Source organism: Mesorhizobium sp. B4-1-3, from assembly GCF_006439355.1.
Lineage (GTDB): Bacteria > Pseudomonadota > Alphaproteobacteria > Rhizobiales > Rhizobiaceae > Mesorhizobium.
In genome coordinates this window covers 1-55117 of sequence record NZ_VFTG01000027.1, presented here as the reverse complement: position 1 = coordinate 55117, position 55117 = coordinate 1, and the positions used below count along the sequence as shown (strand labels likewise).

Annotated in this window: 57 protein-coding genes (1 of these 57 cut by a window edge); 36 read left to right on the top strand and 21 right to left on the bottom strand. The window is 63.7% G+C overall.

Features of this window, described 5'->3' with window-relative positions:
* A protein-coding gene (locus FJW06_RS25135; protein ID WP_140755583.1) for a response regulator transcription factor crosses the window boundary here: on the bottom strand, positions 1–284 show its start. It extends 382 nt beyond the left edge of the window; only the first 284 of its 666 coding nucleotides appear in the window; it begins with the start codon at positions 282–284; the stop codon falls past the left edge of the window.
* A gap of 13 nt (positions 285–297) precedes the next feature.
* Positions 298–1377: a histidine kinase gene (locus FJW06_RS25130; protein ID WP_140755581.1), complete on the bottom strand. Its 1080-nt coding sequence runs from the start codon at positions 1375–1377 to the stop codon at positions 298–300.
* A 259-nt stretch (positions 1378–1636) separates the two neighbouring features.
* Between FJW06_RS25130 and FJW06_RS30275 the strand changes: the two genes are divergently transcribed.
* From FJW06_RS30275 to FJW06_RS25105, 6 genes are all read left to right on the top strand, one after another.
* Positions 1637–1804 carry a hypothetical protein gene (locus FJW06_RS30275; protein WP_181178552.1) on the top strand — a complete coding sequence of 56 codons (168 nt, stop codon included), beginning with the start codon at positions 1637–1639 and terminating at the stop codon, positions 1802–1804.
* 1 nt (position 1805) lies between these two features.
* On the top strand, positions 1806–2231 hold the full coding sequence (locus FJW06_RS25125) for a helix-turn-helix transcriptional regulator (RefSeq protein ID WP_140755579.1): 426 nt from the start codon (positions 1806–1808) through the stop codon (positions 2229–2231).
* An 18-nt stretch (positions 2232–2249) separates the two neighbouring features.
* Complete coding sequence (locus tag FJW06_RS25120; RefSeq protein WP_140755577.1) at positions 2250–2609, top strand: hypothetical protein; 360 nt, start codon at positions 2250–2252, stop codon at positions 2607–2609.
* 191 nt (positions 2610–2800) lie between these two features.
* Positions 2801–3382 (top strand): VOC family protein, encoded by a 582-nt coding sequence (locus FJW06_RS25115; protein WP_140755575.1) that lies wholly within the window; start codon positions 2801–2803, stop codon positions 3380–3382.
* Positions 3383–3404: 22 nt separating this feature from the next.
* Positions 3405–4223, top strand: coding sequence for a glutathione S-transferase family protein (locus tag FJW06_RS25110; RefSeq protein WP_140755573.1), 819 nt, complete (start codon positions 3405–3407; stop codon positions 4221–4223).
* Between the two features lie 260 nt (positions 4224–4483).
* Entirely contained in the window at positions 4484–4849 is a 366-nt protein-coding gene (locus FJW06_RS25105; RefSeq protein ID WP_140755571.1) for a hypothetical protein, read from the top strand.
* Between the two features lie 89 nt (positions 4850–4938).
* Here the strand turns inward: FJW06_RS25105 and FJW06_RS25100 are convergent, their stop codons facing one another.
* Entirely contained in the window at positions 4939–5160 is a 222-nt protein-coding gene (locus tag FJW06_RS25100) for a hypothetical protein (protein ID WP_140755569.1), read from the bottom strand.
* 179 nt (positions 5161–5339) lie between these two features.
* Positions 5340–5687: a hypothetical protein gene (locus tag FJW06_RS25095; protein ID WP_246674829.1), complete on the bottom strand. Its 348-nt coding sequence runs from the start codon at positions 5685–5687 to the stop codon at positions 5340–5342.
* 199 nt (positions 5688–5886) lie between these two features.
* Here FJW06_RS25095 and FJW06_RS25090 point away from each other — a divergent pair, with 199 nt between their 5' ends.
* The 7 genes from FJW06_RS25090 (at position 5887) to phoB (ending at position 14924) form a co-directional block, all read left to right on the top strand.
* Positions 5887–9234 carry a response regulator gene (locus FJW06_RS25090; protein ID WP_246674828.1) on the top strand — a complete coding sequence of 1116 codons (3348 nt, stop codon included), beginning with the start codon at positions 5887–5889 and terminating at the stop codon, positions 9232–9234.
* 491 nt (positions 9235–9725) lie between these two features.
* Positions 9726–10784, top strand: a complete 1059-nt coding sequence (pstS, locus tag FJW06_RS25085; RefSeq protein WP_140755565.1) for a phosphate ABC transporter substrate-binding protein PstS — start codon at positions 9726–9728, stop codon at positions 10782–10784.
* Between the two features lie 64 nt (positions 10785–10848).
* Positions 10849–11835: a phosphate ABC transporter permease subunit PstC gene (gene pstC / locus FJW06_RS25080; RefSeq protein WP_140755563.1), complete on the top strand. Its 987-nt coding sequence runs from the start codon at positions 10849–10851 to the stop codon at positions 11833–11835.
* A 3-nt stretch (positions 11836–11838) separates the two neighbouring features.
* Positions 11839–12690: a phosphate ABC transporter permease PstA gene (pstA, locus tag FJW06_RS25075; RefSeq protein WP_140755561.1), complete on the top strand. Its 852-nt coding sequence runs from the start codon at positions 11839–11841 to the stop codon at positions 12688–12690.
* Positions 12687–13490, top strand: coding sequence for a phosphate ABC transporter ATP-binding protein PstB (gene pstB, locus FJW06_RS25070; protein WP_140755559.1), 804 nt, complete (start codon positions 12687–12689; stop codon positions 13488–13490). Before pstA ends, pstB begins: the two co-directional genes overlap by 4 nt.
* A gap of 20 nt (positions 13491–13510) precedes the next feature.
* Positions 13511–14218, top strand: a complete 708-nt coding sequence (gene phoU / locus FJW06_RS25065) for a phosphate signaling complex protein PhoU (protein WP_140755557.1) — start codon at positions 13511–13513, stop codon at positions 14216–14218.
* 16 nt (positions 14219–14234) lie between these two features.
* Positions 14235–14924, top strand: a complete 690-nt coding sequence (gene phoB, locus FJW06_RS25060) for a phosphate regulon transcriptional regulator PhoB (RefSeq protein WP_010911896.1) — start codon at positions 14235–14237, stop codon at positions 14922–14924.
* A gap of 305 nt (positions 14925–15229) precedes the next feature.
* Here phoB and FJW06_RS25055 read toward each other — a convergent pair whose 3' ends face one another.
* Positions 15230–16471 carry an ROK family protein gene (locus tag FJW06_RS25055; protein WP_140755555.1) on the bottom strand — a complete coding sequence of 414 codons (1242 nt, stop codon included), beginning with the start codon at positions 16469–16471 and terminating at the stop codon, positions 15230–15232.
* 267 nt (positions 16472–16738) lie between these two features.
* Here FJW06_RS25055 and xylF point away from each other — a divergent pair, with 267 nt between their 5' ends.
* The 4 genes from xylF (at position 16739) to FJW06_RS25035 (ending at position 21937) form a co-directional block, all read left to right on the top strand.
* Positions 16739–17779 carry a D-xylose ABC transporter substrate-binding protein gene (xylF, locus tag FJW06_RS25050; RefSeq protein ID WP_140755553.1) on the top strand — a complete coding sequence of 347 codons (1041 nt, stop codon included), beginning with the start codon at positions 16739–16741 and terminating at the stop codon, positions 17777–17779.
* A gap of 232 nt (positions 17780–18011) precedes the next feature.
* Positions 18012–19364, top strand: coding sequence for a sugar ABC transporter permease (locus FJW06_RS25045; RefSeq protein WP_140755551.1), 1353 nt, complete (start codon positions 18012–18014; stop codon positions 19362–19364).
* 19 nt (positions 19365–19383) lie between these two features.
* On the top strand, positions 19384–20184 hold the full coding sequence (locus FJW06_RS25040) for an ATP-binding cassette domain-containing protein (protein WP_140755549.1): 801 nt from the start codon (positions 19384–19386) through the stop codon (positions 20182–20184).
* A gap of 130 nt (positions 20185–20314) precedes the next feature.
* Positions 20315–21937, top strand: coding sequence for a CHASE domain-containing protein (locus FJW06_RS25035; RefSeq protein ID WP_140755547.1), 1623 nt, complete (start codon positions 20315–20317; stop codon positions 21935–21937).
* 93 nt (positions 21938–22030) lie between these two features.
* Here FJW06_RS25035 and FJW06_RS25030 read toward each other — a convergent pair whose 3' ends face one another.
* The 5 genes from FJW06_RS25030 to FJW06_RS25010 form a co-directional block, all read right to left on the bottom strand.
* Complete coding sequence (locus FJW06_RS25030) at positions 22031–22276, bottom strand: YMGG-like glycine zipper-containing protein (RefSeq protein WP_027166589.1); 246 nt, start codon at positions 22274–22276, stop codon at positions 22031–22033.
* Between the two features lie 437 nt (positions 22277–22713).
* A complete protein-coding gene (locus tag FJW06_RS30270) occupies positions 22714–22881 on the bottom strand; it encodes a hypothetical protein (protein WP_181178550.1) in 168 nt (55 codons plus the stop codon).
* Between the two features lie 129 nt (positions 22882–23010).
* Positions 23011–23961 carry a sensor histidine kinase gene (locus FJW06_RS25020; protein ID WP_246674827.1) on the bottom strand — a complete coding sequence of 317 codons (951 nt, stop codon included), beginning with the start codon at positions 23959–23961 and terminating at the stop codon, positions 23011–23013.
* 256 nt (positions 23962–24217) lie between these two features.
* Positions 24218–24382: a DUF1328 domain-containing protein gene (locus tag FJW06_RS25015; protein ID WP_018429836.1), complete on the bottom strand. Its 165-nt coding sequence runs from the start codon at positions 24380–24382 to the stop codon at positions 24218–24220.
* A 164-nt stretch (positions 24383–24546) separates the two neighbouring features.
* Complete coding sequence (locus tag FJW06_RS25010; RefSeq protein ID WP_140755543.1) at positions 24547–25341, bottom strand: response regulator; 795 nt, start codon at positions 25339–25341, stop codon at positions 24547–24549.
* 218 nt (positions 25342–25559) lie between these two features.
* Between FJW06_RS25010 and FJW06_RS25005 the strand changes: the two genes are divergently transcribed.
* The 3 genes from FJW06_RS25005 to FJW06_RS24995 are packed head-to-tail and all read left to right on the top strand — an operon-like array spanning position 25560 to position 27388.
* Positions 25560–25763 (top strand): NepR family anti-sigma factor, encoded by a 204-nt coding sequence (locus FJW06_RS25005; RefSeq protein ID WP_140755541.1) that lies wholly within the window; start codon positions 25560–25562, stop codon positions 25761–25763.
* A gap of 3 nt (positions 25764–25766) precedes the next feature.
* Positions 25767–26318 carry an RNA polymerase sigma factor gene (locus FJW06_RS25000; protein WP_140755539.1) on the top strand — a complete coding sequence of 184 codons (552 nt, stop codon included), beginning with the start codon at positions 25767–25769 and terminating at the stop codon, positions 26316–26318.
* Positions 26319–26368: 50 nt separating this feature from the next.
* The gene (locus FJW06_RS24995) at positions 26369–27388 is read left to right on the top strand and encodes a DMT family transporter (protein WP_140755537.1); all 1020 of its coding nucleotides are present in this window, start codon (positions 26369–26371) and stop codon (positions 27386–27388) included.
* 34 nt (positions 27389–27422) lie between these two features.
* On the opposite strand, the gene FJW06_RS24990 is transcribed toward FJW06_RS24995, so the two are convergent.
* Complete coding sequence (locus FJW06_RS24990; RefSeq protein WP_140755535.1) at positions 27423–27794, bottom strand: response regulator; 372 nt, start codon at positions 27792–27794, stop codon at positions 27423–27425.
* Between the two features lie 168 nt (positions 27795–27962).
* Here FJW06_RS24990 and FJW06_RS24985 point away from each other — a divergent pair, with 168 nt between their 5' ends.
* From FJW06_RS24985 to FJW06_RS24970, 4 genes are all read left to right on the top strand, one after another.
* Positions 27963–28724 (top strand): Crp/Fnr family transcriptional regulator, encoded by a 762-nt coding sequence (locus tag FJW06_RS24985; protein WP_140755533.1) that lies wholly within the window; start codon positions 27963–27965, stop codon positions 28722–28724.
* Positions 28725–28876: 152 nt separating this feature from the next.
* Positions 28877–29203: a DUF883 family protein gene (locus FJW06_RS24980; protein ID WP_140755531.1), complete on the top strand. Its 327-nt coding sequence runs from the start codon at positions 28877–28879 to the stop codon at positions 29201–29203.
* Between the two features lie 6 nt (positions 29204–29209).
* On the top strand, positions 29210–29674 hold the full coding sequence (locus FJW06_RS24975) for a hypothetical protein (RefSeq protein ID WP_140755529.1): 465 nt from the start codon (positions 29210–29212) through the stop codon (positions 29672–29674).
* Positions 29675–29971: 297 nt separating this feature from the next.
* Positions 29972–30193 carry a hypothetical protein gene (locus FJW06_RS24970; RefSeq protein WP_140755527.1) on the top strand — a complete coding sequence of 74 codons (222 nt, stop codon included), beginning with the start codon at positions 29972–29974 and terminating at the stop codon, positions 30191–30193.
* A gap of 15 nt (positions 30194–30208) precedes the next feature.
* Here FJW06_RS24970 and FJW06_RS24965 read toward each other — a convergent pair whose 3' ends face one another.
* The gene (locus tag FJW06_RS24965) at positions 30209–31129 is read right to left on the bottom strand and encodes a diacylglycerol kinase family protein (RefSeq protein ID WP_140755525.1); all 921 of its coding nucleotides are present in this window, start codon (positions 31127–31129) and stop codon (positions 30209–30211) included.
* Between the two features lie 245 nt (positions 31130–31374).
* Here FJW06_RS24965 and FJW06_RS24960 point away from each other — a divergent pair, with 245 nt between their 5' ends.
* Positions 31375–32739, top strand: coding sequence for a PRC-barrel domain-containing protein (locus FJW06_RS24960; protein ID WP_140755523.1), 1365 nt, complete (start codon positions 31375–31377; stop codon positions 32737–32739).
* Between the two features lie 63 nt (positions 32740–32802).
* Here the strand turns inward: FJW06_RS24960 and FJW06_RS24955 are convergent, their stop codons facing one another.
* Positions 32803–34365 (bottom strand): alkaline phosphatase family protein, encoded by a 1563-nt coding sequence (locus FJW06_RS24955; protein WP_246674826.1) that lies wholly within the window; start codon positions 34363–34365, stop codon positions 32803–32805.
* Positions 34366–34576: 211 nt separating this feature from the next.
* On the opposite strand from FJW06_RS24955, the gene FJW06_RS24950 reads away from it, so the two are divergent.
* From FJW06_RS24950 to FJW06_RS24935, 4 genes are all read left to right on the top strand, one after another.
* Positions 34577–35509 (top strand): VOC family protein, encoded by a 933-nt coding sequence (locus FJW06_RS24950; protein WP_140755519.1) that lies wholly within the window; start codon positions 34577–34579, stop codon positions 35507–35509.
* A 3-nt stretch (positions 35510–35512) separates the two neighbouring features.
* On the top strand, positions 35513–36142 hold the full coding sequence (locus FJW06_RS24945; RefSeq protein WP_140755517.1) for an alpha/beta hydrolase: 630 nt from the start codon (positions 35513–35515) through the stop codon (positions 36140–36142).
* A gap of 2 nt (positions 36143–36144) precedes the next feature.
* The gene (locus FJW06_RS24940; protein ID WP_095767389.1) at positions 36145–36444 is read left to right on the top strand and encodes a GNAT family N-acetyltransferase; all 300 of its coding nucleotides are present in this window, start codon (positions 36145–36147) and stop codon (positions 36442–36444) included.
* Between the two features lie 246 nt (positions 36445–36690).
* The gene (locus FJW06_RS24935; RefSeq protein WP_140755515.1) at positions 36691–37749 is read left to right on the top strand and encodes a dipeptidase; all 1059 of its coding nucleotides are present in this window, start codon (positions 36691–36693) and stop codon (positions 37747–37749) included.
* Positions 37750–37903: 154 nt separating this feature from the next.
* Here the strand turns inward: FJW06_RS24935 and FJW06_RS24930 are convergent, their stop codons facing one another.
* The 4 genes from FJW06_RS24930 to FJW06_RS24910 all read right to left on the bottom strand — a co-directional run bounded on the left by FJW06_RS24930 (position 37904) and on the right by FJW06_RS24910 (position 42781).
* Positions 37904–38158 carry a hypothetical protein gene (locus tag FJW06_RS24930; RefSeq protein WP_140755513.1) on the bottom strand — a complete coding sequence of 85 codons (255 nt, stop codon included), beginning with the start codon at positions 38156–38158 and terminating at the stop codon, positions 37904–37906.
* 1 nt (position 38159) lies between these two features.
* Positions 38160–39389 carry an aminomethyltransferase family protein gene (locus tag FJW06_RS24925; protein ID WP_140755511.1) on the bottom strand — a complete coding sequence of 410 codons (1230 nt, stop codon included), beginning with the start codon at positions 39387–39389 and terminating at the stop codon, positions 38160–38162.
* Between the two features lie 211 nt (positions 39390–39600).
* The gene (locus tag FJW06_RS24915; RefSeq protein WP_140755509.1) at positions 39601–41175 is read right to left on the bottom strand and encodes an NAD(P)/FAD-dependent oxidoreductase; all 1575 of its coding nucleotides are present in this window, start codon (positions 41173–41175) and stop codon (positions 39601–39603) included.
* The gene (locus tag FJW06_RS24910) at positions 41162–42781 is read right to left on the bottom strand and encodes an NAD(P)/FAD-dependent oxidoreductase (protein ID WP_140755507.1); all 1620 of its coding nucleotides are present in this window, start codon (positions 42779–42781) and stop codon (positions 41162–41164) included. The genes FJW06_RS24915 and FJW06_RS24910 overlap by 14 nt, the downstream gene beginning before the upstream one ends.
* A 199-nt stretch (positions 42782–42980) precedes the next feature.
* Here FJW06_RS24910 and FJW06_RS24905 point away from each other — a divergent pair, with 199 nt between their 5' ends.
* The 5 genes from FJW06_RS24905 to FJW06_RS24885 all read left to right on the top strand — a co-directional run bounded on the left by FJW06_RS24905 (position 42981) and on the right by FJW06_RS24885 (position 48115).
* Positions 42981–43775 (top strand): methyltransferase domain-containing protein, encoded by a 795-nt coding sequence (locus tag FJW06_RS24905; protein WP_140755505.1) that lies wholly within the window; start codon positions 42981–42983, stop codon positions 43773–43775.
* 27 nt (positions 43776–43802) lie between these two features.
* Entirely contained in the window at positions 43803–44465 is a 663-nt protein-coding gene (betI, locus tag FJW06_RS24900) for a transcriptional regulator BetI (protein WP_246674825.1), read from the top strand.
* A 79-nt stretch (positions 44466–44544) separates the two neighbouring features.
* Entirely contained in the window at positions 44545–45627 is a 1083-nt protein-coding gene (locus FJW06_RS24895; protein WP_140755501.1) for an ABC transporter substrate-binding protein, read from the top strand.
* Positions 45628–45743: 116 nt separating this feature from the next.
* Positions 45744–46820: an extracellular solute-binding protein gene (locus tag FJW06_RS24890; RefSeq protein ID WP_140755500.1), complete on the top strand. Its 1077-nt coding sequence runs from the start codon at positions 45744–45746 to the stop codon at positions 46818–46820.
* Entirely contained in the window at positions 46817–48115 is a 1299-nt protein-coding gene (locus FJW06_RS24885; protein WP_140755498.1) for a flavin monoamine oxidase family protein, read from the top strand. The genes FJW06_RS24890 and FJW06_RS24885 overlap by 4 nt, the downstream gene beginning before the upstream one ends.
* Here the strand turns inward: FJW06_RS24885 and FJW06_RS24880 are convergent.
* From FJW06_RS24880 to FJW06_RS24870, 3 genes are read right to left on the bottom strand one after another with little or no spacing between them, the layout of a single operon-like run.
* The gene (locus tag FJW06_RS24880) at positions 48079–49152 is read right to left on the bottom strand and encodes an ABC transporter ATP-binding protein (protein ID WP_140755672.1); all 1074 of its coding nucleotides are present in this window, start codon (positions 49150–49152) and stop codon (positions 48079–48081) included. The two genes, FJW06_RS24885 and FJW06_RS24880, sit on opposite strands and share 37 nt — an antisense overlap.
* 37 nt (positions 49153–49189) lie before the next feature.
* Positions 49190–50011 carry an ABC transporter permease gene (locus FJW06_RS24875; RefSeq protein ID WP_140755496.1) on the bottom strand — a complete coding sequence of 274 codons (822 nt, stop codon included), beginning with the start codon at positions 50009–50011 and terminating at the stop codon, positions 49190–49192.
* A complete protein-coding gene (locus tag FJW06_RS24870) occupies positions 50008–50925 on the bottom strand; it encodes an ABC transporter permease (RefSeq protein ID WP_140755494.1) in 918 nt (305 codons plus the stop codon). The genes FJW06_RS24875 and FJW06_RS24870 overlap by 4 nt, the downstream gene beginning before the upstream one ends.
* A 290-nt stretch (positions 50926–51215) precedes the next feature.
* Here FJW06_RS24870 and FJW06_RS24865 point away from each other — a divergent pair, with 290 nt between their 5' ends.
* Positions 51216–52634 (top strand): aminotransferase, encoded by a 1419-nt coding sequence (locus FJW06_RS24865; protein WP_140755492.1) that lies wholly within the window; start codon positions 51216–51218, stop codon positions 52632–52634.
* A 43-nt stretch (positions 52635–52677) separates the two neighbouring features.
* Here the strand turns inward: FJW06_RS24865 and FJW06_RS24860 are convergent, their stop codons facing one another.
* Positions 52678–53880, bottom strand: coding sequence for an aromatic ring-hydroxylating dioxygenase subunit alpha (locus FJW06_RS24860; protein WP_140755490.1), 1203 nt, complete (start codon positions 53878–53880; stop codon positions 52678–52680).
* A 480-nt stretch (positions 53881–54360) separates the two neighbouring features.
* Here FJW06_RS24860 and FJW06_RS24855 point away from each other — a divergent pair, with 480 nt between their 5' ends.
* On the top strand, positions 54361–54771 hold the full coding sequence (locus tag FJW06_RS24855) for a hypothetical protein (RefSeq protein ID WP_140755488.1): 411 nt from the start codon (positions 54361–54363) through the stop codon (positions 54769–54771).
* Positions 54772–55117 lie beyond the last annotated feature (346 nt).

Genomic DNA, 55117 nt, shown 5'->3' with positions numbered 1-55117 from the left:
TCGAATGTGGTCAGGACCACGATGCCGGTGCCCGGAAATTCGCGCAGGATGCGCTGGGTCGCCGTGACGCCGTCGGCGCGGGGCATTTGCAAGTCCATCAGAATGACGTCCGGACGGTAGCGGCGCGCGAACTCGATCGCCTGCTCGCCATCGGCGGCGGCGCCGACGATTTCGAAATCGTCATTTTGCTGGGAAAGGAGCGTGGTGAGGCCTTCCCGGATCAATGTCTGATCCTCGGCGATCAACACGCGTATCCTCTCCGGTCGCGGGCGCGGATCGCTCATTCCTCTACCGCCCTCACTTTCCACGCCTCCGGGGCGCCGGACCACCGTTCGTCGCCGGCGCGGTCAGGGGAAGGGATATCCGCACCAGTGTACCCGCCCCCGGCGTGCTTTCCACGGTGCATCGTCCCCCTGCGAGTTCGGCAAATTCGGCCATTCCAATCAGCCCGAAATGCCCCTGTTTGGGGATGGTCCCATCAAAGCCGCGCCCGTCGTCGCGGATATCGACAACAAGGCTTCGGCGAGCTTCCGTTTTCTCCACGGCCGCGTCGAACCGGACCTGGCGCGCCTTCGCATGCGCCTCGACGTTGCGCAACACCTCGCCGACAATACGCCTGATCGTCGTCGCGTGATCCTGCAATCCGGTGCGGGCTCCATCGTCGATCCGTGTGGAGACCTCGATGCCGGTCTGCTGGGCGAAGTCCGACAGCATCTCCTCGACGTCCGAATCCGGCTCGAGGTCGTCTGGCATCCTGAGCCGGGCGATAGCGTCGCGCGCCCGCGCCAGGCCGTTTATCGCGGCCTCCTCGGCAATCGCCAGCCCGTCCGAGACGCGAGCGGGATCCGTCGCCAGAAAATGCCGCGTCAGCCGGATTTGCGTCAGCAATGCGATGATCGAATGCACCAGCGTGTCGTGAAGATCGCGCGCCAGGCGCAGCCGCGTGCGGGCGAGCGAGGCGAAGCGCACCTCGGAGTTGGCGGCTTCGAGCTGCTGCTCCATCAGGCGCCGGGCGCGCCGCTCGCTTTCGAACATGATCTCGGCCTGGCGCGCCGTGAAATCAGGCATTGCGATCACCACATAGTGCGATCGATCGCCGTTCCACAAGATGACCGCGGTGACGGGGCGGTCCAGCCCCGGCAATTCGGCCCGCACGCCAGACAATGCGATCAGATCGCGGCGCCCCTCGGACAAGGCCGCCATATCGGCCTCCATCCCGACCAGCAGCGTGCACAGGCAGCAGTCCGCTCCAAGGGCAGGCAGCCACTCGACCAGGCGCCCCACCTTTTGCTGAACAGTCCTGTCGGCCTGCAAAACAGCAAGCCCGATGACTTCCGCTTGCGCGGCCGGCAGCAATTCTGTGCCGATATCGATCATTCGTTCTCACAAAAACAGCCGTAGGCACGCGGCAGGTCCACTTTGACGTAAGCCCGAACCGGCCGCAAACGAATATGACTTTCGTCATATCATTCCTGACTTTCGGCAGATGTCACGTCCCAGCCTGAAGGCGCTAGATCGCGGTTCGTCGACATCGGCAACCTGTCGGCGTGGTTGATCGTTGCGCGGTTCGCCGGTGCGACGGGCTCGGACCAAGGGAGCAGCGGTTGCCGCGATTTCAGCACTGGGAAAAGGAACCGTGGACGTGGGACCGGTTTCGGCAGTTGCCGATCAGCTTTCAGATATTGGCGGTTCTATCCGCCGCCGCGGTGCTGTCGATCGCATTCCTGATCGTCATGCTCGCTATGTTCCGGTGATCCAAGCCGGTTTCGAGCCGCGCCGTGAGCCAAACCCGAAGGCCGGCTGACATGAAGCTAAACGTCCAGTTCATCAAGCACCCAGGCTCCAAGGAACGCATGGTCGTGCTGCCGGAATCGCAGTTCCGCATGCTCAAGCGGACGGCGATGGCCGGTGTGGCCGACCTTGACCAACCTGCCCCCAACAGTCCCTTGCCCAAACGCATCCTGGACAAGATTGCCGCCGGCGAGAACCCGGTTCGCGCCGTGAGGATCCTGCGTGGCCTGAGCGGAAGGCAGCTTGCCGCCCAAGCCGGGATAACCCCGAGCATGCTCTCGCAGATAGAGCGCTCCGGAAAAACAGCCTCCACCAAAACCCTCAAGGCGATCGCGCATATTCTGGATGTGCCGTTGGGTGCCATATCGCCTCATCTGTCCGCCGGTATCGGCGGTGTTCCGGGCGAGACCGGCAGGCCCGTGGCGTGGATCCTGACCTGAGGGATCGAGATGCCTGCGATGAATGCAACGAACAGCCGCTCCTCGGGATCGCTGGCGGGGGTCTCAGAGCGGGTAGCCATCCACCCGGTGGCGACCGCCGCCCTGATCGCATCCGGCTGTTGCCTTGTTCTCATTGTCGTCGGCTCGGTATCAGGCTTCGCACTTCCTTCCACCATGCATGATCCGGATTTGATTGTCGTGAACACTAGCGGCAAAGGCCCGCGCATCGTTCCCGGATCGGGGATCGACTCCGCCTGCAAGGGGCAAAACTGGGGTCATGAATCCAGAGAGTGCTTGGCCGCTATCCGCATCCAGACCGGACAGCGGCGACCGATCCGCATCATCGCCGAGGGCGGCACTGGCCCCCAAGCGCAGTGAAGGCCAGCGCTTCTGGCGTAACGCCCCGGATTGAATTAGCATCCCCTCATCAACGCTCCGGCGGCAATCGGATAAGATGCTGTATGCCGAGCGACGAGAACCGAGCGGCGGTCGCCCAGGGCCGATCCAAGCATGGCCAGGCACCTGGGAACCAGACAGCCGGCAGGCGCAAGCTCAGGCGGGAGGAGCCAATGCGGAAGCTGCAGTCGCAAGGCGTTCATCACATCACGCTGGTCGGCGCCGGTCGCCAGACCTCGATCGACTTCTGGGAGGGCGTGCTCGGCATGCCCTTCATCTTCGAGCAGCCCAATCTCGACAAGGCGAGCGAAAGCCATCTCTATTTCGATCCGGGCGACGGGCGTCTGATCACCGTCTTCACCGACGAGAGCCGCACTCCGGTCAAGCGGCGCACGCCGACCGATATCGGCTGCGTCCACCACATCGCGTTCTCGGTGTCGCGGGTCACCTTCCTGCAGGCGGTCTCGCGGCTCGATGAGCGCGGCATCAAGCACAGCGGCGTCAAGGACCGCGGCTTCATGGACTCGATCTATTTCGAGGACCCGCTGGGACTTTTGATCGAGCTTGCTTCCTACCGCTTCGAGCCCCCGGCCGGCTTCACCCATTCCGACGTGCTGATGGAAGCGCACAAGATCCGTGTGGCGCGCGGCGACTACAACATCGCCGAGGTCCATCTCGCGGACGCCATCCAGGCGCTGGTCGAGCGGTCGCGTGAAACATTGTCCGAGAGCAGGACGCCGAAGAACCCTTATTAACCAGGTCAGAGGGAGGGCCGACATGGCAAAGGCTGCAACGAAGAGTTCAAAGAAACCGGCGGCCAGGGCCGCGCCACAAGCCGCGGCGAAAACCACCGCCAAGGTGACGGCAAAAGCCGCGCCTAAAGCGAAGCCGGCCAAGAGGCCCGGCATAAAACTCAGCATGCTGAGGCCGAGCGTCAACAACATGACCGTGCGGGTGTTCGCGCGCGCGGCCGGACTCGATCCGGCAGAGACCGATGCCTGGGGTCATACGCGTTCGCCCGAATTCCTGGCGCGCAATCCAGCGCATCTGACGCCGATGATCGAGGACAAGGGCCTACCGCGCGGCGTGCTGTGGGAAAGCTGCGCCATCATGCAGTATCTCGCCAACAAGCACGGGCTGGATAAGTTCTATCCGAAGGCGCCGGCAAAGCGGGCGATGGTCGACAGCGCCATGTTCTACCTGGTCGGCACGCTATATCCTTATGTCGCGCGCGCGACATATCCGGCGCTTGGCTTTCCGCAATATGCCGGCGAGGTCGGCCACAGCGACGCCCACCCGGACAAGAAATCGGAAGCGCAGAAGGCTGCGATAGCCGCGATCGCCGAGCCGCTCGAGGTGTTTCACTCCTTCTTCCGCGACGGCAAACCGTTCATCGGCGGCAACAACCCGTCGATCGCCGATATAAGGCTGGCGGCAACGCTCGAATTCCTGGCGGTCATCGACTACGCGCTGCCCGGCTGGGCGAAGGAATACATGGCGGCGCTGGAGAAGAAGCTAGGCAAGGCCTATTCGGAGCCGGCAGGCGACGTGCGCGGCTACATCGCGCATGTGAAATCGCAGGCCACAGCGCAGTAAGCCCCCCGGCGTTAAGGTTTCATTTACCCAAGGCCTGTCTACTGGTTCCAGTCCTCGCCGCGACCACGGATGTACTGGCGCAATGACGAGGCAAGGGAAAGGTCGGCTGCGTGCCGGCCTTTTGCTTTTCATGGCCATCGCGCGGAAATCACGACAGTATGATCGCACCGCTGACGGGGGAACGGAAAGCCTATTGTCATCCTCGTCATGGATCGTACGATGCCGCCCAGGGGGCAGAGCGACGGCGACGAGGATCTGCGATGAACACGACAAGATTTCTGATGATGGCGGGCGCGCTGTCGGTTGTGTCCTTTCCGTCGGCCGCCGCACCGCTCAACGGTATGAACGAGGTCGGCGCCGCCCTGCTTGCCTGCTGGACGCCGCCGGCCAATTCCGACAATTCCTCGGTCACGCTCAGCTTCAGCTTCAAACGCGACGGCACGCTGATCGGGCCGCCGAAAACAACCGCTATCCATGTCAGCGGCGACGACAAGGCGCGTAAGGCGTATGTCGACGCTGCGACCAAGGCCCTGAACGATTGTCTGCCGCTCAGCCTTTCGCCCTCGCTGGCGCAAGGCATTGCCGGCAACGTCTTCACGTTACAGTTCAATTCGCCGAAGAAGTAGACGGCAGGCCTGACTGCTTGTTCCGATGCAATTCCGTATAGAAGGCCACGGCGAAGCCGCCGAGCTTAACCGCTTTCCAGCAATTGTCTTCAGGTCGAACCGCGTGCGCGCCTGGCCTCGGCGTGCTTTTCCAGTTCCGGCATCTCGAAGACATAGTCGCTCCAGGCAGAGTCCGGAATCTGCCCGGCCAGATAACAATCCAGCAGAAGGCTCTGTTCGGGGGTAAGGGGTCTCGGCACCTGCTCATGATCCAGCCCAAGCGAATGGATCAGATTCCTGGTCAAGCCAGAGACGGTGAAGTGAACGGACATCTTCGGTCTCCTCTGCGCTGCGCGGATCAGAGCCAACAACGTCCGGCGCAGACCAAGGTTTCATCAGCGATGCGTGATTGCGTCGAGTATTCGGCCACCGCCCGCCTGAACCAGTCGGTTTGCCTTTCTCATATCCGGGCAGCGGGTCCAGCCTCAATCCGCCGGCGGATTAGGCAACGTCACTCGCAGACGACGCGGTAACGCTTGCCGCTTTCGCCGACATTCCTGCAGGTGAGGGGGCTCTGCCCGTCGGAAGACTGACCGGGCAGATCCTGGTTGTAGGAGGGCCTCGCCTGGGCGGACTTGGAATGGCGCCGCACGGTAGGGCTCTGCGGCGGGCTCGGCGGCAGAGGAAACACGTCCGACGCGATCTGCCGCGACGCGGTCGCTCCCGGCGGCGCCTCGTCCCAGACACGCCTGACGTCCATCCGGCTCGGAACGATCACCGTGCCGTCGTCGCTGCGCGCGCAACCACCCGCCGCAAGCAGCGCCGGGCACAGGATCAAAGCCGCGATTCGGTCAAACATTAGCAACACCTCAAGCACCTTATAGTGCGTCGTTGCCCTGATCGCCAACGGGCGGATTACCGCAGCCGGCGCCACGATGGGAATCCGCCTCAACGGCACCGGGCGGCAGGCGGTTGCAATCATTATGGTTAGCGGATCGTTAATGCTTGTCGGGCACATTCCACCGACCAACCGGCACGGTTCGGCCTTGGGGGTAGGAATGGCGGATACGGACGGAACTGTCGGGGCGGACAGCGCGCGGAATTTTGACAAGGCGGATATGCGCGCCAACGGGGCCTTTCTCGGTGACATGGCGGGGACTTCGCAGGCGCTCGCCAATCTGAGCCTGATGGTCGATTCGATGCCGATCGGCGTCATCGTTCTCGATGCCGACTTGCGGGCCGAGGTGATCAACCGGGCATTCTACGACTTCTGGAAGATCGATCCGCTGCGCGCTCCAGCCGGCAGTCGCTTTCGCGACCTCATGGAAGCCAGCCGCGACACCGATCCGTTCGGCGGCGAGGACCAGGCCTGGCAAAGCCATGTGGCCCAACGGGAGGCCGAAATCCGGGCCGGTGCTGCTGGATCCAGGCAGTTGCCGCGCAAGGACGGCCGCACGCTGATCGCCTCGCTGGCGCCTCTTCCCGGCGGCAAGCGGCTGATCTCCTATATCGACATCACCGACATGAAACAGCGCGAGACCGAGGCCGAGGACGCGCGCAGGAATCTCGCCACCGTGCTGGAGTCGCTGCCGGCGGGCGTCATCATCTACGATCGCGACGACCGCTTCGTCTTCGCCAACCGCAAGCTGCAGGACACGCTGCCGGCGCTGAAGCCGGCCTGGCAGCCGGGCCGCACATTCCGCGAGGCATTGGCCCTCGGCCATTCCGTCGGCTACTTCCGTTCGAGCGGCGACCCTGCGATCGATGACCTTTACGCTGTCGACACCGAGCGTTGGCTTGATGCCATGCTACGGCGATATCGCTTGCCGAGCTCTTCCTACGAGCGCGTCAATCCGGACGGGCGCTGGTACCAGGTCTACGACATGCGCACCGGCGACGGCACGTTCATCGGCGTGCGCGTCGATATCACCGACATCAAGGCTCGTGAGAAGGCGCTGCGCGATTCCATGCGCCAGATCGACCTCTACCGGCACGTCATGGACGAGCTGCCTGTGGCCGCCTTCATCAAGGCCGACGATCTCAGCATCGAATTCGTCAACAAGGCCTGGTGCGCGCTGACCGGCCTCGCCAAGGACGAAGTGCTCGGCAAGACGGATCGCGCGCTTTTCGCGACGCAAGAGGCGGACGGTTTCAGCAATGACGACACCGAAGTCGTAACGACCGGTCTGGGTCGCGAGGTCGAGGAAGCCGTCACCCATCGTGACGGCACGGTGCGGCAGCTGATGACGCGCAAGAGCCGGCTGGTGGCGACCGACGGCTCTGTGCATCTGGTCGGTTCCAGCACCGACATCACCGACGTGAAAGCGCGCGAACAGGCGCTGAAGCAAAGCATGAGCGAGAACGAGGTTTTCCGCAGCCTCATCGACAATGTGCCGGTGTCGATCTACGCTAAGCGCTCCGACCTCAGGCAGTTCTACGTCAACAAGGGCTGGTGCGATCTCACCGGCTTCAGCCGGGAAGAAGCGATCGGCAAGACGGACGTCGAGATATTCGGCGCGGACGGCGCAGCCTTCGTCGCCGGCGATCTGGCCGTGCTGCGCACCGGAGAAACGCAGGAGATGGAGGAGACGGTGACGCTGCCGGACGGCAGCGTCAGGCACCAGTTCGCGCGCAAGGGCGCGATGATCGCCTCGGACGGCTCGCTCTACCTCATCGGCTCCACCACCGACATCACCGAGCTCAAGCGACGCGAGGCCGAGCTCAGCGAAGCGCAGCGGCGCGCCGTGCTCGCCGACCGGGCCAAGTCGGAATTCCTCGCCAATATGAGCCACGAGATCCGCACGCCGATGAACGGGGTCCTTGGAATGGCAGAGCTTTTGGCAAAGTCGGACCTTGATCCGAAGCAGAAGACGTTCACCGACATCATCGTCAAATCCGGCAACGCGCTGCTCACCATCATCAACGACATCCTCGACTTCTCCAAGATCGACGCCGGCCAGCTGGTGCTCGACCCGGCGCCCTTCAACCTCGCCGAGGCGATCGAGGATGTGGCGACGCTGGTATCGACGCGCGCCAAGGAGAAGGACCTCGAGCTCATCGTCCGCATCCAGCCGGGACTCGACGGCCAGTTCGTCGGCGATGTCGGTCGCGTCAGGCAGATCGTCACCAATCTGCTCGGCAACGCCGTGAAATTCACCGACGAAGGCCATGTCCTGGTCGACGTCACCGGTGAGCGGGTTCCGGCGGGAACAAGGCTCACCATATCGGTTACCGATACCGGCATCGGCATCCCGGAAGAGAAGCTGAAGCTGGTGTTCGAAAAATTCAGCCAGGTCGATACCTCCTCGACCAGGCGGCACGAAGGCACCGGACTTGGCCTTGCCATCACCTCGCGGCTGGTCGAGATGATGGGCGGCGACATCGGCGTCGACAGCGCCGAGGGCAAGGGCTCGACCTTCTGGTTCACGGTCACGCTGCCCAGGGCCGAGCAGGGCGGACGGCGCATCACGCCGGTCGACGTCACCGGCGCGCGCGTGCTCATCGTCGACGACAACGCCGTCAACCGCTCGATCCTGAGCGAGCAGATGGCGTCGTGGGCGTTCGATTCCTGCGCGGCCGAAAGCGGCGCCGAGGGGTTGAAGGTGCTGATTGCCGCCGCCGCCTATGGCGTGCCGGTCGACTGCGTGGTGCTCGATTACCAGATGCCCGGCATGACCGGCGCCGAGATGGCGCGCATCGTGCGCAACACGGCGGGCCTGGCCCATACGCCCATCATCATGCTGACCTCCGTCGACCAGTCGCTTGCCAACACGACCTATCGCGACCTCGGCATCGATGCGCAGCTTATCAAGCCGGCGCGCTCCTCCATCCTTTTGGAAACTCTGGTTGCGACCATCCAGCGTCATCGCCACAGCGGTGCCGCGGCGCAACCCGCCGCCGGCTCGGCCACGCCTCAGGCCGCGCCGGCGCAGGCGGCGGCATTGGAGCGCGCCATGCTGCAGCCGCCGCCGGTGCGGACGCGTCCACGCCCAACCGACGCGGAGCGCGGGCTTGACGTCCTCGTCGCCGAGGACAATGAGGTGAACCAACTGGTGTTCACCCAGATCCTGGGCGAGACCGGTTACCGCTTCGAGATCGTCGGCAATGGCCGCAAGGCGCTGGACGCCTTCGGCAGGCTCAATCCGCGCATGATCCTGATGGATGTGTCGATGCCGGAAATGAACGGGCTGGAGGCGACGGGCGCCATCCGCCGGCTCGAGGAGGACATGGGCACCCATGTGCCGATCGTCGGCGTCACCGCGCATGCACTGAAGGGCGACCGCGAACGCTGCCTGGAAGCCGGGATGGACGATTACCTGCCGAAGCCGATCAGTCCGCGGGCGCTGCTCGAAAAGCTCGAGCGCTGGCTGGGATCAGACGTCGAGACCCGGCGCAACGCCGGTTAAAGCGAATTTAGCCGGCAGGCTGGCGCGGGGCGTTGACGCATGCGTATGGTGCGATCGCACCATACCAAAGCAAAAGCCAAGCTTGGACAATGTGGTCCATCGATTCCGCCCTTCGGTTACGGGCGGGAGCAGCGACCGCCAACAAGAAACAGCGTCAACTCTACCCCAACGGACCTGTTTTCGGCGATGGCCAAGCCATGATCCGCTCTGGTGCTCAGGCAACGCGCTCTCGTCCGGATTTTATTTCCCGGCGGCCGAGATCCGGCCGCCGGGATAAATTTTGCTTCAAAAGCCAGACAAGTTGCTGATTTCCGCGGCAAACTCCGGCCGGCCCTTTCGGGGCCGCCGCCGCCCTCTCCAGACATCTCTTTCAGACGTTACCGGGCTGACACGAAACTGTCATGCGACTGTAATAATCGAGGGCTATTGCGCTCACCGGGCGCCGATAGAACGGGTGCCGAAAGACCATCTTCCGAACAGGAGCAGGCCACATGAGACATTTCATCCGCTCGGCGGCCGTTGCGATTGCAATGGCTGCGGCATCAACCCTTAGCATGGCGGCCGCGATGGCTGCCGACATCTCCGGCGCCGGCGCCACCTTCCCCTATCCGATCTATGCGAAGTGGGCCGACGCCTACAAGAAGGAGACCGGCATCGGCCTCAACTATCAGTCGATCGGCTCCGGCGGCGGCATCAAGCAGATCAAGGCCAAGACCGTGACCTTCGGCGCTTCCGACGCGCCGCTGAAGGGCGAGGATCTCGACTCCACCGGACTCGCGCAGTTCCCGATGGTGATGGGCGGCATCGTTCCGGTCGTCAACCTCGAAGGCATCAAGCCGGGCGAACTGGTGCTCGACGGTCCGACGCTGGCCGACATCTTCGCCGGCAAGATCACCAACTGGAACGACGAAGCGATCAAGAAGCTCAACCCCGACGTGAAGCTGCCAGACCAGGCGATCGCCGTCGTCCACCGTTCGGACGGCTCGGGCACCACGTTCAACTTCAGCTACTACCTGGCCGACGTCAGCGCCGACTGGAAGTCGAAGGTCGGTGTCAACACCGCGCTCGAATGGCCGGTTGGCATCGGCGCCAAGGGCAATGAAGGCGTCGCCAACAACGTCTCGCAGACCGGTGGCGCGATCGGCTATGTCGAATACGCCTATGCCAAGCAGAACAAGCTCACCTATACCGACCTGATCAACAAGGACGGCAAGAAGGTCGAGCCGACGGCCGCCGCGTTCTCGGCCGCTGCGGCCAATGCCGACTGGAACTCGCAGCCGGGCTACGGCGTCATCCTGGCCAACCAGGCCGGCGCCGAATCCTGGCCGATGACGTCGGCCACCTGGATCCTCGTCTACAAGAAGCCCGACGACGCGGCGGCCACGACCGAAGCGCTCAAGTTCTTCGCCTGGTCCTATGCTAAGGGCGACGAGCTGGCCTCCAGTCTCGACTACGTTCCGATGCCCGACTCGGTCGTGAAGAGCGTCGAGGCAATGTGGGGCAAGGACATCGTCGACGCGAACGGCAAGCCGCTCTACTCCGGCATGTAATTCTTGGCGAATAAGGAGGGCGTCCTTGGCGCCCTCCTGTCTCTTTCGAAATGCGAGGGGCCAAATGACAGCCGTTTCCGAAGCCGCGACATCGTCCGCTATGCGGACCAGGGAAGCGACAGTGCGCCGCTTCGCCGTCACCGACATGGTCTTCCGGGCGGCCACGCGCGCCTCCGCCATCCTCGTGCTGGTTCTGCTCGGCGGCGTCGCGATCTCGCTGATCGCCGGCTCGTGGGAGGCGTTGTCGAAGTTCGGCTTCTCCTTCCTGACCACCGAATCCTGGAACCCGGTCACCGAAAATTTCGGCGCGCTCGCGCCCATCTACGGCACCATCGTCACCTCGGCCATCGCCATTCTCATCGCCGTGCCGATCGGCATCGGCATCGCCGTCTTCCTGACCGAGCTTTGCCCGCGCCCGCTCCGCCGCCCGATCGGCATCGCGGTCGAACTGCTCGCCGGCATTCCCTCGATCATCTACGGCATCTGGGGCCTGTTCGTCTTCGCGCCGTTCCTGCAGACGACGGTGCAGCCCTTCATCATCAGCCTTTTCCACGGCATACCGGGCCTCTCCAGCCTGTTTGCCGGTCCGCCCTACGGCATCGGCCTGCTGACCTCGTCGCTGATTCTCGCCATCATGGTGCTGCCCTTCATCACCTCGATTACCAAGGACGTGTTCGACACGGTGCCCGCGGTGCTGAAGGAATCGGCCTACGGCATCGGCTGCACGACCTGGGAAGTGACCCGGCGCGTGACCATCCCCTATACCCGCGTCGGCATCATGGGCGGCGTCATGCTCGGCCTCGGCCGCGCACTCGGCGAGACGATGGCCGTCACCTTCGTCATCGGCAACGCGCACCGCATCAGCGCGTCGCTGTTCGCGCCGGGCACGACCATCTCGGCGACCATCGCCAACGAATTCACCGAAGCCGACGGCAATCTCTATACATCCTCGCTGGTGTCGCTCGGCCTGATCCTGTTCATCATCACCTTCATCATCCTAGCGCTCGCACGCTACATGCTGTTGCGCATCGATAGCCGCACGGGAGCCTGACCGATGTCGACTGCCCAATCGCTCCACCAAAGCCGCAAGCGCAAGAATGCCGTGATGATGGCGCTGTGCGTCATCGCGGCGGGTATCGGCCTCGCCTGGCTGGCGCTGATCCTCGGCGCCCTGCTCTACAAGGGGCTCTCGGGGGTGAACCTTGCCGTGTTCACGGAAATGACGCCGCCGCCCGGCGATGCCGGCGGCCTGCTCAACGCCATCTACGGCAGCATCGTCATGACGGTCATCGGTATCGTCGTCGGCACGCCGATCGGCGTGCTTGCCGGAACCTACATGGCCGAGTACGGACGCTTCTCGAGGCTCACTACGGTCGTGCGCTTCATCAACGACATCCTCTTGTCGGCGCCGTCGATCATCATCGGACTGTTCGTTTATGAGCTGCTGGTGCGGCCGATGGGACATTTCTCGGCGATCGCCGGCGCCGTGGCGCTGTCGATCCTGGTGATCCCCGTCGTGGTGCGCACCACCGAGGACATGCTGAACCTCGTGCCCAACGCGCTGCGCGAAGCAGGCACTGCCATCGGCGCGCCGCGCTGGGTGGTGATCCGCTCCGTCGCCTATCGCGCGGCGCTCTCCGGCATCGTCACCGGCATCCTTCTGGCGATCGCCCGCATCTCCGGCGAGACAGCGCCGCTCCTCTTCACCGCGCTCAACAACCAGTTCTGGTCGAGCAATCTCAATGCCCCGATGGCCAGCCTGCCGGTGACCATCTTCCAGTTCGCTCTCAGCCCTTACGAGGAATGGCAGCAGCTGGCCTGGACGGGCGCACTCATAATCACCCTGACCGTTCTCGGGCTGAGCATCATCGCCCGCAGCCTAACCGGACGCAGAGAGGACAGATGAAACCGATGTTGTCCACCGACCTGAACGCACCCGACACAACCGTCGAGAAGGCCAAGATCGAGGTCAAGAACCTCAACTTCTACTATGGCCAGTCGAAGGCGCTGAAGGACATCAACCTGTCCTTGCCCGAGCGCAGCGTGACGGCCTTCATCGGTCCGTCCGGCTGCGGAAAGTCGACGCTGCTGCGTGTGCTGAACCGCATCTACGAGCTCTACCCGAAGCAGACCGCCGAAGGGCAGGTGCTGCTCGACGGCAAGAACATCCTCGACCGCTCGCAGGACCTCAACCTGCTCAGGACCAAGATCGGCATGGTGTTCCAGAAGCCGACGCCGTTCCCGATGTCGATCTACGAGAACATCGCCTTCGGTGTCAGGCTCTATGAGAAGATCAGCAAGGCCGAGATGGACAACCGCGTCGAGTCGGCGCTGAAGCGGGCCGCGCTCTGGAGCGAGGTCAAGGACAAGCTCAACGCCAGCGGCCTCAGCCTCTCGGGCGGCCAGCAGCAGCGCCTGTGCATCGCCCGCACCGTGGCGGTGAAGCCCGAAGTGATCCTGCTCGACGAGCCGGCCTCGGCGCTGGATCCGCTGTCGACGGCCAAGATCGAGGAACTGATCGACGAATTGCAGGCCGACTACACGATCGTCATCGTCACCCACAACATGCAGCAGGCGGCGCGCGTGTCGCGGCAGACGGCGTTCATGTATCTGGGCGAGCTGGTGGAGTTCGACCGGACCGAGAAGATCTTCACCTCGCCCCGCGAGAAGCGCACGCAGGACTACATCACCGGCCGCTTCGGCTGAGCACATACGAGGACATCATCATGGCCGAACATACCGTCGCCTCCTTCGACGAGGATCTGAGGCAGATCAGCCGGCTCATCAACGACATGGGCGACCTTGCTGCCTCGATGGTCGGCGCCTCGACCAAGGCGCTGCTCGAAAGCGACAATGCGCTGGCGCAGCGCGTCGTCTCCGACGACGCCATCATGGACGCAAGGCAGCGCGAGCTCGACGACCGCGCCATCACGCTGATCGCCAAGCGCCAGCCGATGGCCGACGACCTGCGCAGCGTGGTCGGTGCGATCCGCATGGCGGGCGACCTGGAGCGTATCGGCGATCTCGCCAAGAACATCGCCAAGCGCGTCGGCTCGGTCGGCGTCAGTGCCGCACCGCGTGACCTCACGCATTCGATCGATTCCATGGCGCAGATGGTGCTGATCCAGGTCCAGGGCGTAATCCAGGAATATACGGTGGGCGATGCCACGGCGCTCGCCAAGCTGCGCAACGACGACGAGCGCATCGACGTCAAATACACGGCCGTCTTCCGCGAGCTGTTGACCTATATGATGGAAGACCCGCGCAACATCACCGCTTGCACGCATCTTCTGTTCTGCGCCAAGAACCTCGAGCGCATCGGCGACCATGTGACCAACATTGCCGAGAACGCCTATTATGTGCTGACCGGCACGCTATTGCCCGCCAACCGTCCGAAGCAGGACGAGACGGCAATGTCGGCTCCGGCTGCCTGACGAAAAGGTTACCCCGATGATCGCGCCACGCATCATGGTGGTGGAGGACGAGGAGCCGCTGGGGGTGCTGCTCCGCTATAACCTCGAATCCGAGGGTTACCAGGTGGAAGTGGTAACCCGCGGCGACGAGGCCGAAATCCGCCTTCAGGAAAACGTTCCCGACCTGCTTGTGCTCGACTGGATGGTGCCGGCGGTCTCCGGCATCGAGCTCTGCCGTCGCCTCAGGATGCGGCCCGAGACAGAGCGGCTGCCGATCATCATGCTGACGGCGCGGGGCGAGGAAAGCGACCGCGTGCGCGGTCTTTCGACCGGCGCCGACGATTATCTGGTCAAGCCGTTCTCGACGCCGGAGTTCATGGCGCGCGTCAAGGCGCTGCTGCGCCGCGCCAAGCCGGAGGTGCTGTCCAGCGTGCTCAAGGTCGGCGACATCGTGCTCGACCGCGAATCGCACCGCGTCTACCGCAAGAAGAGCGAGATCAGGCTCGGCCCGACCGAGTTCCGACTGCTCGAATTCATGATGCGTCACCCCGGCCGCGTGTTCTCGCGCAGCCAACTGCTCGACAATGTCTGGGGCGAGACGATCTATATCGACGAGCGCACGGTAGACGTCCATGTCGGGCGCCTGCGCAAGGCCGTCAACAACGGTCGCATGCCGGACGTCATACGCACCATCCGCGGGGCGGGTTACGCGATCCGCGAGGATTGACCTGAAGTTGCCGAAGTTCGGACTCGCTCGGCACTTCCGACATCCACGCTGCCGAGTAGTCGAGACGCTTGTGCTTCGTCATCCACGGCGGAGCAAGGAGCGCAGCGACGCAGCGTAGACCCGAGGATCCATTCCGTGACTTCGACGCGGCACTGCGGTGCAGAATTCTGCTCCGCCGCACCTCATGTCCGAGGTAACGGAACGGATTCCAGGGTCTTCACGACGGAGCTTCGCTCCTTGCTCCGCCCGTGGAATGACGAAAGCTCAAAAGGCCTTCGCTAATGTCCGGCGATTCGGAAACTCGCTCAAGCGACGTTCTTCCCCGCGCCGCCTCTCGTCTGAACCGCCGGCGCAAAAATCTCCTGGTCGACAAAGGTCAGCGCGCGCATGGCACAGCCTTCGCGGATCAGCGGCAGCTCGTTCGGCTCGGTGTCGAATGAGATCGATTCCGAATGCTGGCCGCCGGCGGTCTGGGCGATCGCCTTCCTCAGCGCCGGCTCGATCAGGTCGAAGGCGGCCGCGCTGACCCCGACCATCGCGACGGGCGCCGGGTCTATCAGCGCGAACAGGCTGCCGAGGCCGAAGCCCAGCGCCTCGCCGGCCCGGCGATAGGCCTCCCGCTCGGGGCCTTCCTCGATCCGGGCCTTTGCGGCAAGCGCGCGCATGTCGGCGTCGCCGACGTCCGTCGGCGCGGCATCCTCGCTTATGCCCATGGCGCTGCGCCAGATGGCGTAATTGCCGGCATAGGCCTCGACGCAGCCGCGCCGGCCGCAGCGGCAAAGCGCGCCGCCGGGACGGTGGATCATGTGCCCGAACTCGCCGCCGGAGGAATGCGTGCCGGTGAACAGCGCGCCCTTCAGCACCAAACCCATGCCGATGCCGTGCGACAAGAGGATGGCGATGAAGTCGTCGCGATAGCGCTCGGGGTCGCGCCATTGCAGCGCCACCGCCATCATGTTGCAGTCGTTCTCCATGGTGGCGGGGATGCCGAATTCCGTCTCGAGAAGGTCGGCGAACGGGATATCGGTCAGCGGCGTGATCGGCGACCACAGCATGGCGCGTGAATGGGAATCGGTGATGCCCTGGATGCCCATGGCGATGCGGGCAACGCTGCCCACGTCGAGGTCGGGATCCTGCAGCCGGCGCCGGACGATCGCCAAGCATTCGCCGATCAGCTCGTCGCGGGGCATGATGAGCGTGTCCAGGCGCAGCTGTTCCTCGGCAACCACCTGGCCGGCATAGTCGATGACGGCAACCGACAGGAAGTTTAGCGACAGCACCACGGTCAGCACCGCGGCGGCTTCGGGGTTCAGCGCCAGGCCGATCTGCGGCCGGCCGCGTTTCAACGCCGTCGGCCCGCTGGCCTTGCTTTCGGTGAGAATACCTTCCTGGATCAGATCGGCGGAGATCGCCGAAATGGTCGAGTGGCTGAGCCCGGTGGTGGCGGCGATCTCCGTCCGCGATGGCTGGCCGGCGCGGCGCACGGCCGAAATCACCATGGCGCGGTTGCGCCGGCGCAAATCGTCGTGGCGGATCCCGACCGACATTGTCTCGCACGTCCTCCCGCGTCATCGCGGCCCTGTGATGATGCCATGGCCCGTCGCTGACACGCTAGGGATTCTGGCAGAAGTCGGGGTCTGTGTCATTGTTTATTGCGGACGTCGAAAAAAATGTCCCTGCCCATCAAAACCCATCAGAATCGCAGTTGACACCGTCGTTTTGCTGGATCACTATTTTTTTGAGGCTCGAAAAAAAGCCTCTACCGGCCTTCGGGCCAGTCTGGGTCGCGCCGCACGGGGCGCAGGGAGGATATCATGAAGAAATTCGCAGCCGCCATTCTGGCGGGCGTTGCCATGTCGCTGACGCTGGCGTCGGTCGCCGAGGCGAAGGACAAGGTCATCGGCGTGTCGTGGTCGAATTTCCAGGAAGAGCGCTGGAAGACCGACGAAGCGGCGATGAAGAAGGCCATCGAGGCCGCCGGCGACAAGTATATCTCGGCCGATGCGCAGTCCAATCCGGGCAAGCAGCTGACCGACGTCGAAAGCCTGATCTCGCAGGGCGCCAACGCGCTGATCATCCTGGCGCAGGACGCCTCGGCAATCGGCCCGGCGGTGCAGAAGGCGCTCGACGAAGGGATCCCGGTCGTCGGCTACGACCGCCTGATCGAGAACAAGGACGTGTTTTACCTGACCTTCGACAACAAGGAAGTCGGCCGCATGCAGGCCCGCGAGGTGTTCAAGGCCAAGCCCGAAGGCAACTACGTCTTCATCAAGGGCTCGGGTTCCGATCCGAACGCCGATTTCCTGTTCTCGGGCTCCATGGAAGTGCTGAAGGAAGCGATCGACAGCGGCAAGATCAAGAATGTCGGCGAGGCTTACACCGACGGCTGGCTGCCCGCCAACGCGCAGAAGAACATGGAGCAGTTCCTGACCGCCAACGACAACAAGGTCGACGCGGTCGTGGCGGCCAATGACGGCACGGCCGGCGGCGTCGTCGCGGCCCTGACAGCGCAAGGCCTGGCCGGCACCGTTCCGGTTTCCGGTCAGGACGGCGACCACGCGGCGCTCAACCGCATCGCGCTCGGCACGCAGACCGTGTCGGTGTGGAAGGACGCGCGCGAGCTCGGCAAGAACGCCGCCGAGATCGCCTCGCAGCTCGCCGACGGCAAGAAGATGGGCGACATCGCCGGCGCCAAGGACTTCACCACGCCCGGCGGCAACACCGTCAAGTCGCTGTTCCTGACCCCGATCGCGATCACCAAGGACAATCTGAACGTCGTCATCGACGCCGGTTGGATCAAGAAGGACGAAGTCTGCGCGGGCGTGCCCGCCGGCAGCGTCAAGATCTGCAACTAAGCTCAACGACGTTTGACCAAGATAACTGCGCCGCGGGCCTGGAGCGGTTCATTGAACCGCTCCCGCTCCTTGTGGCCGCAATCCCGAACGGAAAACCGCTACGCACTTGTCGTGGGATTGCTTTTAAGCCGCGGCGTTTTCTCGGAAAGATTTGTGTTTTCGCTTTTGGTGGATAGCTTCGAGGCTTGCTTTGGCATCCGCGCCAGACGGGCAAAGCCGGGGGAGGAAAATCATGACCGACACGACGTCCACGCAACCGGCGGACACCGCGCGCGCGTCGGAACTCGGCGCTGTCGCCCGGTTCCTGAAGGCGACCGAGCTCGACACCCGCATGCTCGGCATGATCGCCGCGCTGCTCTTGATCTGGGTCGGGCTTCATGTGATCTCCAGCCTGCGGCTCGGCGTCAATCCGCTCGACTTCGACAGTCGCACCTTCCTCACGCCGCGCAATCTCTGGAACCTGTCGGTGCAGACGTCGGCCGTGGCGATCATGGCTTCCGGCATGGTGCTGGTCATCGTCATGCGCAACATCGACCTGTCGGTCGGATCGGCCGAAGGGGTGATCGGCATGGTCATGGGCTTTGCCCAGGTGCATTTCCTGGTTCGCTTCGTCGGGCTTGAGCTCGGCAATCCATGGATCTGGGTCCTGGCATTGCTGATCGGCCTGGCGCTCGGTCTTATCATCGGCGCCTTCCAGGGCTTCATCATCGCCTATCTTGAAGTGCCGGCCTTCATCGTCACGCTGGGCGGATTGCTGGTGTGGCGGGGCGCTGCCTGGTGGGTCACCAGCGGCCAGACCGTGGCGCCGCTCGACACCACCTTCCAACTGATGGGCGGCGGCCCGGCGGGTTCGATCGGCGCCAAATGGAGCTGGATCGTCGGCATCGTCGCCTGTCTTGCGGTCATCTTCATGCATTATAACGGCCGCTTGCAGCGCAAGCGCTTCCGTTTCCCGCTGCGTCCGGTCTGGGCCGAGACGCTGCTCGCTACGGTCACCTGCGCGATCATTTTGGGGGCCGTGTGGCTCGCCAACTCCTATCCCTGGCCGGTCGGCATCGTGAACCGCTACGCCGCAGCCAACAACATCACCGTTCCCGAGGGCGGGCTGTTCGTCGCGCATGGCATCGCCATCCCGGTGCTGATGGCGGTGGCCGTCGGCCTTATCATGACCTTCGTCACCAAGCGCACGCGCTTCGGCCGCTATGTCTTCGCCATCGGTGGCAATCCGGAAGCGGCCAACCTCGCCGGCATCAACACGCGCTGGATCACCATGAAGGTGTTCATGATCATGGGCGTGCTGGCGACGATCGCGGCGGCAATCTCGTCGGCCAGGCAGAATTCGTCGACCAATGCGCTCGGCACGCTGGACGAGCTGCTGGTCATCGCCGCCGCCGTCATCGGCGGCACGTCGCTTGCCGGCGGTTCCGGAACCGTGCTCGGCGCCATGCTCGGTGCGCTGCTGATGCAATCGCTACAGTCCGGCATGGTGCTGCTCGGCGTCGACTCGCCGCTGCAGAGCATCGTCGTGGGCGCCGTGCTGGTCGTCGCGGTGTGGCTCGACACCCTCTATCGCAAGCGCGTCTGAGCAAGGGAGGAAGATGATCATGGCCGACAAGACCGCTCCCGCCGGCGTTCCGCTGGTCGACATGCGCAACATCTCGATCGCCTTCGGCGGCATCCGCGCCGTCGACGATGCGTCGGTCGACCTTTTCCCCGGCGAAGTGATGGCGCTGCTCGGCCACAACGGCGCCGGCAAGTCGACGCTGATCAAGATCCTGTCCGGCGCCTACAAGCGCGACAGCGGGCAGATATTCATCAATGGCGAGGAGGCTTCGATCTCCAATCCGCGCGACGCCAAGAAATACGGCATCGAGACGATCTACCAGACCCTGGCGCTGGCCGACAATGTCGATGCCGCCGCCAATCTCTTCCTCGGGCGCGAGCTGATGACCGGCTGGGGCACGCTCGACGACGTCGCCATGGAAGCCGAGGCGCGCAAGGTCATGGGCCGGCTCAATCCACGGTTCCAGCGCTTCAAGGAGCCGGTCATCAAGCTGTCGGGCGGACAGCGGCAGTCGGTGGCGATCGCGCGAGCGATCCTGTTCAACGCCCGTATCCTGATCATGGACGAGCCGACCGCGGCGCTCGGCCCGCAGGAGACGGCGCAGGTCGGCGAGCTGGTCAAGCAGCTCAAGGCCGACGGCATCGGCATCTTCCTGATCAGCCACGACATCCATGACGTTTTCGAGCTCGCCGACCGGGTCTGCGTGATGAAGAACGGCCAGGTGGTCGGCACCGCGCGCACCACCGATGTCACCCAGGACGAGGTGCTCGGCATGATCATCCTGGGCAAATGCCCGCCAGGGGCGATTCCGGGCCCGGGCGCGCTGAAGATAGCGGCATGAAGTCGAACGGATAGCCGGCTAATAACGGCTGGTGATATACCAGCCGCGGCGATGATTTGACCGCGCCATTGTGTTGACGCGGAGACTTGCCCATAAAGGTCGTCGACCGTCCACGGGCCGCACCCTTGATTTGAAGAAGCTCTTTCCGATCGTTGCCTTTGTCGCCGTCGCGCTGATCAGCCTGACCATGGCGGGGTTCGCCTATTTCGCCACGCAGGAGGCCGCGCGGATCAAGTTCGAGGGGACGGCCGATGATGCGCTGAGCCGCATCGAAAGCCGCATCGACCTGCATCTGTCGCTGCTCCGCTCGACAAAGGCGCTGTTCGATGCCCGCAACGGCGACATCACGCGCGGCGAATTCAAGGCCTTCTTCAGCGCGCTCGACATCGACGACAATTTCGCGGGGCTTCGCGGCATCGGCTTCCTGAGACTCGCAAAGGCCGGCGACGAGGCGGCAGTCGAACGCGACATCCTGCACGACCTTGGGTCGGCGCACTCGATCTATCCCGCGACGACCGAGCGATGGCGCGCGCCGATCGTTCTGTTCGAGCCGCTCGATACGTCCAACCAGTCGATCATCGGCTTCGACATGTTCAGCGAGCCGGTACGGCGCGCGGCGATCGAAAAGGCGATGGCCGACGACCAGCAGCATGCGAGCGGCATCGTCCAGCTCGGCCAGGGCGCCGGCGTGGCGCAGACCTTCACCGGATTCCTGGTTTTCGTGCGGCTGAACGTCGAAACCGCGCCCGAGGTGATCAATGCAAGCCGCTCCTCCACAGCCGGTTTTCTCTATGCCGCGTTCCGCGCGCAGGATCTGTTTCAGGTCGCGCTCAGCCATTCGCCGCTGCTGCCGGTCAACGTCGAGGTCTATGACGGCAAGCCCGAGGACGGCAATCTTTTGTTCCGTTCGGAAGCGCCGCCGGCGGAACGCATCGGGGCAAAGCTTTTGGCGCGCCGCGATATCGCTGTCGCAGGCCGGCCCTGGACCGTGCTGTTCAGGCCGACAAGCGCCTTCGAACCGCCGTCCTCGCGCGCCATTCCGGTGATGCTTGGGCTGTTCGGCCTTTTGCTCGCCGGCGCCATCGCCTTGGTGGCGCGTTACCAGGAACGCGCCTATGACGCCAAATCGGCGCTGCACGAGGCGACCGAAAAGAGCCTGCTGGAAAAGGACCTGATCCTGCAGGAGATGAAGCACCGCATCAAGAATTCGATCACCCGCGTGCTGGCGATCGCGCGGCAGACGGCCTCGCAAGCCACCGACCTCAAGGAGTTTTCGGCGTCGTTCTCGGCGCGCCTCCAGGCCATGGCGGCATCGCAGGACATGCTGACGCGCTCGCGCTGGCAGAAGGCCGATCTTGGCGACCTGCTGCGCACCGAACTCGGGCAGGTGTTCGGCAAGGATCTTCCCGATGGGGTGTTGTCGGGGCCGCAGGTGCTGCTCGACGAGACGACGACGCAAGCGCTCGGGTTGACCTTCCACGAACTCGCCACCAACGCGCTGAAATATGGCGAAGCCGGCAATTCGGTGGGCGCCCTCAAGGTCGACTGGAGCATCGAAGGGCGTGGCCGCGGGCGGACGCTGCTCTTGAACTGGCGCGAAACGGGTCAGAAGAACCTGGAAGCTCCGGCCAAGACCGGCTTCGGCACCAAGCTGATAGACCTCAATGTCACGCGCGAATTGCGCGGCACGATCGCGCGCGATTACCGTGACGATGGGCTGAAGGTGGAAATCAGGATCCCGCTTGCCGCGTGAGCGGGTCAAAAGTTCTTGGCTGGCGAATCAGCATTTTAACCCGAGGAGAACCGGAGGCCGGCTGCCGGCCTCCGGTCTCTCTCAGGTACCGAACTAGTTGCAGCGAGCCGTGTAGATCCGGCCGCGATGATCGCGATACTGGCAATAGCCGTTGCGCAGGTTGCGAACCAGAAGGCCCGACCCGGCGCCGACGGCCGCGCCGATCAGCGCGCCCTTGCCGCCGCCGACCAAGCCCCCCACACCGGCGCCGATCAGGCCGCCGCCGACGACGTCCTGCTCGGTCGTGGTGCAGCCGCTGACGGCGACCACGGCAACCATGGCAATGATCATCTTCCGCATAGAATTGCTCCTCAGTTTTGTCCTCACTTTTGGCAGTGCCAACAATCATTTAGCATGAAAAAACCTGCTTTGCCCTCCCGTTTTTGCTGTTGCCTAACATAGTCTTTTCGGGGCGCTCGCCGTTCGACGCGACAAGCGTGCCGGAAACCTCCAGGGATGCGACCAGCGTGCCGTCGGGCCGCACATTTCAGGCGATCCGGTCGCAATCGTCCTCCAGCGCCGGATCGACGGCGAGGCATGACGGGCACTTCGAGTTCGCGGCAATCGGTCATTGTGCTCGAACAGCCGACGACGAAAAGCAACGCAGCGATGTGTTCCATGGCTCTCTCGCCGCAAACAACGATTCTCGGCGAACGAAAGTTCCGGGCCTGGGTTTCAAGACGTCGCGCTGAGCGGATGAGACGACGCTGCAAAGTCCTGTCTCGATCCCGAGTGGGTCAGAACAATTGCCAGGCTGCGGTCAAGGCCATGGGGGCCAGAAGCGCGATCGCGCCGAGGCGGAGCGGAAGATGCGACGATCGTGGGGCCAGCGGCGGCTCGGCATCCTGGAAGCCGCTCATCGAGACGCGGGCGGTCTGCTCCAACCTGTTCATGCCCGCAATCATCTCAGTCTCCAAGGTCGTGCCGGCGCACGGGTGGGTTTCCGCGCATCGTTAGCCGGGAGCACAGAATCGGACTTTATGGTGAACAGCCGGTTAAGGGCGTCGCCGGCAAGCTTCGCGCCGGCTGCGCCATCAGTCCGTCTCGAAATTCCCGTGCGGGACGGTGAGGCGGTATTCCATGCGGTCTTTGCCGATTTCCAGCGTCGCGGAGCCATTCAGCGACATCGGCACGACGCGTTCCAGCGCGACGCTACCGAAGCGCTTCTCGTTGCGCGCTGCGTCGCCGACCGCCTCGGTCCAGGTCAGCAAAAGGTTGGGCGGGGTTCCGTTCTCGGGATCGAGCCTAGCGCGCACCTCGACATGACCGTCCGGCTGGGACAAGGCGCCATAACTCACCGAGTTCACAGCCAACTCATGCATCGCCAGGCCGATATGCAGGGCGGCGTTGGGATTGAGATAAGGATTTTCGCCCGTGAACCGCAGGGCTTTGGCCAGATCGCTGCTATAGCGGCCGACCTGGCCCGATACGAGCTCCTGCAGCGCGGCTCCCCGCCAGTTGGAGGATGTGACCAGATCCTGCGAGGAAGCGAGCGATTGCAGCCTACCGCGGAACCGCGCCAGGAAGTCGCCAAGCGTCTCCGTATAGCGCCCCGTCTGCGTGGCGATGCTCTGGATAATGGCCAGGAGATTCTTCGACCGATGACTGACTTCGCGCAGCAATGCTTTCAGCGTCTGCTCGCGGCGTTTCTGCTCCGTCGTTTCCACCATCGTCGTGACAACGCCAAGCACGTCGCCGGCTTCCCCGCGGTCGGCATCGATCCAAAGGTGGAACCAGCGGACGCCCTGGCTTCCCGGAATGCTGAGCTCGAGCTGGTCCGCGTTGCCGGATTGGATCACCCCGAGTTTGGCGGCTTGTATGCGCTCGGCCTGGGCCGGCGAAAGCAAATCCTTGCCATCGGCCGTTTCGGCCGCCCAGGGCGCGCTCATGTTGCGTGCCCAGACCGTCTTCATCTGCCGGTCCTGGTAGAGAACCGAGATCCCGGCATTGTGCAGGGCATGAAGCAGGGCTCGCCCCAACTGCATCCCGCTCTCCGAGGGATGCATCGCGATCACTTCGCCGTTCTGGTTTTGACCCCTGTCTTTCGTGGGACCCTCGGAAGGCATTGGAAATTTTCCCGCGCTCGGTCCTTGAACGGCTCAATCCGCAAACTGGTTCCCGCGAGTCACTGCCCCGCGATCGCGAGGCTCTCCAAAAGCGGTCCGCCGGACGGTGCTCTTTCGAGGCGCCGTCCGGCGGTGGCTGGAAACCGTTTGAGGGGTGCGGCTTCCAGTGTTGCGGTCAGGCTCTCCTGAAGAGGCCAGCGATGAGCGAAATCACCAGGAAGGCGAGGAAGATGAAGAACAAAATCTGCGCAATACCCGCCGATGTGCCGGCGATGCCGCCGAACCCAAGCGCGCCGGCGATGATTGCAACTACGAGAAATACGAGCGCCCAGTACAGCATGATGCGTCTCCTTCTGTCGGGAAAAGAACGTGGCTCGATGTCGTTTGTTCCACCATTTGCCGAAAAAGACGATCCCTTGAAGGGCTTTTCAAATCGCAACAAGCAAGGCTCATGCGCGCCGAAAAGCCTCGCATGACATTCCAAACAGCTTGGCTTCGGCAGGCTCAGGCGGCGGCTTTGGCCTGACGATCGAAGAACAGGGCCTGGCTGATCAAAGCCTTGACCATGTCGGGATTGAAAGGCTTGGTGACCAGAAAGGCCGGCTCCGGACGCTCGCCGGTTAGCAGGCGCTCCGGAAAGGCGGTGATGAAGATGACCGGCACCGGCGTCGAGGACAAAATCTCGTTGACGGCTTCGATGCCCGAGCTGCCGTCGGCGAGCTGGATATCGGCCAGGACCATTTTTGGCCGCGTCTTGCCGAACAGGGCCACCGCCTCGGCATGAGTGCGCGCCGTGCCCACCACGCGGTGGCCGAGACTTTCGACCATCTCCTCGATATCCATGGCGATCAGAGGCTCGTCCTCAATGATCAGCACGTCGGTCGCCACCTGGCGGGAAATCTCGTTGCTCGCCTGAGCCAGCAACTCCGAGAACTCGTCCTCCTCGACGTCGAGGATTTCCGCCGCCTCGTCCTCGCTGAAGCCCTCGACGGCAACCAGAAGGAAAGCCTGCCGCGGACGGGGCGCGAGCGCATTCAGATTGGCCGCGGCCCGCTGCTCCCAAGCGGTCTGAGCCTGTTCCTGCGGCACGCGGATGGCCACGGAGGTGAACAGCCTGGCGAAAACCTTATAGAGCGCGATCCGGTCGCTTGAGGCTTCGGGGAAGATGTTGGTGTCGGCGATGATGGCTTCCAGCATCGCGGCGACCAGCGCGTCACCGCTCTCCTGCGATCCCGATACCGCCCGCGAGAAGCGGCGCAGGAACGGAAGATGCGGGGCGATGGTAGCTGATAAACTCATTATTGACGTCTCCCTCAGATGACGTTGCATGTTGAAGGCCACGCGGTTGCAAGCCCCGAAAAATTAAACGCCGGCTTCCGGAAAAAGTTCCGACGGCAGTGGAACTAAATTAGGAAGCGGGCGTTTCGGGGTTTCGGGATGGGCAACCAGACGAGGGTTCCGCTTGCGTTGTGGTTTTTAGTCGAAGAGCGGTTCGGGTGCTGGAAATTAGGGCTGCTATGAAAGAAATGTCAAAAAAGCAGATGGCTGATGCCGCAAGCAGGCATCGGAACGGGGATGGCAACCCGCTGGGGGCGAACTCCGAAATCGCGCGCAAGCTCAAGCAGTATTATGACGAGTTGGTCTCAGACCATGTGCCGGACCGCTTCGCTCAGCTGCTCAGCCAGTTGGAACAGGCCGAACCAGCCCAGAAAAAGGACTGAGGCATGGCGGCGGTATCCCAGAACTTCAAGACCGAGCTGCTCGGCGCGATCCCGAGCCTGCGCGCTTTCGCCGTGTCGCTGACGCAGAATGCCGACCGGGCCGACGACCTCGTCCAGGAAACGCTTGTAAAGGCCTGGGACAAGCACGAAAGCTTCCAGCCGGGCACCAATCTCAAGGCATGGCTTTTCACCATCCTGCGCAACGAATTCTATTCGCAGATGCGCAAGCGCGGGCGTGAAGTGCAAGACAGCGACGGCATCATGACCGCCAGGCTCGCCGTCCACCCGGCCCAGCACGGCCAACTCGACCTCAAGGATTTCCGCGGCGCGCTCGAGCAACTGCCCGAGGATCAGCGCGAAGCCATCATTCTGATCGGCGCTTCAGGCTTCTCCTATGAAGAGGCCGCCGAGATTTGTGGCTGCGCGGTCGGCACGATCAAGAGCCGCGTCAGCCGAGCGCGCTCCAGGCTGCAGGAGATCCTCAAGATTTCCGGAGAGGACGAGTTCGGGCCCGACGCGATCTCGGCGCAGGTCACGGGTTCGAACGCGGCGTAATTTTCGGGATACGGAGTGCCGTCTGGTTCCTCGACGCGCGGGATCGGCCAATGCGGCGGCGTCAGCCGCTCGCGGAGCTTTTGTTGTTTCCTGAGGACTTGCTTGCCGGGCCAGCCCGCAGTCTACTCGGCGCTATGGAAACCATCTTCACGGCACCGGTCTTCCGCCTCCGACTGCCCTTGGACGGGTTGCGGCCACTTGGCCCGCGCGCCAGGGCCGCCGCGCTTGCCGTAGGGGCCGTGCTTTTCTGGGCGACGTGGCCGACGCTGGCCACGCTGGCGAGCCCCGCGCCTCCGTTCCTCGTCTTTGGGCTGGCTGCGGCAGTAGGCTTTGCCGCCGCGCTTTTCATGGCGGTCTTGCGTGGGCGCACCGCTTCCTTCTTCGCCACGCCGCTCCGCACGGTCCTTCTTGTCAGCGTCGGCCTGCTCGTCAACAATGTCCTCTATCTCTTCGCCATGCCCAGAATCGGCCCGGCGGAGGCGAATGTCGTCGCTTATCTGTGGCCGGTGATGCTGGTGCTCATCATGGCCCGGAAGCGGCGTGAACGGCTTGGCCCGTTGCGCCTGGGGAGCATTGCCCTCGGTTTCGTCGGCGCGGTGGTCGCGATCGGTCCCAGCTTCGCGCTCGGTTTCGACCTTTTTGGCGTGCTCCTGGCATTTTTGAGCGGCCTTACCTTTGCCCTCTATGCCGCGATCCGCTCGGACGGTCGGGAGGCGGAGGACGTCATCGGGCCGTCCATGGGGTTTCTGGCGGTGCTTGCGTTGGCATTGCATTTCGGGTCCGAGGCGCCGGTCAGCCTTTCATCATCCCAGTTGCTGGCGATCTTGGCGATAGGGATCGTTCCGTTGACGCTTTCCAACGCGCTTTGGGACCGGGCGACCAGGACAGGCCATGCCGCCCTGATCTCGGCAGTCGCCTACGCGACGCCGTTGGCCGCGCTGTCCCTGCTCGCGTTGTCCGGCATTGGCAATGTTTCCTATGGGCTGGCCGCCGGCGCCGTGCTGATCGTCATCGGGGCGCTTGGCGCTTCCGGCATTTTCTGGAGGGGTTCTGGTTCGCGCAAGCTGTGATGCGGAGCGCGGCCGGGAAGCAGCGAAACTCGCGTCAGGCGCGCCCGCAAGCCACGGCCACGGCTTCGATCAGATCGTCGCCCGCAAAGGGCTTGGTGACCAGCCGGATGTCCGGAAACGCCTCCTTGACCTCGTCCGAATCCGAATAGCCAGAGGCAAATACGAACGGTATGCCCTCGCGGCGCAGCCGGGCGGCGAAATCCAGGGTGGAGTCACCGCCGAGCATTAGGTCGACAACCGCCGCATCGAAGCGCGCGGGCAGCGCTTGCCCCTCTAACTCAGCCACCTCCCGGGCGATCGTGACCTCCGCGGCGCCGTGATCACGGCAAAGCTGCTCGACATCCATCGCAATCAGGAACTCGTCCTCCAGAACGAGAATACGCAGTCCGTCAAGCAGTGCTGGCACTTATCGGTGTCTCCTGGGCAGGGCCGCACTGATTGCGCGGAATTTGTTGCCATGTCATTTAAAAAAGACATGGCTAAAAATAGACGGATCCCCAGCCTCACGGAACCCCTGACAATCTCAAGCGTTTCCTTGCGCCCATCAGGGCAGGGATTTCGAAGAGGGGTCGAAATGTCCAGCCAAAGCGCACGTCCGGCTGCCAGTCGTCAACATCCCTGTGAAGAGTGCCCGTTGCGGCCATTGCCGGCCTTTCGCGCGCTCGGGAAGGAGGAGCTGTCGTTCGTAAGCACTTTCAAGCGCGGCGAGCTCGCCGTCGACAAGGGGGCGACAGTGCTGGTCGAAGGCAGCCATAGCGCGCATCTCTATACCGTACTGTCGGGCTGGGCGTTCCGCTACAAGCTCCTGCCCGACGGGCGCCGCCAGATCCTCAACTATTCCATGCCTGGCGACCTAATCGGCTTGCAGGGAAGCCTGATGGGCGAGATGCAGCATTCCGTCGAGGCCTTGTCGCCGATGCTGTTATGCGTCTTCGAGCGCGACCAATTGCAGGAGCTCTATCGCAACCATCCCGGCCTTGCCTATGACATCACCTGGATCGCATCGCGCGAGGAACGCATGCTGGATGAGAACCTGCTCAGCATCGGCCGCCGCACCGCGCTCGAACGAGCGGCCTACCTCATCGCTTTTATCGCCAGCCGGGCGCGCAGCGCCGGGCTGAACGGCCAGACGCCGGTGCGAATCCCGATCACGCAACAGCACATCGCCGACACGCTCGGCCTTTCGCTGGTCCATACCAACAAAACGATCCGCAAGCTGATGGACCGCAAGCTCGTCCTGTGGCGGGATGGCGGCTGCGAGGTGGTCGACTATGACGGGCTGAAGAAGCTTGCCCGGTGGGAGGGGCTGGGCGAGGAACGCCGGCCGCTGATCTAGGGTGTCGATTTTCAGGCGAGGTCAGCCGGCTTCCTGCGCTTCCGGTTCTCACGTACTTTAGGTACGCTTCGCTCCGGGGGCTTTGAGCGGTCAGACCCGGAACCATGGTGCTGAACGGGCGTTGAAACCAACGCAAACGCAAGGAGTTAGAGATGGCAACCGCCGCAGGCAGACCCGCAACTGATCAAGCAACGACCGCAGACCTGGAAGCCGATATCGAGCAATTGAAAGCGGATATCCAGAAACTCACGGAGCAGCTCGCCAGGACCGGTCAACACGGTTATGGGGCGGCTCGTCGTGCTGCCGCGGATAGCGTGGAGCAATTGCGCGCGCAAGGCGAAGCCGCTTTCGAGAGCATGCGTGGCAGCGCCGAGGACATCGAAGCGCAACTGATCGCCAAAGTACGCGAGAAGCCCGTGACGTCGCTGGCGATCGCGGCAGGTGTTGGCTTCCTCTTTGCCCTGCTTTCCCGCCGCTAACCTCAGATGGGGACGCTTGCCTCGCTGATCTCGGCCCTTGCCTCGGGCGAGGCAATGGCTGCTTTGCAAAGGGCGCGGACGACGGCAATCCTTTACGGACTTGCCGCCGTCTTTGCCCTGTGCGGTGTCGGCTTCCTCATCGGTGCAGCCTATATCTGGTTGGCGGCGCGCTATGGATCGCTGGCGACCACCCTCGGCTTCGGCATAGGGTTCCTGGTGGTTGCCGGGCTCATTCTTGTCGTCCACAAGCTGACGGCGAGCCTGCGCAGCAGGCGGCGCGCGCGGCGGCGGCAGGCCGACATGACCGCGTTGGGCATCACCGCGGCGCTTGCCCTGCTTCCGGCCCTCGCCAAGAGCAAAGGCGGGTTGGGAGCCGTCATCGCACCTGCCCTGGCGGTCGTCGCCTACGCCATCTATCGCGAGAACGCCAAGCCAAAGCCGCGCGAGCCCGTTCCGGAAGACATGCATTGAAGCGCCGCGCTGACCGCACTCAGGCGACGCACTTTAAGTCGTTGTTTGATGCATGTCGTCGGCTCAGACGGCTGCACACTTCTGGGCGACATCTATTAGGCTGTTCGACACCTCTCAAGCTGGTGGCCGCTTCAAGCAATTGCCTCGACGGCTGATTTGCTCGCCAGCCTCAAAGACGTGCTCCGGCCTCATTCCAATGATCGGAAAGCAATGCCACCGCCGGGAACCTTCACGTAAAGGACCCGTTACCCGACGGTGCCCTGCCTGAAACGCCGCCGCCCAACATGGAGGCCAATCATGACGAAGATCGTTCCTGAAAACAAAGCCCGTCAGGGACACTGGGGCTGGCATGCTCTGAGGATACTCATCGCCGGCCTGTTGCTCGTATTTATTGCGTGGGGTGCGGTGGAGATATACGGCGAACTGATCAAGTCGCCGAATTCCGGCGCGCAACATGTACCACAGCCGCCCGGCACCGAGCAGGGCCCCGCTCCCGCCCAACCGACCTCGCAACCCTGAAGAAGCGCTTTCCGTTCAAGCTGCCTTTGCGCTGACGCCGCGCGACGGAACCAGGACGTTCAGAGCGCCCGGATGGATTTCAACCGTCGTCTCACGGGCAAGCTGGATCAGTTCGCCATCCAGCACTGCACGAACCTTCCTGGTGGAGGAGTGGATCTTCAGCACTGCCCTATCAGCCTGATGCACCTCGACATGCGCGCTTTGGCGCCATCTGCCGCGCAGCATGTCCAGCAAAAGCTTTGCCAGATGATGACGACGGCGCGCGACGCTGACATAGATGCCGAGCACGCCGCCGGCCGGATTGTCGGCATAGGGCAGGTGGCCCTCGCCGAACAGGTTGTTAGAAATGCCGATGCCTGTGGTGCGGGTGACGATCTCCGCCTTGCCGACGCTCAGGCTCACCTTAAGCGCCGGCGGGTTCTTGATCGCCTCCCATGCGGCGCGCACGGATGCCTGCATCTTTCCAAGACGCGAGCCGAAATCCATTTTTTCGCGCAGCTGAACCATCCTGGCATGCATGCCGACCGAGAACTGGTGCACGAAAGGCTGGCCGTTGGCGCTGGCCATATCGACGGCGATCACCTCGCCATCGGCAAAGGATTGCAGCGCCGCTCCCAATGTCTGCGGAATGCCGAGCCCGCGCGCGAAGAGGTTCATCGTGCCGGCGGGCAAGATGGCCAGGGCCTTCTTCTTGTTCATGAGCAGGGACGCCGCGGTGGAAATCGTGCCGTCGCCGCCTCCGGCGAGAACGACATCGATATTGCGCTTGGCAATTGCCTTTTGCAGCGCCGCAGTGACGTCGCGGCCGGCCACGATGTCGATCTCGACAGAATGCCCCGCCGCCTCGAGTGTGTGACGAAGCTGTTCAGAAAATGCCTCAATGTCGATGGCGCGAAGCGTGCCGCCGTCCTGGTTCAGCACCGCAGCAAACCGCATGCACCTCTCCGTGTTGCGTTCAGGCCGGTTGAGCCGGCAGACCCTCGGCCGCAGGCTGAACGGCGATGCGGCCGCAAAGGTTCCGCCGGAGGTCCCAGGAGTCCGGCCACTGGAGGAGCGCGCTGTGGTTGGAACAACACCCCTGTCACAACGTTGTGAACCTGTCGACACTGCGGCTCCCGACCCGCCATTCAGGGCTGGCCAAGGGAGCGCAATGCACAGATCAGGCACGAGGAGAGACCAAGATGATCCGCACTCTTTTTGCAACGACCGCGATCGCGACGCTGCTCGCGACCGGCGCTTTTGCACAGACGACACCCGCCCCGGCTCCACAAGCCCCGGCAGCTGAAAACACGGCTCCGGTACCGCGTGCCGACGGCGCGCTGATGTCCAATATCATCGGCGAGTCCGTCTATAACGGGACCGGCAATGACGCCCAGAACATCGGCAAGGTCGATGATGTGGTGTTCGATTCGAGCGGCAAGGCCAAATCTGCCATTATCGGGGTCGGCGGGTTCCTTGGCGTCGGCAAGAAGGACGTCGCTTTCGACTATGGCAAGCTGGAATGGGCCGAGAAGAACGGCGATCGCTGGCTGGTGGCCAAGTCGACGAAGGATGAGCTGAACGCTCTGCCGGCATTCGACCGCAAGCCTTATGATCCGGCGCCGGCGCAGTCTGCCGATGCTACGCAGCCTGCCAACAACACGACGACGACCCAGGCTCCCGCGGCCGCACCGGCCGAGCCGGTGAAGAAGGCGGAGGGCAATCTCGCCACCAATATTATGGGCGAGTCCGTCTATAACGGCACCGCGGACGACGCCCAGAAGATCGGCGACGTGAAGGACATCGTGCTTGCCAAGGACGGCAAGGCCGAGTCGCTGGTGATCGGCGTCGGCGGCTTCCTCGGCATCGGCACGAAGAATGTCACCTATGACTTCGCCAAGGCCAAGTGGGCGGAGAAGAACGGCGACCGCTGGCTGGTGGCCGAGACGACGAAGGAGGAGCTGCAGGCCCAGCCCGACTTCAACCGCAAGGCCTATGATCCGGCGCCAGGATCGACGACGGCCGCGAACAACGCCCCTGCGGCGACCACGCCCGCAGTGGTGTCTTCGGACACGACCTCCGATAAGGGGGCTAAGCCGGCACAGCCCGCCAAGTCGACGGCCGAGAACAAACCTGCGACGCCGCCGGCTCAGAGCACGGCCGAGAACAAGCCCGCCGATAACGGCGCCGCCGCAACCGACCAGACCAAGACCGCTTCCATCGACAAGTCGACATTGACCGAGATGCCGATGGGCAACATGCGTGTCGACGACCTCAAGGGCACGACGGTCTATGGCGCCAACGACGCCAAGATCGGTTCGATCGGCGACGTCGTTCTGACGCCCGACAACAAGCCGGACGCGGTGATCGTCGACGTCGGCGGCTTCCTGGGCATCGGCGCCAAGCAAGTGGCGATCGGCATGGACAAGCTCAAATTCATGACCGACAAGGACGGCAAGAAGTATCTCTACACCAACTTCACCAAGGAGCAGCTGCAGGCGCAGACGGCCTATGACAAGAGCAGTTACGCCGCTAATCGTGACCAGCAGCGAATGATGCTGAAGTAAGGGAATAAGGCAGTAGGGCAGTAGGGCAGTAGGGAGCGATTCCCATACTGTCCTACTGCTGCTCTACTGCCCTACTGCCACGGCCAAGGCGCCTACTACGCCATCCTCAGTCAGTTCCGCCAAGGCCAGCGACTGATCGAGGTGGACGGCGCGCCAAGCGAGCATCTTTTCCGCGAATTCCAGCCGTACCGGCAGATAGGCCGGGTCGCTCGCCACGTTGTTCAGCTCGCCCGGGTCTTTCGACAGGTCAAACAGAAGCGGCGGCAGGCCGCCTCCGAAATGGACATATTTGAAGTCCATGGTGCGGATGACGGCGAGGTTGCAGGCGCTGGATCCAATACCAAAATGGCGTTCGGCCTCCCCTTTGGCGACCGTGCGGAAATCGAACTCCCAATGTGCAGCGTCACGCCAGCTCTCCGGCTCCTTTCTATCGATCCAGGGCGCAAGCGAGCGGCCGTCGAGATGGCGCTGCGGCGCGGCGCCGATCAGGTCGAGCAAGGTCGGGAAGATATCGACGGCCTCGGTAAAACGATCGACGGATAGGCCGGCTGTTGTCCTGCGCCGTGGATCGCGGATGACAAGCGGAATGTGGTAGCTGGCGTCGAAGAAGCCGCCTTTGCCGAGCATGAAGTGATCGCCCATCATCTCGGCGTGGTCGGAGGTCAGCACGATGACGGTGTCGTCCCAGGCGCCCGCCGATTTGATCGCCTGCCAGATGCGACCGAGCTGCGCGTCGACCTCGGAGATCATGCCGTAATAGATGGCGCGGATGCGGCGGAAGTTCTCCTCGCTCCAGTCCGGCACGTTGCCTTCGATGCCGGGAATGAATTTTGTCCGCTTCTGCCGGTCGAGATCGTAAGCGATACAAGGGTGGCTGCCGGCTTCAGCTTTCGGGGTAGCCGCGCGCTTGAAAGCGGGGCCTTCAGCCGGATCGTACATGGTGTTGTAGGGCTCCGGCACGATGAAGGGCGGGTGCGGGCTGATGAAGGAGATATGTGCGAACCACGGCGCGCGCTCCTCCTGCTCGCCGAGCCAGCGGATGAATTCGCCGGCCAGGAAAGCGGTCGGGGTCTGGTCCTTGGAGTAGACCGGCGGCGCATTGGTCACGTCGCTTTCCGCCTGGCCGCTGGCGGGACGGTGGATGCCGGGACTCCCGGCGCTTGTGTCTATGCCTTGCGCCCGCAGCCATGACAGCCACTGCTTCTGATGCTCGGGCAGGGCCTGGCGCACGGTGAAGCCCGGCAGCACGCCTTCATAGCTGCGCAGCCGCGGATCCTCGGGCGAGAGTTGCCGAGGGTCGAGCGAGACATCGGTGTAGCCGAACAAAGTGGGATCGTAGCCTGCCGCGCGCGCCGAAAGCGCGATGTTGCCATGGCGCGCATCGAGCGGCGTGCCGTTGCGGCAGACGCGATTGTTCATCTGATAGAGCCCGGTATAGAGGCAGGCGCGGGCGGGAGAACAGGGTGCTGCGCCGCCATAGTGGCGGCGGAAAAGCACGCCTTCCGCGGCGAGCGCATCCACATTCGGCGTCTTCACCACCGGATGGCCGGCCGCCGACAGGCAATCGCCACGCCATTGGTCGCAGGTGATGAGGAGGACGTTCGGGCGGCTGGTCGGATTGTCCAAGATCGTCTCCTTGTGGAAGCGCTCAGATGGAACGGAATCTTCGGCGTTGCAAGCCAATGTCGGTGATAGACTGGTGAACATGTTTCGACCAGTCGTTCACTTTTATAATACAGTCCATTCTGTGTTTGGCCGCTTTGCCGCCGGTCCGCCCGTCCTCATATTGGCGTGGACAGCGGCGAGGCCGCACAAGAACAACGGAAGGAGCACGATCATGCTCAATCAGATCCAGGGCCTGCATCACGTCACCTCAATGGCGAGCGACGCACGCCGCAACAATGAGTTCTTCACGAAGAAGCTCGGCCTGCGCCGGGTGAAGAAGACCGTCAACTTCGATGCGCCGGACGTCTACCATCTCTACTATGCCGACGAGGTCGGCACGCCGGGTTCGGTGATGACCTATTTCCCGTTCCCCGATATCGGTAGGGGCTGGCATGGCGTCGGCGAGGTCGGCACAACGGTGTTCTCGGTGCCGGAAGGCACGCTCGCCTATTGGGAAAAGCGCTTCGCCGACGAGGGCGTGGGCAACGTCGCCCGCACCGAAAGTTTTGGCGAGAAGCGGCTGACCTTCACCGGTCCCGACGGCGACAGCTTCGCGCTTGTCGAGGACAAGGCCGACAGCAGAGCGCCATGGGTCAAGGGCGGCGTTCCCGGCGACGAGGCGATCCGCGGCTTTCACTCGGTCTCGCTCCGGCTGAAGGATGGCGGCGCCACCGAGGAGCTGTTGAAGTTCATGGGCTATGAGGAGGTCGACAAGTCCGGCAATATCCGCCGGCTGGCGGTCAAGAACGGCAATGGCGCCGACGTGGTCGACATCGAATCGCTGCCGGGCGCGGGCTTTGCCAATCTCGGCGCCGGCTCGGTGCATCACGTCGCCTTCGCGGTCGAGGACCGCGCCAAGCAGCTCGAAGTGCGCAAGGCGCTGGTCGACACGGGCTATGGCGTGACGCCGGTCATCGATCGCGACTACTTCTGGGCGATCTACTTCCGCACGCCGGGCGGCGTGCTGTTCGAGGTGGCGACCAACGAGCCGGGCTTCGACCGCGACGAGGACACCGCGCATCTTGGCGAGGCGCTGAAGCTGCCGACACAGCATCAGCATCTGAGGCCTTACCTCGAAGAACACCTGCAGAAGCTGGAAGACTAAGCCATGAGCAAGGACGCTTACATCCACAAGGTGCTGCCCGGTTCGCCAGGCAGCCCGCTGCTCTTCGTCTTGCACGGCACCGGCGCGGATGAGAACCAGCTTCTCGGCTTCGGCCGCGAGTTGTTGCCCGGCGCGACGATTATCTCCCCGCGCGGCGATGTGTCGGAGTATGGTTCTGCCCGTTTCTTCCGCCGCACCGGCGAGGGCGTCTACGACATGGACGACCTGGGGCGCGCGAGATCGAAGATGGCAGGCTTCGTCAAGGCGCATGTCGAGGCGGCAAAGCCTTCGGCCGTGTTCGGCCTCGGCTATTCCAACGGCGCCAACATCCTGGCTTCGGTGGTGTTCGCCGAGCCCGGCCTGTTCGACGCCACGGCGCTGATGCATCCGCTGATCCCGTTCGAACCGCAAGTGCAGGGCAGCCTTGCCGGCCGCCGCATCCTGATCACAGCCGGCAAACGCGATCCGATCTGCCCGCCCAATTTGAGCTCGCGGCTCGAGGCCTATTTGCGCGCCGATGGCGCCGATGTCACAGTGGAATGGCACGACGGCGGGCATGAGGTTCGGCCGAATGAAATCGAGGCGGCGCGGCGGTTTTTCGCGCTGGCGCCGGTTGCCGAAGGAGGCAAGTAAAAATGGCTGACCAACTGCCCGAGATCGAACTGGAAGACCGCGGCTCAAAGGGGCGCTACGTGCTGCGCGGCCCCGGCGGCGCCGAGGCCGAGATGACCTTCACCAAGATCGGCGAGCATCAGCTCATCATCGATCATACCGAGGTGCCGGACGTCTTTCGCGGCCAGGGCGCCGGGCTTCGGCTCGTCACCCGCGCCGTCGAGGATGCGCGTGCCGCCGGCAAGAAGATCATCCCGCTCTGCCCCTTCGCCAACGCCCAGTTCCGCCGCCATCCGGAATGGGCGGATGTGCTGAAGCGGTGAGCGCAGCTTTCCCCTCTCCCCTCGTGGGAACTGAGGAATTGAAGAACTGAAGAACTGGGGAATTTAAAAAGCTCTGCGTCCGACGTGACGTCGCTTGTTCAATTCCTCAGTTCCTCAATACCCGCAAGGGGAGAAGGAGAGGCCCAACCTTGGCATTTGCACGCCCCGGTCATCTTGCCTAAGTTGACGGTTCGCCTCGGACGAAACCTGTCGTCCCGCCCGTCACCGATTTGAATGGCTCCCCCGATGACCGATACCGACCTGATCCCCGTTTTCGACGGACATAACGACACGCTGCTTCGGCTCTACCAATCGAAGGAAGCCGATGTCGAAAAGCTGTTCATCGAGGGGACGCCGGGCGGCCATATCGATCTGCCGCGCGCCAGGAAGGGCGGCTTCGCCGGCGGCATGTTCGCGATCTTTCCGCCGCCGGTCGAAAAGTCGAAGCGCAGCGCCGTGCCGCCGGCGCCGAGCGACAACGAGCCGCTGCCGCCGGAATTGCTGCAGGCTGACGCGATCACCTCGACCATCGGCATGGCTTCCATCCTGTTCCGCCTGGAGCGCGCTGGCGCGCTGACCGTCTGCCGAAGCGCTGGCGATGTGCGTGACGCCATGGCCAAGGGTTCGATCGCGGCCGTGTTCCACATCGAGGGCGTCGAGGCGATCGATCCCGGGCTTGCCATGCTCGACGTTCTGCATGCCGCCGGGCTGCGCTCTCTGGGCATCGTCTGGAGCCGTCCGAACGCCTTCGGCAATGGCGTGCCGTTCCGCTTTCCCTCCTCGCCCGACACCGGACCCGGCCTTACCGATGCCGGAAAGGCGCTGGTCAAGGCCTGCAACCAGCTCAGGATCATGATCGACCTTTCGCATCTCAACGAGAAGGGTTTTCGCGATGTGGCCGAACTCAGCGACGCGCCCCTGGTCGCCACCCATTCAAACGTGCATGCGATCTGCGGCCATTCGCGCAACCTGACGGAATGGCAGCTCGGCGCGATCCGCGAATCTGGCGGCATGGTCGGCCTGAACTTCGCCACCGGCTTCCTGCGCGAGGACGGCCGCATGAATGCCGACACCAGCATCGACATCATGGTGCGCCATATCGATTCGCTCTTACAGGCGCTGGGCGAGGATGGCGTCGGCCTCGGTTCCGATTTCGACGGCGCCATGATCCCGGCCCCAATCGGCGACGTAGCCGGCCTGCCCAAGCTCATCGATGCGCTCGCCGCACGCGGTTTCGGGCGCGCGCTGATCGAGAAGATCGCTTACCGCAACTGGTTGAGCGTGCTGGAAAGGACGATCGGCTGAGACCCTGTCGATACTCAGGTGATGCCGGCCTGCAAACAGTGGCCCCTCGGCGCTTCCGGTGCTCACGTACTTTAAGTACGCTCCGCTCCGGTTCTCGAGAGCCACTGTTTTCGACTCGGCCTGACCTGAGTCTCGGCAGGGTCTTGGCGCGCTGTCAGCAGTGGCCCATGCGCTTCAGCCATTCCTTGCCGACGTCGCGGTCGCGGATGATCGCCAAGGGGTCTTCCGCGTCGAGCCGGGCGCAGATGCGGTAGACCTCCAGCGTCTCGGCATTCATCTCGCCGCGCTTGAAAAAGAACATGGCCGCCGCGTAGCGGGTGCGGCCGGACCACATCTCGCCGAGCGGTGTGTTGACCAGCTCCCACTGCTCGGCTGCTTCCGCTTCCAAGTCTTCCGCTTCGCTTGCCATGTCAAAAGTCCGCCGGCGGGTTGGCGGTGCGGCGGTCGAGCTTGATGAAGGGCCGCGGCACCACCTTCGCCTTCTTCATCAGCTTGTGGTACTGCAGCTCGCGCATGGCGTAAACCTCGACCCAGAGGTCGTCGACGATCGTTTCGCCATAGGGTCGCCGCAGCGAGGCGAGCGCGATGTTGCGCTTGGCCATCGGCGACCACATCGCCGCGCTCACCAGCCCAACTTCCTGGCTCTTCCTGTAGTAGACGATGGCATGCTCGGCCGGAATATTGCCTTCGATCTCCAGTCCGACCAGCACGTGACGCAGCTTTTTCCTGGCGCGGGCTTCGAGGATGGCGCGGCGGCCGTTGAAATGTCCCTTATCGGGATCGATCATGAAGCCGAGGCCGATCTCGTCGGGCATGCGCAGGCGGTCGGTGCGGATGGCATGCTCGGACGTGGTGAAATCGGCATTGGCGACGATGAGGCCGGCTTCCAGTCGGGCGCGGTTCAGCGCCGTGTAGCCGATGGCGCGAATGCCGCGCAATTCGCCCGCCGCCATCAGCCGGTCCCACAGGCTCAGCGCCTTGTCGGCCGGCACGAACAGCTCGTAGCCGAGATCGCCGGTGAAGCCGGTGCGCGAGATGGTCACGGTAGCGCCGTCGTGGGTGAACTCGGCGAGGTCCAAGACCTTCAGCCGCTCGACGCCGGCAAAGCCCGCGTCGCGCAGGATGGCGAAGGAGGTGGGGCCTTGCAGCGCCAGGCCGGCGACCGCCTCGGTCTCTTCCTCGACGCTCACGTCGTAGCCGATGGCGCTGTCGAGAAGCCAAGGCAGATGCCGCTCCTGCGAGCACAGCCGGAAGCGGGTCGGCGAGAGCCGGAACAAAGTGCCGTCGTCGAGCACGAAGCCTTCGTCGTCGCACCAGGCGGTGTAATGGACGCGGCCGGGTTTCAACCTGGTCACGTCGCGCAAGGTGACGCGATCGAGATAGGCTTCGGCATCCGCACCCTCGATCCGGTATTTCGTCATCGGCGAGATGTCGAACAGCGCCGCCTGGCTGCGGATGGCGAAATATTCGAGCTCCTCGTCCCATAACGAATGCGGCGCGCGGTAGCCGGCCCAATTGTACCAGTCCTGCTTCAGTGCCAGCGCGTCGATGCGCGGCTGGAAGGGCGTGCCGAGCCGCAGCGTGCGGAAGTGGGATTGCGTGAGGGTGCGGGCGGAATTGATTTTCACATGACGATTCATGACGGCGTTCCTTCGCGCCCCCCTCTGTCCTGCCGGACATCTTCCCCTTTAGGGGGGAGATTGGCCGTCGCCGCCGATTTCGCCAATCTCCGGCGTTGCAGGAAAGGCGCCGAGAGAGCGAACTGCTGATCTCCCCCCAAGAGGGGGAGATGCCCGGCAGGGCAGAAGGGGGCGCCGTAGAGCGCTGCGCTAACGATTTGCAAAATCATGCTCACCTTCCCGCCGCAATGACACGCCGCGCGGCGTTGAGGCCGGGCGCGCCGGAGACGCCGCCGCCCGGATGCGAGCCGGCGCCGGCAAGGAACAGGCCTTCGAGCGGCGTGTCGTAGCCCGACCAGCCGGAGACCGGCCGCGACATCAGCATCTGGTCGGCTTGCAATTCGCCATGGTGCCAATGGCCGCCGGGCATGCGGTAGCGAGCCTCGATGTCGGCCGGGGTCAGCAACTCGGCATGGCGGACGCTCGCGCCGATGCCCGGCGCATGGGCTTCGAGCTGCGCCATGATCGCCTTCAGGAATTGCGGCTTGCCGGCGGCCCAGCCCTCCTTCAGCGCATAGGGCGCGTATTGCACCACGGCCGACAGCACGCAGGCGCCGGAGGGGGCGAGCGATGGATCGGCGATGCTGGGGAGCGTGATCTCCATCACCGGCTCAGGCGAGAACGCGCCATATTTCGACGGATTGAAGGCGCGCTCGACATGGTCGGGCGAAGGCGCGACGACGAGACGGCCCTTGTGGCCTGCGGCGTCGATGCCTGAGAATTGCGGCGGCAGGTCGAGCGCCAGATGGAGCTTCGCCGCATCGCCTTTCATGCGAATGTTTTTCACCTTGCGCACGAAGCCGGTGTCGACCTCGCGCGGGCCGACAAGATCGAGGATCGTCGTCGCCGGGTTGACGGCGGAAACGACGGTCCTTGCGCGCAGCGTCGCGCCGCCCTGCGTGACGACGCCCACGGCGCGACCTTTCTCGACGATCACCTTGGCGACGGGCGAAGCGTGGCGGATGGAAACGCCGGCTTTTTCCGCCGCCGCGCGGATGGCGGCGACGACGGCGCCCATGCCGCCTTTCGGCTGGACTTGCGCGCCGGCGAGGCCGCCGATCTCGCCGGCCAGCCTGTAGTAGAGGCCAAGCAGCGAAGTCGGCGAGCGCGGCCCCAGATGCGAGCCGAGCGTTGCGTCGAAAGCAAGCAGGCCTTTCAGCCGGTCGTCCGAAAGCTGCTCGTCGAGCAGATCGTAGACACTCATTAAAAGCACGCGCAGGAAGTCGCGCATGTCCTCTTTGCCGAGCCGCTTCAGCGCCAGCGCGGTCTGGCCGAGCCCGGTCATCTCGGCCAGCGACATGTTGCCGAGGTCCGGCGGCCGGCGTGACAGGAAAGGCTTCAAGACGCCGGCATAGCGCAGCAGTTGCGCGCGCAGTTCCTTCCAGGCGGATTGCTCCGAAGGGCTCGCTCCGGTCAACACCTCGCCATAGGCGCCGTGCAGCGTAAGCGGGCCGGTCTTCGACAGCGCGACCGAGGGCACAAAGTCGCCGCGCTCGATCGTCAGCCCGTGCCGCTCCAGCTCCAGCGTCTTCACCACATCGGGGTGCAGGCGGTTGAGCAGATGCGCGACGGCGGAGACGCGGAAGCCGGGCGCGAATTCCTCGGTGCGCGCCGCGCCGCCGACCTCGTTGCCGGCCTCGAGCAGCAGCACCTTGCGGCCCGACTTCGAAAGCGTGGCGGCGGCGACGAGGCCGTTATGGCCGCCGCCGATGACGATGGCGTCCCAATTCAAATCAGATGACGTCATGGGCCGGGCTCATATGCAGGGTTGGCCTGGCGAGATCGCGCAGGATCTCGGCGGCGGCATTGCGTCCGGGCGCGCCCATGACGCCGCCGCCCGGATGGGTCGAGGAGCCGCACATATAGAGCCCGCCGACCGGCGAGCGGTATTGCGCGTAGCCCGGCACCGGACGGTTGAAGAGCAGCTGGTCGAAGGTGAGCTCGCCCTGGAAGATATTGCCTTCGGTAAGGCCGACCTCGGCCTCGATCTCGCGCGGCGTGCGTACCTCCATGTGGACGATGCGGTCGCGGAAGCCCGGCGAATATTGCGCGATCTGGGAGATCACGCTTTCGGCAAAGCCGTCGCGGTCGGCATCGGTCCAGTCGCGCCCATCTATCTTGGGCGGCGCGTACTGCACGAAACAGCTCATGAAATGCCTTCCCGGCGGCGCCATGGTCGGGTCGAGCGTGGTCGGGATCATCATGTCGAGGAAGGGATCGGCCGACCAGCGCCCGGCTTTCCAGTCGTCATAGGCGCGCTCCATGCGCTCGATGGAATCGGTGAAATGCATGTCGGCGCGATAGACCGGCGAATCCTTCGGCAAGGCGGGAAATTCGGGGAGCGAATCCAGCGCGATGTTGACCTTGCCGGATGAGCCTCGGATTTTGAAATTCCGCACACGGCCCAGGAAGATGTCGGGCAGCTCCTTCTCCTCGACCAGCTTCAGGAAGGTGCGCTTGACGTCGGCATTGGAGATGACGAGCTTGCCGTAAATCTCCTCGCCGCCGGCGAGCACGACGCCCTTGGCTCTGCCGTTCGAGATCAGCACATGGTCCACCTCGGCGCCGGTGCGGATGGTGCCGCCGGAGGCGTTGAAGGAGGCGGCCAGCGCCTTGGTGACGGCGCCCATGCCGCCGCGCGCATAGCCCCAGGCCCCGACCGAGCCGTCGACCTCGCCCATATAGTGGTGGAGCAGAACGTAAGCCGTGCCGGGCGACATCGGTCCGAGCGCCGTGCCGATAATGCCGGACAGCGCGAAGTTCGCCTTGATGACGTCTGTCTCGAAGTACTCGTCCAGGAAGTCCGAGATCGACATCGTCCAGAAGCGCAGTGTCAGCGCCATCTCCTCGGCGGAGAGGCCGGCGAATTTTTTCCCCAGATAGAGCAGTTCCCCGAGGTCGCGCGGCCGAAAACTGGTCGGGTCGGGCGCGGTGCGCATCAAGAGCGGCTGGATGAAGCGGCACTGTCTTGTGACGTCGCGCGAATAGCGGTCATAGGCCTCGGCGTCGCGCTTCGAGAAGCGCGCGAACTCGCGACGATGCGCGTCGTGGTCGCGGTAATTGGCGAGATAGTCGCCGTCGCGGGTGAAGACCGCGCCACCCTCGTAGGAGATCACTTGCAGCCCGAAGCGCGGCAGCTCCAGGTCGCGCATGATCTCGGGCCGGAACAGCGAGCAGACATAGGAGCAGTTGGAATAGAGGAAGCCCGGCGTCAGCTCGCGGCTGGTGGCGGCGCCGCCGACCCATTCGTTCTTCTCGACCACCAGCACGTCCAGTCCGGCGCGCTGCAGATAGCAGGCGTTGACCAGCCCGTTATGTCCGCCGCCGATGACGATCGCGTCCCATGCCTTCATGCGCGCAGAACCTCCATCCGGCCGCCCGTCTTTTCGGTGCGTATGTTCCCCGATTGCCCGAATTTGACACGGATCACAGTTTTTTGTCCAGCCATTTTGAATGAATGTTCAACAAATGCTGTTGCGTTTTCCTGTTGATGCGCTAGGCTTTGGCAGCATTCTGGACTGATCCACATCGGCATTTGGGGCTAAGGATCCGATGATCGAAACGGCTGACGCCGAGCCGGAATATGACGACACCGCCATCCGCTTCCTCGAAGCGCTGTGGGGCGAGGGCTACCTGTCGCCGGGCGGTCCGGACGAGGTCGACCGCGTGGTCGAAGGCCTCTCGCTCGAGGGCAAGACGATCCTCGATATCGGTTGCGGCGCCGGCGGCATCACGCTGCATCTGGCGGCAACGCACGGCGTGGCTCGAGCCACCGGCTTCGACGTCGAAAAGCCAGTGATCGAGACGGCGAGGCGAGGGGCGATCAGGCAGAGGCTCGAGGATCGTGTCAGCTTCGTCCAGGCGCCGCCGGGACCGCTTCCTTTCACGGACGCTTCCTTCGACGTCGTCTTCTCCAAGGACGCGCTGCTGCACGTGCCGGACAAGGACGCGCTGTTCGCCGAGATCTTTCGCGTGCTGAGACCCGGAGGGGTGTTTGCGGCGTCGAACTGGATGATTTCGCATGACGGGGAGCCGTCGCCTGAGATGAAGGCCTATATCGCGGCCGAGGGGCTCTCCTTCGCCATGGCCTCGCCGGCGCGCTATGCCGAAGCGATGCGGCGCGCCGGCTTCACCGACATCACCATCCGCGACCGCAATCCATGGTACCGCGAGGTCGCGCGCGAAGAGCTTTCGCGGCTCAAGGGGTCGCTCTACGCACGGGCCGCGGCAGCGGTCGGCGCGGCCTATGTCGACAAGAACATCAGGACTTGGGAGGCGATGCAGAAGGTGCTTGACAGTGGCGAGCACCGCCCCACTCATCTGCGCGGTTGGAAGCCGGTCGGATAGCCGGTGATGCTGGAGACCGTGACACCCATGAAGACTGAGGCGAGCGACGCTCTCTCCGAAACGGCGCGGAAAGGCGACGCCGACAAGCGCGGCCGCAAGGCCTCGAAAGAGGTCAGGCGGCTGCAACTGATCGAGGCGACGATCGATTCACTGGCCAAGCGCGGCTATGCCGAAACGACGATGGCCGACGTTGCCGACGGCGCGGGCCTGTCGCGCGGCATCGTCAACTTCCATTTCGAGAGCAAGGAAAAGCTGCTAATCGCCACGCTGCAGCATATGTATGACGAGTATTCGGCGCATTGGCGCACCGCCTTGCAGAAGGCGGGCGACGATCCGGCGCGACAACTGCAGCAGCTGGTGTGGGCCGATTTCGACCGCTCGATCTGCAACAAGCGCAAGCTCGCCGCCTGGCTCGCCTTCTGGGGCGAGGCCAAGTCGCGGCCGACCTACCAGGCGCTGAGCAGCTCGCGCGACGCCTATTATCAGCAGGTCTTCATCGATCTCTGCACGACGCTCAAGAAAAGCGGCGGCTACAGCTATGACCCCCAGGCCATCGCCCTGGCGCTCAGCGCCATGCTCGAGGGCCTGTGGCTGCGGCTGATGATGGGAACGGAGGACACCACGCGGGAGACGGCATTGCAGGCCGCGAACGCGTTCTTGGCCGCCGCCTTCCCGAAACACTATGGCTAGCAAAGGATGTGGGGCTAGCAAAAGCAGGTTAGCAACAGCCGGCCAAACAAGACCGGCAAACCAAAGAGGAGGGAACAGCATGAAGAAACTCAGCCGACGCTTGACATTGACCCTGGCGCTTGGGAGCGCGATCGCGGCTTCGGCGGCGGCGTTCGCCGTCGCCGCCGACAAGGACCTGATCGTGTTCGACTGGTCCGGCTACGAGGATCCGAGCTTCCATGGCAAATATGTCGAGAAGAACGGCGACTCGCCGACCTTCGCCTTCTTCGGCGACGAGGACGAGGCGTTTGAAAAGATTCGCTCCGGCTTCAAGTCCGATCTCGGCCATCCCTGCTCGCAGAGCGTGGTGAAGTGGCGCGAAGCGGGGCTGCTGCAGCCGCTCGACACCTCGAAGATCACCGGCTGGAAGGATCTCAATCCCGGCATCATGGCGATGAAGGACCTCGCCACGACGTCCGACGGCAAGGCCTGGTTCATGCCGTGGGATTGGGGCGATACCCAGCTCACCTACAATTCCGACAAGATCGCCGAAAAGGATGTGCAGTCGCTGAAGGTGTTCGCCGATCCGAAATACAAGGGCCGTGTCTCGATCGGCGACAATGTCGACGACGCCTACGCGCTAGCCAGCCTCGCCATCGGGCTCAAGGACTGGACCAAGATGACGGACGACCAGTTCAAGCAGGCATCGGACTTCCTGCGCCAGGTGCACAAGAATGTCCGCTCCTACTGGACCGACACCACCGACATCGTGCAGCTGCTCTCGGGCGGCGAAGTCGACCTCGCGTGGGCCTGGAACGATGCGACTGTGCAGTCGGTCAAGGCCAGCGTGCCGATCAAATCCAAGAAGGATACCGACGAAGGCATGTCGACCTGGGTCTGCGGCTATGTGCTGTTCAAGGACGCGCCCGGCAACATCGACAAGGCCTATGATTATCTCAACGCCGTCAACGATCCGGAAGTCGCCAAGACGCTGGTCAAGGACTGGGGCTACGGCCAGGCCAATGCCAAGGGCATGGCCGGCGTCGACCCGGCGGTGCTGAAGGAAAAGGGTTACGACAATGTGGAAAAGTGGGTCGACAAGACGCTGTTCCAGCAGCCGCTGCCTTCGGAGCTCAAACTCAAGATGATTGCCGAATTCGAGAAGATCAAAGCCGGCTATTGAGGCCAACTCCAGCGGCCCGCTCACTTGCAAGCAGAGCAAAGTGAGCGGGCTCGCCAAAGCCCGGGAATTCTCCTAACCTCTCCCGATATGTCCGCGGTGGGGGAGTTTCTCGCGCCATGAAAACCATGCTTCGCCGTCTTGTCCTGGCCGCCCTCGTCACCGTCGGCGCGGGCACCGCCTATGCGCTTGCCGGAGGTGGCGGCGACCTGGTCGTCTTTGACTGGTCCGGTTACGAGGACCCGCTGCTGCATCCGGCCTATGCCGCCAAATACAGTGCCGAGCCGACCTTCTCCTTCTTCGGCGATGAGGACGAGGCTTTCGAGAAGATGCGCGCCGGCTTCAAGGCCGATATCGCGCATCCCTGCTCGCAAAGCGTGGTGAAGTGGCGCGAGGCCGGTCTACTGCAGCCGCTCGACACCTCGAAGATCTCTGGTTGGAAGGACCTCAATCCCGGGATCATGGCGATGAAGGACCTAGCCACCACCGCCGACGGCAAGGCCTGGTTCATGCCTTTCGACTGGGGCAATACCTCGCTGCTTTATCGCACCGACAAGGTGACGGCGGACGAGGCGCAGTCGCTGAAGATCTTCGCCGATCCGAAGTTCAAGGGCCGCGTCACCATCGGCGACAATGTCGACGACGCCTATGCGCTGGCGAGCCTGGTCATCGGCCTGAAGGACTGGACCAAGATCACCGACGAGCAGTTCAGACAGGCTTCCGCCTTCCTGCGCGACGTGCACAAGAATGTCCGCTTCTACTGGACGGACGACACCGACCTCAACCAGGCCTTCACGGGCAATGAAGTCGACCTGGTATGGGGCTGGAACGAGACCTATGTGACGCTCAAGGGGCAAGGCCTGCCGATCGCCATGAACCGCGACACCAAGGAAGGCATCTCGACCTGGGTGTGCGGTTACGTGTTGCTCAAGGATGCGCCGGGCAAGGTCGACGAGGCCTATGATTTCCTGAGCGCCGTCAACGCGCCGGACGTTTCGGCGTATATGGTGAAGACCTTCGGCTACGGTCACGGCAACAGCGCCGGCATGGCGGCGATGGACCAGAAGCTGCTCACCGAGCGCGGCTTCGACAATCTCGACAAGTTCCTCGACAAGACGCTGTTCCAGCAGCCGGTTGCGCCGGACTTGAAGCAGCGCATGGTCGCCGAGTTCGAGAAGATCAAGGCCGGCTATTGAAGAGCAACATTGAAAGAACCGATGTCGTCATCGTCGGCGCCGGCTTCACCGGCCTGTCGGCCGCGCTCGAATTGAAGCGCGCCGGCATCGATTTCCTTGTGCTGGAGGCGCGCGACCGCGTCGGCGGCAGGGTGGAGGCCGTCCGCAACGGGCTCGGCGAGCGTATCGACAGCGGCGGCCAGTTCCTGTGCCAGGACATGCCCGAATTGATGACGCTGGCCAAGGCGCGCGGCAAGACCTTCGTGGAGACCTATGTCGAGGGCGAGTTCATCACCCATCCGTCGATGACGCCGGCGCGGGCGGAGCGGACCTATCATGTCTCGATGGCGATCCGCGAGCGCATGAACCGTATCGATCCGGACGACCCGGCGATTGCCGGGCTGACTGTCGCCGATTGGCTGAAACGCCAGCACGACGAGGCCGATGCCAAGGCCGCTTTCCGCTCGCTGGTCGAGGGCCTGTGGTGCCTGGCAGCGGACAAGGTGCCGCTCTGGTACCTGATCGACAATGATCGCCGCATCACCAACGAGGTGTTCGAGCTGCAGTATTTCCTGCGCGACACCATGCAATCGCTGGCGGAGGACCTCGCCGCCGGGCTCGGCGACCGGCTGCGCCTGAACCAAGCGGCGACGCGGGTAGAGCCCGCGCCGCAAGGCGTTCGCGTCAGTACAGGCGCGGCCACGATCGAAGCGGGCGAGGTTCTGATCGCGCTGCCGCCGGCGACGGCCGCGAAGCTCGATTTCGCGCCGGCTTTGCCGGTGGAGCTCGCAAGCGCGCTCGGCGTCTGGAAAAGCGGCGCGGTGATCAAGATCCTGGTGCGCTACGCAAAGCCGTTCTGGCGCGAGCGCACCTTGAGCGGGATGGTGATGTGGCGCGATCAGCCGGGGCTGTTTGCCTGCGACGCCAGCAAGGATATCGACCACGCCGCGCTTGTCGCCTTTGTCGGCGGGCCGCTGGCGCTGCGCTGGCATCGGCTCGGCGAGGCGGCATTGCGCGCGGAAATCGCCGCGAGGCTTGTCCTGGCGCTCGGCCCGCAGGCCGCCGACATCGTCGATTTCAGCGCGCGAGACTGGACGCACGACCGCTGGAGCGGAGGCGCCTATAGCGATCTCATCGTCGACGTGAGCGCGCGCGATGCCGAACGCGTGATCCTTGCCGGCGCGCCGCCGGTCCATTTCGCCGCCTCGGAACTCTCGCCGTCGTTCCCGGGTTATGTCGAGGGCGCGATCGTCGCCGGCCGGATCGCGGCCGGAAAGATTCAGTCGGCCATCGCCACCAGAGCCTCGGGATCGTAGCCGAGGCGGATCGGCGCGCCGACCGGAATGTCGTCGGCGCCGAAATCGTTGGTCTCGGTGACCGAGAGCGGCTTTTCGAGCCCCGGTATCTCGACGATAAGATGGGTGATCTCGCCGAAATAGTGGCGCTCCACCACCTTGCCGGCGACCTCGAATTTCGCCGTCGCATTGTCCCACAAAACGCGCAGGCGCTCGGGCCGGATGCCGAGCGTCGCCGCGCCGCCATTGCGCACGAAAGCCTTCGGCTTGTCGGTCCTGACGCGGCCGAAGCCCAGCGTGTCGAGCACCAGCGAAGCGCCGTTCTCCTCGACGATCTCGGCCTTGACGAAGTTCATGCCGCCGAGGAAGTCGGCCACCTGGCGGTTGACCGGGCGCTGATATATCTCCTTGGGCGAAGCGACCTGCGCGATGCGGCCGCCGAACATCACCGCGATGCGGTCCGACATGGCGAGCGCCTCGTACTGGTCATGCGTGACCAGCACGAAGGTGATGCCGACGGCCTGCTGCAGGCGACGCAACTCGACCTGCATCTGCTCGCGCAGCTTCTTGTCGAGCGCCGAAAGCGGCTCGTCGAGCAGCAGCACCTTGGGCCGCATGACCAGGGCGCGGGCCAAAGCCACGCGCTGGCGCTGGCCACCGGAAAGCTCGGTGGCGCGGCGCTTGCCGAGGCCGGTCAGCGAGACCTGCGCCAGCGCTTCCTCGGCGCGGCGCTTCTCCTCGCCGGCGTCGAGCTTCAGCCGCTTCAGCCCATAGGCGACGTTCTGCTCGACATTGAGATGCGGGAAGATCGCATAGCTCTGGAAGACCATGTTGGTCGGCCGGCGGTTGGCGGGGATGCCGTCCATCGGCTGGCCGTCGACGGCGATGGAGCCGCTGGTCGGCGTGTCGAAGCCGGCGATCATGCGCAGCAAAGTGGTCTTGCCGCAGCCGGAAGGCCCCAGCAGCGAGAAGAATTCGCCTTCGCGGATCGCCAGCGAGGCATTGTCCAGCGCTTTGAAGGATCCGTAGCTGCGGGTGATGTCGCGGATCTCGATCATGGTTCGATCCGACTGCGTGCGCTCGGACTGGACCCGCTCAAGCATAGAGGCCTCCCTCGTTCTGGGTGCGTCTCGCCGCGCGGCGGCGCAGGATTTCGGCAATCGTCATCAGCACGAAGGAAGCGAAAAGCAGCAAGGTGCCGAGCGCCAGCACGCCGGGAAGCTTGGCCGCGAAGCGCAACTGGCCCCAGATGTAGATCGGCAGTGTCGCCTCGGTGCCGGTGAGGAAAAAAGCGATGATGAATTCGTCGAGTGAGATAGTGAAGCAGACGAGCAGGCTGGAGATGATGGCCGGCGCAACCATTGGCAGCGTCACGCGCCGGAAGGTCCCGAAGGCGCTTTCGCCAAGATCGGCTGAAGCCTCCTCCAGGCTGCGGTCGAAGCCTTCGAAGCCGGAGGTCAGCACGGTCATCGAATAGGGGATGCAGACCAGGACATGGCCGAGCACGACGGTGAACAGCGACAGGCTAAGGCCGAGCTGCAGCATGACCAAAAGCATGGAGATGGCGACGATCACCTCCGGCAGCACCAGCGGCGCCATGATCAGGCCGTTGACGGCGCGGCGGCCGGGGTAGCGGTAGCGGGTAATCGAGCGGGCGGCGAGGATGCCCAGCACCGTCGACAGGATCGAGGCGGAGACGCCGACGATCAGGCTGTTCCAGGTAGCGTCGATCAGCGCCGGCGTGCGCGGCAGATCCTCGTACCAGTGAAGGGTGACGCCCGAGAGCGGGAATTTGGGCGTCGCCGCCGTGTTGATCGAGAAGATCGGCAGAAAGATCACCGGCAGATAAAGGAACAGCAGATAGAGGACGGCGTAGCTCGACAGCCAGCCGGGCAGGAAACGTCTTATCGCCGTCATCGCGCCAGCCTCTGCAGAGCGCGGATGACCAGCACGGTGGCGCCGGCGATAAGCGAGACGATGATCATGGTGGTGACGGAAAGTGCTGCACCCAGCGGCCAGTTCGACGCCTTGCCGAACTGCGCCTGGATGGCGTTGGCGATCATGACGCCGTCCTTGCCGCCGACCAGCTTCGGCGTGACATAGTCGCCGACGGTGGGGATCATGACGATCAGCGCGGCCGAGATGACGCCGGGCGCCGACAGCGGCAGGGTGACACGCAGGAAGGAGCGCAGCGGTCCGTCGCCGAGGTCGGTCGCGGCTTCGACAAGGGTGCGGTCGACCTTCTCCAGCGACACGAAGATCGGCAGGATGGCGAAGGTCGCCCAGGCATGGGTGAGCGTGATGATGACGGCGCTGGAATTGTAGAGGAGCGCCGTCGACGGCTCGTCGATGATGCCGAGGCCCATCAGGCCGGAATTGAGCACGCCGTTGTAGCCGAGGATCACCTTCCACGACATCACGCGCAACAGGTAGCTGGTCCAGAACGGGATGGTGATGAGGAACAGCCACAGGCTCTTGTGGCGGCCGCCATGGAAGGAAATGAAATAAGCGATCGGATAGGCGAGCGCCACCGTCAGCAGGCTGACCGTCAGCGAGATGTAGAGCGAGCGCCAGAGCAGGTCGCGGTAGATTGGCTCGGTCAGTGCGATCCGGTAGTTCTCCAGCGTGAAGGTGTGGTCGATGGTGAGGTAGTTCTGCGTCCAGAAGGAATGGGCGATGACGACCAGGATCGGCAGGACGAGGAGAATGAGGGCGTAGACAAAGGTGGGACTGATCAGGGCAAACCCCTGGACGGCTTCCGATTGCAGAAGGGGACTTCGTCTTAATCCCGCCATGCGCAGCGGGGGCGACCCTTCCGCAGCAACCGTCATTGCAGCGCTCCGGGCGTGATTTTGGTAGCTGGCTCGGACTGTCCCGCCATGCGGCTTTCCCATTCGCAGCGCCGGCCGCCTGTTCCCGAATTATGCTTGGAGCGTGATCGCTCCCGGCTTGCCGGCTTTCTTTCATCATGAGCGCATCCGCCGATTGAAATCAAGCGCTATTTCTGCAATATTGATTGAACGGATATTCAAAATGAGGTAACGAAAGGCCTAATTTCCATGGCTTTCCGCGACGTTTGATATCCGGTGGGAATTCGACAATCTGGCGATGCGAGGCGAAAATGGCGGCTCAAAACAAGATCAAGGCAAGCGAACTCATCGACGCCGGCGATGACGACGCGGTCGAGCTCGCCAAGCGCCATCTCGTCCAGCCCTGGCCCTATGCCGGCTCGGTCGGCAACGAGGCGCGCGCGCTGATCAGCCAGGGCGACGGCATCTACATCACCGACGGCTCCGGCAAGCGCCTGATCGACGGGCCGGCCGGCATGTGGTGCATAAATGTCGGCCATCGCCGCGAGGAGCTGGCCAAGGTCATGTACGACCAGGCAATGGCGCTCTCCTACAACACGCCGTGGTACACGATGAACGCGCCCTCAGCCGAGCTCGCGCGGCGCATCGCCGATGCGGCACCCGGCGATCTCAGCCACACCTTCTTCACCACCGGCGGCTCGTCGGCGGTGGAGACGGCGCTGCGCTTCATGCAGTTCTACAACAACGTCGGCGGACGGCCGGAGAAGAAGCTCATCCTCAGCCGCGGCGGCGCCTATCACGGCTCGACCTATCTGTCGGCCTCGCTCAACGGCCGCCCGCGCGACCGAGACTGGATGGACGGCGCCGACGATCTGGTGGTGAAGCTGTCCTCGCCCGATCCGTTCCGGCGGCCGAAGGAGATGGGCGCCGCCGCCTTCACCGATTTCCTCGTCGACCAGTTCCGCGACACCGTGGCGCGCGTCGGCGCGGAGCGCATCGGCGCCTTTGTCGGCGAGCCGGTGCAGGCTTCCGGAGGCGTCGTCGTACCGCCGGACGGGTACCTGAAGCGCATCCGCGAGATCTGCCGGGAGAACGACATCCTCTATGTCTCGGACGAGGTGGTGACCGGCTTCGGGCGGCTCGGCCATGTCTTCGCCTCCGGCAACGTGTTCGGCGTCGATCCGGACATGATCACCTTCGCCAAGGGCGTCACGTCAGGCTATTTCCCGCTCGGCGGCGTCATCATCTCCGAGCGGCTGCTGGAAGAGCTGCGCCGGTCCAACCACCCCGACGCCTTGTTCGGCCATGGCCTCACCTACACCAGCCATCCGATCGGCTGCGCGGTGGCGCTGAAGAATCTCGACCTGCTGGAAGGGGGCGTGCTTGCCCACGCGCGCGAGATCGCCCCCTATTTCCAGGCGAAACTGAAGACGCTGGAAGAGCTGCCGCTGGTCGGCGAGGTGCGCGGCGTCGGCCTGATGGCTTGCGTCGAATGCGTCGCCGATCGCGAAAGCAAGGATCCGCTTCAGCTCGACAAGAATGTCGGCAAACGCATCGACGCGCATTGCCACGAGCTCGGCCTTCTGGTGCGGCCGCTGATCAATATGTGCGTGATGTCGCCGCCGCTGATCATCATCAAAGAGCAGATCGACGATATGGTGGCGATCCTGCGCGAAGGGATTTCGCGGACCATGGATGATTTGAGGAAAGAGGGCGTCTGGCGGGGGTGATTAGCTCTTCCTTCCGCCCGTGGAACGGGGAGAAGGAAAGAGCTCATCCCCTCGACCTCAGCGCCTCGTTCAGCCCCCACATGTCCTTTTCCTCGGGCGCTGTCTCCAGGTTCAGCACCGGGACCTGACGGCGCAGATGGTCGTGGTGGGTGCGCACGCCGTATTCGAGGTCGGAAAGATAGAAGCCCTCGAAGGCTTCCGACAGCATGGACTCGTTCGACCACACGGAAAGCTGCACGTCCTCGTTCATTGTATCGCGATCGATACGGTAGGCGAGATAGCGCGCGGCCGCCTGTTCCCTGCTCTCGTTCTTGTAGCGGTAGACCGCGCCACGCAGCCGCGTCTCGCCGGTGGACAGCGGGAACTCCTGGTAGAACTGAACGGATTCCGGCATGATCGACAGCGCGTTGTTGGGAAAGATGCCATAATAGATCCAGGCCTTGCGCAGATGCTCCGGCAGATGCGTGGCCTCGGGCGCGAGCTTGATGTATTCGCGCACGCTCCAGCGCCGGCCGGCATGCGGATTGTAGGTGGCGAAGGAGCGCGACACGCCGTTGACGAAGGGCTCGTCGAAATAGGTGGCGCCATAGAGGTCCTGCAGCGCCGGATGGGCCATGGCGACGTGATAGCCTTCATTGTCGACGTCGCGCACCGACTTCCAGTTGACCGGCGATTTCTGCGTCCAGATGCCCCAGGACGGCACCATGTCGGCGACGTTGTAGTACGCCATCTCGGTTTCGATCGGCTTCAAGAGCTCGGCCACCGAAGGCTGCGGGCCGCCCTTGCGGAAGCGGATGAAGATGAAACCCATCCAGATTTCGAGGTCGAGCGGCATGAGGCCGAACTCTGTCTTGTCAAGCTCGGGGAAGGAGCGCGGACGGGCGGCACCGCGCAGCGTGCCGTCGAGATTGTAGACCCAGCCATGGAACGGGCACACCAGGGCGTTCTTGCAACTGCCCTGGCTGTCGGCGACGACGCGGCTGCCGCGGTGGCGGCACATATTGTTGAAGGCGCGCACGACGCCGTCCTTGCCGCGCACGATCAGCGCGCGCTCGCCAATAACGTCCATGGTCAGATAGTCGCCCGGATTTGGCACGTCGGAGACATGGCCGGCGATCTGCCAGTGATTGCGGAAGACGTATTCCTTCTCGAGTTCCAGAAGGGCGTTGGAATGGTAGCTCCACCCCGGCAAACCCCGCCGGTCCCAATCGTTGGGGATCGCCACGTCACGGAGGTGCGGGTTCATGGGCATGGTCTTCTTTTTATTGAATACTCATTCAATATAAGCACATTTCCTCTTGAAATGCAATGGCTTGCGAAATTACGGAATTTTCGTGGCAGCAAGTTCAGCCTCGCCTGAGCGGGAAAAATCCCGGAAAATCCGGGTCTTAATCGAGGAAACGGAACGGCGATCGCGAGCGGCGGCGGCCTGCCTCGAGGAGGGTATGTTTCGATCGATGCAGGGGCGTGTGGCAGATGGCGGCGGCGCGCTCGGTTCAGGCATCGCTGTGTGAGGCCGTTTACAGTCGGCCGGGCGCGACAGGCGCAGTATCTACGCCGACCAGCTTCGATGACCGGCCGAATGGTTGCCTCGGATTGGGATGCTCACGCGTTCGGTGCCTGTTTCAATCCTGTTACACAGACAATCGCCGTCGATCATCCGGCTGTTACCTGGTGCGATTAAGTTCGTTTCATGACAAAAAGAAAGATAACGAAGGGAATAACCATGTTTGCGAAAGTTCGTACCGCCGATACCGATCGCCGTCTGCATGGCCCGGAGCGCAATGATCGCCGGCCGAAGCTGGCGCTGCGCCAGCGCGCCAGCGATCATCCGATGGCGATGTTCATGGCAATCGGCGCCTGCGCCTTCGTCGGCATGCTGGCGGCACCCGCCTCAGGCCCGGCATTCGCCTCGATCAATCCGCCCGGCAATGTCATCGAGGGCGCGCAGACCACGCTCAAGACCGCCCGTCTGCCGGAATCCGCGGTGGACTTTGCCTGCAAGGGCCAGAATTGGGGCGCCGAGAGCCTCGATTGCCTGGGCGCCATCGCCGAGCAGTCCGGCCAGCGCCGGGAACACGCGGTGCGCATGATCGCCAACGCCGCGCCGCTCACCAACACGACGAACATCTTTTAAGAGCTCCCCTGAGCGCACCCTCCTGCGCTCCAGTCAGGCTCCCGCCGCGAAAGTCGGTCGGGAGCCTCTTTTTGGAGCATGTCGATATTCAGGTGAGCCCGGCCTGCGAAGGCCAGCTTCCTGCGCTTCCGGTGCTCACGTATTGAAAGTACGCTCCGCTCCGGTTCTCGGAATCCACCGTTCTCGGCTCGGCCTGACCTGAATCTCAACAGACCCCGCGGCGGCGCCAGAACAAGGCTTCGCCGCCTTCCTTACGTTTCCCTGCTGTTCCGCGCTAGGACCAATCGACATTCAGGATTCAGTTCTGCGGTGATGTGTGATTCATGGGTTTCCAGATTCGGTAATC

What these genes read in the sequence shown, in the direction of transcription:
- FJW06_RS25130 (WP_140755581.1), bottom strand. Translation starts at nt 1,377, where the DNA reads ATGATCGATATCGGCACAGAATTGCTGCCGGCCGCGCAAGCGGAAGTC.
- FJW06_RS25125 (WP_140755579.1), top strand. Translation starts at nt 1,806, where the DNA reads ATGAAGCTAAACGTCCAGTTCATCAAGCACCCAGGCTCCAAGGAACGC.
- FJW06_RS25120 (WP_140755577.1), top strand. Translation starts at nt 2,250, where the DNA reads ATGAATGCAACGAACAGCCGCTCCTCGGGATCGCTGGCGGGGGTCTCA.
- FJW06_RS25115 (WP_140755575.1), top strand. Translation starts at nt 2,801, where the DNA reads ATGCGGAAGCTGCAGTCGCAAGGCGTTCATCACATCACGCTGGTCGGC.
- FJW06_RS25110 (WP_140755573.1), top strand. Translation starts at nt 3,405, where the DNA reads ATGGCAAAGGCTGCAACGAAGAGTTCAAAGAAACCGGCGGCCAGGGCC.
- FJW06_RS25105 (WP_140755571.1), top strand. Translation starts at nt 4,484, where the DNA reads ATGAACACGACAAGATTTCTGATGATGGCGGGCGCGCTGTCGGTTGTG.
- FJW06_RS25100 (WP_140755569.1), bottom strand. Translation starts at nt 5,160, where the DNA reads ATGTCCGTTCACTTCACCGTCTCTGGCTTGACCAGGAATCTGATCCAT.
- FJW06_RS25095 (WP_246674829.1), bottom strand. Translation starts at nt 5,687, where the DNA reads ATGTTTGACCGAATCGCGGCTTTGATCCTGTGCCCGGCGCTGCTTGCG.
- FJW06_RS25090 (WP_246674828.1), top strand. Translation starts at nt 5,887, where the DNA reads ATGGCGGATACGGACGGAACTGTCGGGGCGGACAGCGCGCGGAATTTT.
- pstS (WP_140755565.1), top strand. Translation starts at nt 9,726, where the DNA reads ATGAGACATTTCATCCGCTCGGCGGCCGTTGCGATTGCAATGGCTGCG.
- pstC (WP_140755563.1), top strand. Translation starts at nt 10,849, where the DNA reads ATGACAGCCGTTTCCGAAGCCGCGACATCGTCCGCTATGCGGACCAGG.
- pstA (WP_140755561.1), top strand. Translation starts at nt 11,839, where the DNA reads ATGTCGACTGCCCAATCGCTCCACCAAAGCCGCAAGCGCAAGAATGCC.
- pstB (WP_140755559.1), top strand. Translation starts at nt 12,687, where the DNA reads ATGAAACCGATGTTGTCCACCGACCTGAACGCACCCGACACAACCGTC.
- phoU (WP_140755557.1), top strand. Translation starts at nt 13,511, where the DNA reads ATGGCCGAACATACCGTCGCCTCCTTCGACGAGGATCTGAGGCAGATC.
- phoB (WP_010911896.1), top strand. Translation starts at nt 14,235, where the DNA reads ATGATCGCGCCACGCATCATGGTGGTGGAGGACGAGGAGCCGCTGGGG.
- FJW06_RS25055 (WP_140755555.1), bottom strand. Translation starts at nt 16,471, where the DNA reads ATGTCGGTCGGGATCCGCCACGACGATTTGCGCCGGCGCAACCGCGCC.
- xylF (WP_140755553.1), top strand. Translation starts at nt 16,739, where the DNA reads ATGAAGAAATTCGCAGCCGCCATTCTGGCGGGCGTTGCCATGTCGCTG.
- FJW06_RS25045 (WP_140755551.1), top strand. Translation starts at nt 18,012, where the DNA reads ATGACCGACACGACGTCCACGCAACCGGCGGACACCGCGCGCGCGTCG.
- FJW06_RS25040 (WP_140755549.1), top strand. Translation starts at nt 19,384, where the DNA reads ATGGCCGACAAGACCGCTCCCGCCGGCGTTCCGCTGGTCGACATGCGC.
- FJW06_RS25030 (WP_027166589.1), bottom strand. Translation starts at nt 22,276, where the DNA reads ATGCGGAAGATGATCATTGCCATGGTTGCCGTGGTCGCCGTCAGCGGC.
- FJW06_RS30270 (WP_181178550.1), bottom strand. Translation starts at nt 22,881, where the DNA reads ATGATTGCGGGCATGAACAGGTTGGAGCAGACCGCCCGCGTCTCGATG.
- FJW06_RS25020 (WP_246674827.1), bottom strand. Translation starts at nt 23,961, where the DNA reads ATGCAGTTGGGGCGAGCCCTGCTTCATGCCCTGCACAATGCCGGGATC.
- FJW06_RS25015 (WP_018429836.1), bottom strand. Translation starts at nt 24,382, where the DNA reads ATGCTGTACTGGGCGCTCGTATTTCTCGTAGTTGCAATCATCGCCGGC.
- FJW06_RS25010 (WP_140755543.1), bottom strand. Translation starts at nt 25,341, where the DNA reads ATGAGTTTATCAGCTACCATCGCCCCGCATCTTCCGTTCCTGCGCCGC.
- FJW06_RS25005 (WP_140755541.1), top strand. Translation starts at nt 25,560, where the DNA reads ATGAAAGAAATGTCAAAAAAGCAGATGGCTGATGCCGCAAGCAGGCAT.
- FJW06_RS25000 (WP_140755539.1), top strand. Translation starts at nt 25,767, where the DNA reads ATGGCGGCGGTATCCCAGAACTTCAAGACCGAGCTGCTCGGCGCGATC.
- FJW06_RS24995 (WP_140755537.1), top strand. Translation starts at nt 26,369, where the DNA reads ATGCGGCGGCGTCAGCCGCTCGCGGAGCTTTTGTTGTTTCCTGAGGAC.
- FJW06_RS24985 (WP_140755533.1), top strand. Translation starts at nt 27,963, where the DNA reads ATGTCCAGCCAAAGCGCACGTCCGGCTGCCAGTCGTCAACATCCCTGT.
- FJW06_RS24980 (WP_140755531.1), top strand. Translation starts at nt 28,877, where the DNA reads ATGGCAACCGCCGCAGGCAGACCCGCAACTGATCAAGCAACGACCGCA.
- FJW06_RS24975 (WP_140755529.1), top strand. Translation starts at nt 29,210, where the DNA reads ATGGGGACGCTTGCCTCGCTGATCTCGGCCCTTGCCTCGGGCGAGGCA.
- FJW06_RS24970 (WP_140755527.1), top strand. Translation starts at nt 29,972, where the DNA reads ATGACGAAGATCGTTCCTGAAAACAAAGCCCGTCAGGGACACTGGGGC.
- FJW06_RS24965 (WP_140755525.1), bottom strand. Translation starts at nt 31,129, where the DNA reads ATGCGGTTTGCTGCGGTGCTGAACCAGGACGGCGGCACGCTTCGCGCC.
- FJW06_RS24960 (WP_140755523.1), top strand. Translation starts at nt 31,375, where the DNA reads ATGATCCGCACTCTTTTTGCAACGACCGCGATCGCGACGCTGCTCGCG.
- FJW06_RS24950 (WP_140755519.1), top strand. Translation starts at nt 34,577, where the DNA reads ATGCTCAATCAGATCCAGGGCCTGCATCACGTCACCTCAATGGCGAGC.
- FJW06_RS24945 (WP_140755517.1), top strand. Translation starts at nt 35,513, where the DNA reads ATGAGCAAGGACGCTTACATCCACAAGGTGCTGCCCGGTTCGCCAGGC.
- FJW06_RS24940 (WP_095767389.1), top strand. Translation starts at nt 36,145, where the DNA reads ATGGCTGACCAACTGCCCGAGATCGAACTGGAAGACCGCGGCTCAAAG.
- FJW06_RS24935 (WP_140755515.1), top strand. Translation starts at nt 36,691, where the DNA reads ATGACCGATACCGACCTGATCCCCGTTTTCGACGGACATAACGACACG.
- FJW06_RS24930 (WP_140755513.1), bottom strand. Translation starts at nt 38,158, where the DNA reads ATGGCAAGCGAAGCGGAAGACTTGGAAGCGGAAGCAGCCGAGCAGTGG.
- FJW06_RS24925 (WP_140755511.1), bottom strand. Translation starts at nt 39,389, where the DNA reads ATGAATCGTCATGTGAAAATCAATTCCGCCCGCACCCTCACGCAATCC.
- FJW06_RS24915 (WP_140755509.1), bottom strand. Translation starts at nt 41,175, where the DNA reads ATGACGTCATCTGATTTGAATTGGGACGCCATCGTCATCGGCGGCGGC.
- FJW06_RS24910 (WP_140755507.1), bottom strand. Translation starts at nt 42,781, where the DNA reads ATGAAGGCATGGGACGCGATCGTCATCGGCGGCGGACATAACGGGCTG.
- FJW06_RS24905 (WP_140755505.1), top strand. Translation starts at nt 42,981, where the DNA reads ATGATCGAAACGGCTGACGCCGAGCCGGAATATGACGACACCGCCATC.
- betI (WP_246674825.1), top strand. Translation starts at nt 43,803, where the DNA reads ATGAAGACTGAGGCGAGCGACGCTCTCTCCGAAACGGCGCGGAAAGGC.
- FJW06_RS24895 (WP_140755501.1), top strand. Translation starts at nt 44,545, where the DNA reads ATGAAGAAACTCAGCCGACGCTTGACATTGACCCTGGCGCTTGGGAGC.
- FJW06_RS24890 (WP_140755500.1), top strand. Translation starts at nt 45,744, where the DNA reads ATGAAAACCATGCTTCGCCGTCTTGTCCTGGCCGCCCTCGTCACCGTC.
- FJW06_RS24880 (WP_140755672.1), bottom strand. Translation starts at nt 49,152, where the DNA reads ATGATCGAGATCCGCGACATCACCCGCAGCTACGGATCCTTCAAAGCG.
- FJW06_RS24875 (WP_140755496.1), bottom strand. Translation starts at nt 50,011, where the DNA reads ATGACGGCGATAAGACGTTTCCTGCCCGGCTGGCTGTCGAGCTACGCC.
- FJW06_RS24870 (WP_140755494.1), bottom strand. Translation starts at nt 50,925, where the DNA reads ATGACGGTTGCTGCGGAAGGGTCGCCCCCGCTGCGCATGGCGGGATTA.
- FJW06_RS24865 (WP_140755492.1), top strand. Translation starts at nt 51,216, where the DNA reads ATGGCGGCTCAAAACAAGATCAAGGCAAGCGAACTCATCGACGCCGGC.
- FJW06_RS24860 (WP_140755490.1), bottom strand. Translation starts at nt 53,880, where the DNA reads ATGAACCCGCACCTCCGTGACGTGGCGATCCCCAACGATTGGGACCGG.
- FJW06_RS24855 (WP_140755488.1), top strand. Translation starts at nt 54,361, where the DNA reads ATGTTTGCGAAAGTTCGTACCGCCGATACCGATCGCCGTCTGCATGGC.